49 protein-coding genes (1 of these 49 running past the window's edge) are annotated in these 57,671 nt (G+C 72.7%); 33 read left to right on the top strand and 16 right to left on the bottom strand.

Annotated elements, in window-relative coordinates:
* From EV190_RS21480 to EV190_RS21470, 3 genes are all read left to right on the top strand, one after another.
* Window positions 1-1,378, top strand: the 3' portion of a protein-coding gene (locus tag EV190_RS21480; RefSeq protein WP_133743411.1) for an ABC transporter substrate-binding protein. It extends 389 nt beyond the left edge of the window; only the last 1,378 of its 1,767 coding nucleotides appear in the window; its start codon lies off the left edge, out of view; it ends in the stop codon at window positions 1,376-1,378.
* A gap of 95 nt (window positions 1,379-1,473) precedes the next feature.
* A complete protein-coding gene (locus EV190_RS21475) occupies window positions 1,474-2,487 on the top strand; it encodes an ABC transporter permease (RefSeq protein ID WP_133743410.1) in 1,014 nt (337 codons plus the stop codon).
* A gap of 117 nt (window positions 2,488-2,604) precedes the next feature.
* Window positions 2,605-4,407 (top strand): ABC transporter ATP-binding protein, encoded by a 1,803-nt coding sequence (locus EV190_RS21470; RefSeq protein ID WP_133743409.1) that lies wholly within the window; start codon window positions 2,605-2,607, stop codon window positions 4,405-4,407.
* 167 nt (window positions 4,408-4,574) lie between these two features.
* On the opposite strand, the gene EV190_RS21465 is transcribed toward EV190_RS21470, so the two are convergent.
* The 3 genes from EV190_RS21465 to EV190_RS21455 form a co-directional block, all read right to left on the bottom strand.
* Window positions 4,575-5,999, bottom strand: coding sequence for a threonine/serine exporter family protein (locus EV190_RS21465; RefSeq protein ID WP_133743408.1), 1,425 nt, complete (start codon window positions 5,997-5,999; stop codon window positions 4,575-4,577).
* 361 nt (window positions 6,000-6,360) lie between these two features.
* Complete coding sequence (locus tag EV190_RS21460) at window positions 6,361-7,050, bottom strand: response regulator (protein ID WP_133743407.1); 690 nt, start codon at window positions 7,048-7,050, stop codon at window positions 6,361-6,363.
* Between the two features lie 58 nt (window positions 7,051-7,108).
* The gene (locus EV190_RS21455; protein ID WP_133743406.1) at window positions 7,109-7,939 is read right to left on the bottom strand and encodes a RecB family exonuclease; all 831 of its coding nucleotides are present in this window, start codon (window positions 7,937-7,939) and stop codon (window positions 7,109-7,111) included.
* 99 nt (window positions 7,940-8,038) lie between these two features.
* Here EV190_RS21455 and EV190_RS21450 point away from each other — a divergent pair, with 99 nt between their 5' ends.
* Window positions 8,039-9,181 (top strand): site-2 protease family protein, encoded by a 1,143-nt coding sequence (locus EV190_RS21450; protein ID WP_243742714.1) that lies wholly within the window; start codon window positions 8,039-8,041, stop codon window positions 9,179-9,181.
* Between the two features lie 277 nt (window positions 9,182-9,458).
* On the opposite strand, the gene EV190_RS21445 is transcribed toward EV190_RS21450, so the two are convergent.
* Window positions 9,459-9,941, bottom strand: a complete 483-nt coding sequence (locus tag EV190_RS21445) for a hypothetical protein (RefSeq protein ID WP_133743405.1) — start codon at window positions 9,939-9,941, stop codon at window positions 9,459-9,461.
* A complete protein-coding gene (locus EV190_RS21440; protein WP_208113281.1) occupies window positions 9,938-11,215 on the bottom strand; it encodes a helix-turn-helix domain-containing protein in 1,278 nt (425 codons plus the stop codon). The genes EV190_RS21445 and EV190_RS21440 overlap by 4 nt, the downstream gene beginning before the upstream one ends.
* Before the next feature lie 288 nt (window positions 11,216-11,503).
* Here EV190_RS21440 and EV190_RS21435 point away from each other — a divergent pair, with 288 nt between their 5' ends.
* Window positions 11,504-11,806: a hypothetical protein gene (locus EV190_RS21435; RefSeq protein WP_133743403.1), complete on the top strand. Its 303-nt coding sequence runs from the start codon at window positions 11,504-11,506 to the stop codon at window positions 11,804-11,806.
* A 77-nt stretch (window positions 11,807-11,883) separates the two neighbouring features.
* Here the strand turns inward: EV190_RS21435 and ppgK are convergent, their stop codons facing one another.
* Window positions 11,884-12,660, bottom strand: a complete 777-nt coding sequence (ppgK, locus tag EV190_RS21430) for a polyphosphate--glucose phosphotransferase (RefSeq protein ID WP_133743402.1) — start codon at window positions 12,658-12,660, stop codon at window positions 11,884-11,886.
* Window positions 12,661-12,877: 217 nt separating this feature from the next.
* Here ppgK and EV190_RS21425 point away from each other — a divergent pair, with 217 nt between their 5' ends.
* From EV190_RS21425 to dop, 3 genes are all read left to right on the top strand, one after another.
* Entirely contained in the window at window positions 12,878-13,810 is a 933-nt protein-coding gene (locus tag EV190_RS21425; RefSeq protein WP_133743401.1) for a tRNA (adenine-N1)-methyltransferase, read from the top strand.
* A gap of 169 nt (window positions 13,811-13,979) precedes the next feature.
* Complete coding sequence (gene arc, locus EV190_RS21420) at window positions 13,980-15,743, top strand: proteasome ATPase (RefSeq protein ID WP_133743400.1); 1,764 nt, start codon at window positions 13,980-13,982, stop codon at window positions 15,741-15,743.
* Window positions 15,744-15,903: 160 nt separating this feature from the next.
* A complete protein-coding gene (gene dop, locus EV190_RS21415) occupies window positions 15,904-17,424 on the top strand; it encodes a depupylase/deamidase Dop (RefSeq protein ID WP_341770569.1) in 1,521 nt (506 codons plus the stop codon).
* Window positions 17,425-17,490: 66 nt separating this feature from the next.
* Here dop and EV190_RS21410 read toward each other — a convergent pair whose 3' ends face one another.
* Complete coding sequence (locus tag EV190_RS21410; protein WP_133743399.1) at window positions 17,491-17,709, bottom strand: EF-hand domain-containing protein; 219 nt, start codon at window positions 17,707-17,709, stop codon at window positions 17,491-17,493.
* Between the two features lie 259 nt (window positions 17,710-17,968).
* On the opposite strand from EV190_RS21410, the gene EV190_RS21405 reads away from it, so the two are divergent.
* From EV190_RS21405 to pafA, 4 genes are all read left to right on the top strand, one after another.
* Window positions 17,969-18,172, top strand: a complete 204-nt coding sequence (locus tag EV190_RS21405) for a ubiquitin-like protein Pup (protein WP_133743398.1) — start codon at window positions 17,969-17,971, stop codon at window positions 18,170-18,172.
* 210 nt (window positions 18,173-18,382) lie between these two features.
* Window positions 18,383-19,231, top strand: coding sequence for a proteasome subunit beta (prcB, locus tag EV190_RS21400; protein WP_133743397.1), 849 nt, complete (start codon window positions 18,383-18,385; stop codon window positions 19,229-19,231).
* Between the two features lie 49 nt (window positions 19,232-19,280).
* Complete coding sequence (prcA, locus tag EV190_RS21395) at window positions 19,281-20,030, top strand: proteasome subunit alpha (protein ID WP_133743419.1); 750 nt, start codon at window positions 19,281-19,283, stop codon at window positions 20,028-20,030.
* A gap of 71 nt (window positions 20,031-20,101) precedes the next feature.
* Window positions 20,102-21,460 carry a Pup--protein ligase gene (gene pafA, locus EV190_RS21390; RefSeq protein WP_133743396.1) on the top strand — a complete coding sequence of 453 codons (1,359 nt, stop codon included), beginning with the start codon at window positions 20,102-20,104 and terminating at the stop codon, window positions 21,458-21,460.
* 105 nt (window positions 21,461-21,565) lie between these two features.
* Here pafA and EV190_RS21385 read toward each other — a convergent pair whose 3' ends face one another.
* A complete protein-coding gene (locus tag EV190_RS21385; protein ID WP_133743395.1) occupies window positions 21,566-22,285 on the bottom strand; it encodes a FadR/GntR family transcriptional regulator in 720 nt (239 codons plus the stop codon).
* Between the two features lie 348 nt (window positions 22,286-22,633).
* Here EV190_RS21385 and EV190_RS21380 point away from each other — a divergent pair, with 348 nt between their 5' ends.
* From EV190_RS21380 to EV190_RS21355, 6 genes are all read left to right on the top strand, one after another.
* A complete protein-coding gene (locus tag EV190_RS21380) occupies window positions 22,634-23,428 on the top strand; it encodes an ABC transporter ATP-binding protein (RefSeq protein ID WP_133743394.1) in 795 nt (264 codons plus the stop codon).
* The gene (locus EV190_RS21375; protein WP_133743393.1) at window positions 23,421-24,146 is read left to right on the top strand and encodes an ABC transporter ATP-binding protein; all 726 of its coding nucleotides are present in this window, start codon (window positions 23,421-23,423) and stop codon (window positions 24,144-24,146) included. The genes EV190_RS21380 and EV190_RS21375 overlap by 8 nt, the downstream gene beginning before the upstream one ends.
* Before the next feature lie 10 nt (window positions 24,147-24,156).
* Window positions 24,157-25,008 carry a branched-chain amino acid ABC transporter permease gene (locus EV190_RS21370; RefSeq protein WP_133743392.1) on the top strand — a complete coding sequence of 284 codons (852 nt, stop codon included), beginning with the start codon at window positions 24,157-24,159 and terminating at the stop codon, window positions 25,006-25,008.
* 2 nt (window positions 25,009-25,010) lie between these two features.
* The gene (locus tag EV190_RS21365; RefSeq protein WP_133743391.1) at window positions 25,011-26,087 is read left to right on the top strand and encodes a branched-chain amino acid ABC transporter permease; all 1,077 of its coding nucleotides are present in this window, start codon (window positions 25,011-25,013) and stop codon (window positions 26,085-26,087) included.
* Window positions 26,088-26,144: 57 nt separating this feature from the next.
* A complete protein-coding gene (locus EV190_RS21360) occupies window positions 26,145-27,464 on the top strand; it encodes an ABC transporter substrate-binding protein (protein ID WP_133743390.1) in 1,320 nt (439 codons plus the stop codon).
* A gap of 484 nt (window positions 27,465-27,948) precedes the next feature.
* Window positions 27,949-30,693, top strand: coding sequence for an AAA family ATPase (locus EV190_RS21355; protein ID WP_133743389.1), 2,745 nt, complete (start codon window positions 27,949-27,951; stop codon window positions 30,691-30,693).
* Here the strand turns inward: EV190_RS21355 and EV190_RS21350 are convergent.
* The gene (locus tag EV190_RS21350) at window positions 30,680-31,318 is read right to left on the bottom strand and encodes a TetR/AcrR family transcriptional regulator (protein WP_133743388.1); all 639 of its coding nucleotides are present in this window, start codon (window positions 31,316-31,318) and stop codon (window positions 30,680-30,682) included. The two genes, EV190_RS21355 and EV190_RS21350, sit on opposite strands and share 14 nt — an antisense overlap.
* Before the next feature lie 191 nt (window positions 31,319-31,509).
* On the opposite strand from EV190_RS21350, the gene EV190_RS21345 reads away from it, so the two are divergent.
* The 4 genes from EV190_RS21345 to EV190_RS21330 all read left to right on the top strand — a co-directional run bounded on the left by EV190_RS21345 (window position 31,510) and on the right by EV190_RS21330 (window position 36,420).
* On the top strand, window positions 31,510-32,661 hold the full coding sequence (locus EV190_RS21345) for an acyl-CoA dehydrogenase family protein (protein WP_133743387.1): 1,152 nt from the start codon (window positions 31,510-31,512) through the stop codon (window positions 32,659-32,661).
* 22 nt (window positions 32,662-32,683) lie between these two features.
* On the top strand, window positions 32,684-34,102 hold the full coding sequence (locus EV190_RS21340; protein ID WP_133743386.1) for an aldehyde dehydrogenase family protein: 1,419 nt from the start codon (window positions 32,684-32,686) through the stop codon (window positions 34,100-34,102).
* Window positions 34,103-34,128: 26 nt separating this feature from the next.
* Complete coding sequence (locus EV190_RS21335) at window positions 34,129-35,214, top strand: Zn-dependent alcohol dehydrogenase (RefSeq protein WP_133743385.1); 1,086 nt, start codon at window positions 34,129-34,131, stop codon at window positions 35,212-35,214.
* 123 nt (window positions 35,215-35,337) lie between these two features.
* Window positions 35,338-36,420, top strand: coding sequence for an FKBP-type peptidyl-prolyl cis-trans isomerase (locus EV190_RS21330; protein ID WP_208113279.1), 1,083 nt, complete (start codon window positions 35,338-35,340; stop codon window positions 36,418-36,420).
* A 174-nt stretch (window positions 36,421-36,594) separates the two neighbouring features.
* Here the strand turns inward: EV190_RS21330 and EV190_RS21325 are convergent, their stop codons facing one another.
* Window positions 36,595-37,668 (bottom strand): DUF3866 family protein, encoded by a 1,074-nt coding sequence (locus EV190_RS21325; RefSeq protein ID WP_166655525.1) that lies wholly within the window; start codon window positions 37,666-37,668, stop codon window positions 36,595-36,597.
* Window positions 37,669-37,809: 141 nt separating this feature from the next.
* Here EV190_RS21325 and EV190_RS21320 point away from each other — a divergent pair, with 141 nt between their 5' ends.
* The 6 genes from EV190_RS21320 to EV190_RS21295 all read left to right on the top strand — a co-directional run bounded on the left by EV190_RS21320 (window position 37,810) and on the right by EV190_RS21295 (window position 44,877).
* A complete protein-coding gene (locus EV190_RS21320) occupies window positions 37,810-39,810 on the top strand; it encodes a helix-turn-helix transcriptional regulator (protein ID WP_133743384.1) in 2,001 nt (666 codons plus the stop codon).
* Window positions 39,811-39,905: 95 nt separating this feature from the next.
* Entirely contained in the window at window positions 39,906-40,151 is a 246-nt protein-coding gene (locus EV190_RS21315) for a hypothetical protein (protein WP_133743383.1), read from the top strand.
* Between the two features lie 6 nt (window positions 40,152-40,157).
* Window positions 40,158-40,493: a Sec-independent protein translocase subunit TatA gene (gene tatA, locus EV190_RS21310; protein ID WP_133743382.1), complete on the top strand. Its 336-nt coding sequence runs from the start codon at window positions 40,158-40,160 to the stop codon at window positions 40,491-40,493.
* A 174-nt stretch (window positions 40,494-40,667) separates the two neighbouring features.
* Window positions 40,668-41,480 (top strand): twin-arginine translocase subunit TatC, encoded by an 813-nt coding sequence (gene tatC / locus EV190_RS21305; protein ID WP_133743416.1) that lies wholly within the window; start codon window positions 40,668-40,670, stop codon window positions 41,478-41,480.
* A gap of 68 nt (window positions 41,481-41,548) precedes the next feature.
* Window positions 41,549-41,923, top strand: a complete 375-nt coding sequence (locus EV190_RS21300; RefSeq protein WP_133743381.1) for a DUF397 domain-containing protein — start codon at window positions 41,549-41,551, stop codon at window positions 41,921-41,923.
* Between the two features lie 107 nt (window positions 41,924-42,030).
* Complete coding sequence (locus EV190_RS21295) at window positions 42,031-44,877, top strand: DEAD/DEAH box helicase (protein ID WP_133743380.1); 2,847 nt, start codon at window positions 42,031-42,033, stop codon at window positions 44,875-44,877.
* Window positions 44,878-44,949: 72 nt separating this feature from the next.
* Here the strand turns inward: EV190_RS21295 and EV190_RS23575 are convergent, their stop codons facing one another.
* The 4 genes from EV190_RS23575 to EV190_RS21280 form a co-directional block, all read right to left on the bottom strand.
* Entirely contained in the window at window positions 44,950-45,105 is a 156-nt protein-coding gene (locus tag EV190_RS23575) for a hypothetical protein (RefSeq protein WP_166655524.1), read from the bottom strand.
* A gap of 74 nt (window positions 45,106-45,179) precedes the next feature.
* Entirely contained in the window at window positions 45,180-45,557 is a 378-nt protein-coding gene (locus EV190_RS21290) for a hypothetical protein (protein WP_133743379.1), read from the bottom strand.
* A 336-nt stretch (window positions 45,558-45,893) separates the two neighbouring features.
* Window positions 45,894-46,706: an ABC transporter gene (locus EV190_RS21285; protein WP_133743378.1), complete on the bottom strand. Its 813-nt coding sequence runs from the start codon at window positions 46,704-46,706 to the stop codon at window positions 45,894-45,896.
* Window positions 46,703-47,662, bottom strand: a complete 960-nt coding sequence (locus EV190_RS21280) for an ABC transporter ATP-binding protein (RefSeq protein ID WP_133743377.1) — start codon at window positions 47,660-47,662, stop codon at window positions 46,703-46,705. The genes EV190_RS21285 and EV190_RS21280 overlap by 4 nt, the downstream gene beginning before the upstream one ends.
* A gap of 141 nt (window positions 47,663-47,803) precedes the next feature.
* Between EV190_RS21280 and EV190_RS21275 the strand changes: the two genes are divergently transcribed.
* Window positions 47,804-48,925, top strand: a complete 1,122-nt coding sequence (locus EV190_RS21275; RefSeq protein WP_208113278.1) for a sensor histidine kinase — start codon at window positions 47,804-47,806, stop codon at window positions 48,923-48,925.
* The gene (locus tag EV190_RS21270) at window positions 48,922-49,527 is read left to right on the top strand and encodes a response regulator transcription factor (RefSeq protein WP_133743376.1); all 606 of its coding nucleotides are present in this window, start codon (window positions 48,922-48,924) and stop codon (window positions 49,525-49,527) included. The genes EV190_RS21275 and EV190_RS21270 overlap by 4 nt, the downstream gene beginning before the upstream one ends.
* Window positions 49,528-49,607: 80 nt before the next feature.
* On the opposite strand, the gene EV190_RS21265 is transcribed toward EV190_RS21270, so the two are convergent.
* Complete coding sequence (locus tag EV190_RS21265) at window positions 49,608-51,248, bottom strand: glycoside hydrolase family 13 protein (protein WP_133743375.1); 1,641 nt, start codon at window positions 51,246-51,248, stop codon at window positions 49,608-49,610.
* A gap of 289 nt (window positions 51,249-51,537) precedes the next feature.
* Between EV190_RS21265 and EV190_RS21260 the strand changes: the two genes are divergently transcribed.
* Together EV190_RS21260 and EV190_RS21255 are read left to right on the top strand one after the other, a co-directional pair.
* Window positions 51,538-52,668, top strand: a complete 1,131-nt coding sequence (locus EV190_RS21260; protein ID WP_133743414.1) for a glycosyltransferase family 4 protein — start codon at window positions 51,538-51,540, stop codon at window positions 52,666-52,668.
* Between the two features lie 201 nt (window positions 52,669-52,869).
* Entirely contained in the window at window positions 52,870-54,027 is a 1,158-nt protein-coding gene (locus EV190_RS21255) for an acyl-CoA dehydrogenase family protein (RefSeq protein WP_133743374.1), read from the top strand.
* A gap of 100 nt (window positions 54,028-54,127) precedes the next feature.
* On the opposite strand, the gene EV190_RS21250 is transcribed toward EV190_RS21255, so the two are convergent.
* Entirely contained in the window at window positions 54,128-55,354 is a 1,227-nt protein-coding gene (locus EV190_RS21250) for an ABC transporter ATP-binding protein (protein WP_133743373.1), read from the bottom strand.
* 613 nt (window positions 55,355-55,967) lie between these two features.
* On the opposite strand from EV190_RS21250, the gene lnt reads away from it, so the two are divergent.
* The gene (lnt, locus tag EV190_RS21245) at window positions 55,968-57,533 is read left to right on the top strand and encodes an apolipoprotein N-acyltransferase (RefSeq protein WP_166655523.1); all 1,566 of its coding nucleotides are present in this window, start codon (window positions 55,968-55,970) and stop codon (window positions 57,531-57,533) included.
* Window positions 57,534-57,671 lie beyond the last annotated feature (138 nt).

Raw genomic sequence — 57,671 nt, 5'->3', positions numbered from 1 at the left:
CAAGTACGAGGACGGCTCGGAGATCGTCGCCGAGGACATCAAGTACGCCATCGCGCGCAGCAACTTCGGCCCCCAGGCGCTGCCCAACGGCCCCAAGTACTTCCAGCAGCTGCTGGACGCCGACGACTACGAGGGCCCCTACGGCGGCGGCGACCCGCTGGCCGGGTTCGACGCCATCGAGACCCCCGACGACTACACCCTGGTCTTCAAGCTCAAGGCGCCGTTCGCGGACTTCCCCTACATCCTGAGCCAGACCCAGACCGCCCCGGTCCCCGCCGAGGCCGACACGGGTGAGCAGTACCAGGGCCAGGTCGTCTCCTCCGGCCCCTACAAGTTCGAGGGCTCCTACACCCCCGGCGACGGCCTCGTCCTGGTCCGCAACGACCAGTGGGACCCCGAGAGCGACCCGACCCGCGAGGCGCTGCCCGACCGCGTCACCGTCGAGGAGGGCGTCGAGCAGAACGAGATCGACCAGCGCCTCGTCAACGGCGAGCTCGACGTCGACCTCGCGGGCACCGGTCTGGGCCCGGCGATGAAGGGCGACCTGCTCGCCGACGAGGAGGCCCGGGCCAACATCGACAACCCGGTCACCGGCGCGCACTTCTACGTCGCGATCAACACCAAGGTCGAGCCGCTGGACGACGTCGCCTGCCGCCAGGCCATCCAGTACGCGGCCAGCCGCGAGGGCATCCAGCGCGCCTACGGCGGCGAGTTCGGCGGCGAGATCGCCACCCAGGTGCTGCCCCCGTCCATCCCCGGCGCCAACCCCGAGCTCGACCCGTACGAGGCGGCCTCGGGCACCGGCAACGTGGAGATGGCCCAGGAGAAGCTGGAGGAGTGCGGCGAGGAGGACGGCTTCACCGTCAACATCGGCGTGCGCTCCGACCGCCCGGCGGAGGTCGCCGCGGTCGAGTCGATCCAGGAGAGCCTGGCCGCGGCCAACATCACCGCGGAGATCAAGAGCTTCCCCTCCGACACCTTCACCAACACCCAGGCCGGTTCGCCCGACTTCGTCGCCGACAACGAGCTGGGGCTCAACTACTACGGCTGGATGTCCGACTGGCCCTCCGGCTACGGCTACATGAGCTCCATCCTGGACGGCGACTCCATCAAGGAGGCCGGCAACTCCAACATCTCCGAGCTTGACGACCCGGAGATCAACCAGCTGTTCGACGATGTCACCCAGGTCGAGGACCCCGAGGAGCAGGCCGCGATCTACTCCCAGATCGACGAGCTGACCATGGAGAGCGCGACCATCCTGCCGGGCGTCTTCCAGAAGTCGGTCCTGTACCGTCCGGAGAACCTGACCAACGTCTACTTCAACCCGAGCTACCACATGTACGACTACATGGCGCTCGGCACCACGAACAACGAGTAGACACATCCGCCTCGACCAGTTGAGAGAAGGCAGGTGAAGGCACGGGGGCCGGAGTGGTCCCACAAGGACCACTCCGGCTCCCGCAGCCAGTCGCGATGCTGAAATACATTCTCCGGCGCCTGGGCGCGAGCGCGCTGCTGCTGCTCGTGGTGACCCTGATGACCTTCGTCATCTTCTACGTGGTCCCGAGGATCGCAGGCCGGACCACCGAGCAGCTGGCCACCATGTACGTGGGCCGCGCGCCCACGGAGGCGGCGATCCAGGCCACGATCGAACGGCTCAACCTGGACCAGCCGCTGGCCCTGCAGTTCTGGGAGTTCGTCAAGGGCATCTTCGTCGGCGCCGAGTACACCTTCGGCAACGACGTCGTCCAGTGCTCCGCGCCCTGCTTCGGCTACTCCTTCCAGACCTACCAGGAGGTCTTCCCGGCGATCCTCGACAGGGTCCCGGTCACCTTCTCGCTCGGTCTGGGCGCGGCCCTGATCTGGCTGGTCGGCGGGGTCCTCGTCGGAGTCGTCTCGGCGGTGAGGAAGGGCAGCTTCTTCGACCGGATCGCCATGGGCCTCGCCCTGGCCGGCGTGTCCCTGCCGATCTTCTTCACCGGACAGCTCGCCCTGGCCTTCCTGGTGCACAGCTGGGAGATCTTCCCCAACGCCGAGTACACGCCGTTCACCGACAACCCGGCCGCCTGGGCGTCGGGCCTGCTGCTGCCCTGGCTGACCCTGGCGTTCCTGCACGCGGCGCAGTACGCGCGCCAGACCCGCGCGGGCATGCTGGAGACCATGGGCGAGGACTACATCCGCACCGCCCGGGCCAAGGGCCTCAAGGAGAGCCGGGTCATCCTCAAGCACGGGCTGCGGCCGACCCTCACCCCGATCCTGACCATCTTCGGTCTGGACATCGGCCTGGTGCTCGGCGGCGCGGTCCTGACCGAGCAGGTCTACTCGCTCAACGGGATCGGCCGATACGCGGTCACCGCGATCGTGCAGAGCGACCTGCCCGTCATCCTGGGCGTGACCCTGTTCGGCGCGCTGTTCATCGTCGTCTGCAACCTGATCGTGGACTTGCTCTACCCTCTGGTGGACCCCAGGGTGCGAGCGGCCCGCTGACGGCGCCCGGTACCGGCCACTCCCGGTGCCGGGCACCGCCACCGACCCGACCACGAACTTTTCTCCCCTGCCCCGCGGTACCGCGTGCGGGGCATCCGAGCCGAAGGAAGACCGGCAATGACCAATCCGGGAACCGGATCCCGAACCGCGGGGAGCGGCGGGCCCGTCGTCTCCGTGCGCGACCTCTCGATCACCTTCCCTGCCATGGACGGCGACGTCAACGCGGTGAACGGGCTGTCCTTCGATGTCCCGCAAGGCGGGGCGCTGGGTATCGTGGGCGAGTCCGGTTCGGGCAAGAGCGTCACCTCGCTGGCGCTGATGGGTCTGCACCGCGGCTCGAAGGCACGCATCACCGGCGGGCTGACCGTCGCCGGCACCGACGTGGTCGCCGCCCCCGACTCCGCCATCCGCGCGATGCGCGGCAACGACATCGCGATGGTCTTCCAGGACCCGATGTCCTCGCTGCACCCGCAGTACACCATCGGCAACCAGCTCATCGAGGCCTACCGCACGCACCACCCCAAGGCGGGCAAGGCCGAGGCCAAGGCCCGCGCGGTCGACGCGCTGGACCGGGTCGGCATCCCCGAGCCCGCCAGGCGCGTCAACTCCTACCCGCACGAGTTCTCGGGCGGCATGCGCCAGCGCGTCCTCATCGCGATGGGACTGGTCTGCGAGCCCAAGGTGCTGCTGGCCGACGAGCCCACCACGGCGCTGGACGTGACCGTGCAGGCCCAGATCCTCGACCTCCTCGACGACCTCCGCCACGACCTGGGCATGTCGCTCATCCTGGTCAGCCACGACCTCGCGGTCGTCGCCGGCTCGGTGGACGAGGTCCTGGTGATGCGGAAGGGCGTCGCGGTGGAGCGCGGCGACGTCCGCCGGGTGCTCAGCGCCCCCGAGCACCCCTACACCCGGGCGCTGCTGGCCGCGGTGCCCCGCATCGAGGTCTCGCGCGCCCAGCGCCGCGCCGAGATGCGCGCGGACCGAGCCGCCGTGCCGGCCGCCGGGTCGGAGCCCGAGGGCGCCGCGCCGGTGGCGGAGGCCCCGGTCACGAAGGCGTCGGGCGACAGCGGTGAGCTGCTGCTGAGCGTGAAGAACGTGCGCCAGAAGTTCAAGGTCCGGGGTGGCGCCTTCGGGCGCAGCACCGACTTCTACGCCGTCGACGACGTCTCCTTCGACCTCTACCAGGGGGAGACGCTCGGCATCGTGGGCGAGTCCGGTTCGGGCAAGAGCACGCTCTCGCGCATGGTGATGCGGCTGCTCCGTCCCAGCGAGGGCACGATCGTCTTCGAGGGCCGGGACATCACGCACCTGCCCGAGCGCCAGCTGCGTCCGCTGCGCCGCGACGTCCAGATGATCTTCCAGAACCCGTACTCCTCGCTCAACCCGCGTATGACCATCGGGGAGAGCATCGGCACCGCGCTGCGCGTGCAGGGCGAGCGCGACGCCAAGAAGATCAGGGGCGAGGTGCAGGGGCTGCTGGAACGCGTCGGTCTGGAGCCCTCCCACTACAACCGCTTCCCGCACGCCTTCTCCGGAGGGCAGCGCCAGCGGATCGCCATCGCCCGCGCGCTGATCCTCAAGCCCAAACTGGTGATCTGCGACGAGCCCGTCTCCGCGCTGGACGTGTCCACCCAGGACCAGGTCCTGCGGCTGCTGTCCGAGCTCCAGGACGACTTCGACCTGACGCTCATCTTCGTCGCGCACGACCTCGCGGTGGTCCGCCAGGTCAGCGACCGCGTCGTGGTCATGCGCAAGGGCCAGATCGTGGAGATGGGCGACGGCGACGAGGTGTACGAGAACCCGCAGCACCCGTACACCAGGCAGCTGCTGGCGGCCGCCCCGGTGCTCGACCCGGACGAGGCCAAGTCGCACCGCGCCGAGCGCCAGCGCATGCGCCGGCAGAGCAGCACGGTGTGACCGCCGCGCCGTGAGCACACGGAGGGGCCTGTCCGGACGCCTGTCCGGACGGGTCCCTCCCGTTTACCCGGCGCGGCGTCCCGCGTGGTTTCCGTTGATGATCTTGACGCTAGCGTTCCACTTTGTCCGTTTTGTAGAACACTGGCGTCAAGATCATCAACAGGACCCTAGTAGCCGCCGCGGGTGCGGCGGGCCGCCTGGCGGCCGTGGCGCCCGGATCCGGCCAGGCCGCCGCGGGAGAAGGAGCGCACGAGCTCGCCGCCCAGGTTCACCCCCGCGCCCAGGGCCAGGCCGACCGCGACCGCCTCACCGAGACTGGCCATGCCGACCAGGGGGTCGCCCGTGCTCATCTGGAGCAGCCCCCGGTACAGGATGCTGCCGGGCAGCAGCGGGGCGATCGCCGGGACGATGAAGGTCAGCGCGGGCCGCTGGGTGCGCCGGGCCAGCCAGTGCCCGAACACCCCGATCACGACCGCGCCGACGGCCGTGCCCACGACGGGCGGCACGGCCAGCGCCTCGCGCAGTCCCGCGTAGCACAGCCAGATCAGCACGCCCATGACGCCGATCGGCGCGAGCGCGCGCAGCGGCACCACCAGCGAGACCCCGAAGGCCACCGCGATCCCGGCGGCGCCCACCAGCACCATCGGCTCCATCGAGGAGCCCGCCGAGGGCAGGCTGTCCAGGTCGACGGCCACCCCGAGGCGGACCGCGGCGTAGGCGACCACGCCCACCCCGGAGATGATCGCGCCCAGGGTGAAGAACACCTCCAGCAGGCGCGCGGCCGCGGAGACGTACGCCCCGCTGATGCCGTCCTGCAGGCTGGAGACCAGCGGACGCCCGGGCAGCAGCGCCATGATGCTGCCGGTGATCACCGCGCCGGCACGCAGCCCCAGCCCCAGTTCCGAGCTGACCCACAGCAGGCCCATGCCGGTACTGGCGGCGATCAGCGCGGCGGCGACCATCTGGTAGAACTCCGCCACGCCCCGCTCGGCCAGCCAGACCGCGGCCCGGTCCCCCAGCACGGTGGCGGCGAACGCCGTCGCGGCGACCGTGAAGCCGCCGCCCACCATGACACTGGCGCTGGAGGCGATCAGGCCGAACCCGGTGACCAGCACCCAGCGCGGATAGGGGCGCGGAGCGCGCTTGATGGCGCGCAGCCGCGCGATCGCCCCCTCCATCTCGACCTGTCCGAGCGCGGCCTCCTGGACCAGGGTGTGCAGTTCGCTGACCCGGAAGAAGTCCAGGGTGCGGCGGCGTACGACGCGCTCGCCGGTGACCGGAGGCTGGTCCCCGCCGGGGTGGCAGGACAGCGTGATGGCGGTGAAGGTGACCGAGACCTCGGTGCGCGGCAGGCCGAAGGCCACCGACAGGCTCAGCATCGCCTCGTTGACCGCCTCGGTCGACTCGCCGCTGGCCAGCAGCAGCTCGCCCACGCGGAGCACCAGGTCGATGGCGCGCGGATCGAGCAGCGACGCCGAATCGTCGTCGAACTCCTCGGCCCCCGACTCCAGGTCGCGGGCGGCCCGCCAGTCGCGCAACCGGCTCAGCAGGGTGTTGTCATCCAGCGGGGACCGCTGCGGTGATTCGCTCATCGCGAGGGAGGCACCTCCTTACCAGTGGACTCTGCCCGATCGACGCACCGCCATCCGCGGGACCGGAGTGATCCGGTCATCGGATGTGGAGCGGTGCCGAGTCGGCTCTTCGCGGACGGCCGGGGGCGTCGCGGGTCCCGTCGCCGCAGAACCGGCGGGGCGCCCCGCGTCGGAGGCGGCCCGGCACACTCTGAAGACGCCGCCGCTCCGGTCGCGGTTGGCCCCGCGCGGAAAGCGTCCGGGTGAGGTCCGTCACCCACCGTGGTTCCGGAGTGGTCCGGAACCGCGCCCCGGGGAAGGGGCGAGGATTCCGCCAGGTCGGGAGCGGCGGGCCGGCCGGCCACGCCCGGACGACGAGGGCTCAGCGGCGGTCCCCGGGGGCGCCCGGGCTGATGAGTCCGGTCTCGTACGCGTAGACGACCGCCTGCACCCGGTCGCGCAGGCCCAGCTTGGTCAGCACGTTGCCCACGTGCGTCTTGACCGTGGTCTCGCTGACCACCAGGCGTCCCGCGATCTCCGCGTTGGACAGCCCGCGCGCCAGCAGGCGCAGCACCTCGTGTTCGCGGTCGGTCAACCGGTCCAGCCGGGGCGGCGCGGCGGCGCGGGCCGGGGGCAGCCTGGCGGCGAACCGGTCGAGCAGCCGCCGGGTCACCGACGGGGCGACGATGGCCGCGCCGTCGGCGACCACCCGGATCGCGTTGAGCAGCTCGTCGGGGGGCACGTCCTTGAGGAGGAAGCCGCTGGCGCCCGCGCGCAGCGCCTCCACCACGTACTCGTCCAGGTCGAAGGTGGTCAGCACCAGGACCCTGATGGTCTGCCCGGCCTCGGCCGCCCAGGCGAGGATCTCCCGGGTGGCCTCGATGCCGTCCTTGCCGGGCATGCGGATGTCCATCAGCACCACGTCGGGCAGCAGCCGCCGGGCGCAGGCCAGCGCCGCGCGGCCGTCGGCGGCCTCGCCGACCACGCTCACCTCCTGCTCCGACTCCAGGATGAGCCGGAACCCCGCGCGCAGCAGCGGTTGGTCGTCGACGAGCAGAACACTGACGGTCATACGTTCCATTGTCCCCGATCAGGAGGACCGGCCGAGTGGAACCGGCGGGCTCCGGCCCCTACTCCGGGGAGGAGGCGGCCTCTCCGCTGGGAGGGGACGGCAGCGGCGGGGGAGTGCCGCCGAACTCCGGGCAGCGCGCCTGGTGGTCGCACCAGCCGCACAGCTTGGATTTGCGCGGCTTCCACTGCCCCGTCCGGGCGGCCTCGGCGATCTCGTCCCACACCGAGCGGATGTGGGCCTCGGCGTTGCGCAGGTCCTCCTCGGTGGGGTCGTACCAGCGGATCCCGCCGTCGCCCCCCAGGTACAGCAGCTGCAACCGGTCCGGGACGCGCCCGGTCTCGCGCCACACCATCACCGCGTAGAAGAAGACCTGGAAACGGGCCTTGTCCTCGTAGCGCTCCAGGGGCTTCTTGCCGGTCTTGTAGTCGACGATCCGGACCTGGCCGCCCGGAGCCACGTCGAGGCGGTCGATGTACCCGTGCAGCCGGGGACCGGAGTCCAGCTGGACCTCCAGCCGCCTCTCCCGATCGCGCGGCTCCAGCCGCTGCGGGCTCTCCAGCTCGAAGTAGCGCTTCACCAGCGCGCGGGCCTCGGCCAGCCAGGACTCCAGGGCCGCCTCGTCGGCGAACATCTCCATGACCTCGGGCTCGCGTTCGAGCAGCCCCCGCCACTGCGGGTCCAGCAGGGCCAGCGCCGACTCCGGTGTGCGGGAGTCGGCGGGAAGTTCGAACAGCCGCTCCAGCACCGAGTGCACGAGCGTGCCGCGCTTGGCGGCCGGGCTCGGGCGCTCGGGCAGCCGGTCGATCGCGCGGAACCGGAACAGCAGCGGGCACTGCATGAAGTCGGCGGCGCGCGACGGCGACAGCGCCCGGATCGGTGCGGAGCTCATGTCGACCAACCTTAGCCACCGGTGGTGACAGGAGCGCAGCGAACGCCGTGCGCGGAGCGCATAACCTTGGAGCGTGACAGGACCAGGCGGTGGCCACCGATGAGCGGTACCAGATCCGGTGAGGGCAGGCGCGGGGGCCTGCTGATGGGACGGCCCTTCGGGATCCCCGTCTACGTGACCCCCTCCTGGCTGGTCATCGCGGCCCTCATCACCGTGCTGTACCAGCCGGTGGTGGACCGCGCCCTGCACCTGGGGGCGGCCTCCTACCTGGTCGCCTTCGTCTTCGCGGTGCTGCTGTACGCCTCGGTCCTGGTGCACGAGCTCGCGCACTGCGTGGTCGCGCGCGCCTACGGCCTCCCGGTGCGCCGCGTCACCCTCTACATGCTCGGCGGGGTCTCGGAGATCCAGCGCGAGGCGGACCGCCCCCGTCAGGAGTTCTGGATCGCGTTCTCCGGACCGCTGCTGTCGCTGGCCCTGGCGGGAGCCGGGGCCGCCGCCTACCTGGTGATGGACCCCGCCACCGTCGCGGGCGTCCTGGTGTGGCAGCTGTGGGTCGCCAACCTCCTGGTCGGGGTCTTCAACCTGCTTCCGGGGCTGCCGCTGGACGGCGGCCGGATGCTGCGCGCGGGCGTGTGGGCGGTCAGCCGCAAACCCCTGACCGGCACCGTCGTGGCGGCATGGGGAGGCCGCCTGCTGGGGGCAGCCGTGGTCGTGCTGCCCTTCGCGTACTCCTGGACGCTGTGGCGCGCGGTCCCCGGCGTGCTCACGATCGTGTGGTCGGTGCTGCTGGGCGCGTTCATCTGGGCGAACGCCTCCAGCGCGCTGAAGACGGCCCGGATGCGGGCCCGCGTTCCCACCCTGCGCGCCCGATCGCTGGCCCGGCGCGCCGTGCTCGCCACCGCCGACACCCCGCTGGCCGAGGCGCTGCGCCGCCGCGGCGAGGCCGGGGCGGGCGCGATCATCGTGACCGACTCCGCCGGGACGCCCACCTCGCTGGTCAACGACGCCGCCGCCGCGGCGGTGCCCGAGGGGCGGCGGCCGTGGGTCCCGGTCGCGCACGTCGCCCGCGCGATCGTGCCCGAGGCCGTACTGTCGGCCGACGCCGAGGGGGACGAGCTGCTGGAAGCCATGGGCGCCCGCCCCGCGTCCGAGTACCTGCTGATCGACTCCGGAGGCACGGTCTTCGGCGTGCTGAACACCTCCGACGTGCAGGACGTCTTCTCGGGGAGCGGCGGCCGGTAGAACGCGGCCGGGTTGGGAGCCTCCGGCGCGGGGGTGATTCGGTGCCGGGAATCCGCCGACCGGACCGTCGAGGTGTTCTCGTGCGCGGCGCGGCGCGGTGACGAGGCGGCGACGGCGGGTGGGGCCCCGGGCTGCGGGAAGGTGTCCGTTTCCTGGTGCTCTCTCCGGTGATCGTGACCTTTTCGGGGTCTCAACCGTCTCTGAGACCCCGAAAAGGTCACGATCACCGGGAGGAACGAACACCACGGACAACGGGGAGGGTGGCCCCCGCCTGCCGTCACCAGCGACGGGCGCCCGGTGGCCAGACGACGTGTACGGGGCACGCGTGCTCGCGGGCGTGGCCCACGACATCGGCGGTGCCGCCCGGGCCCAGGGCGGGGGCGCCGTCCCACACCGCGACCAGTTCGTCGCACTCGTCCACCAGCAGCCGGCCCGCCGCCAGGTGCGCCTCGGGGGTGGAGTCGGTGAACGGCAGCCGCCGCACCGCCGACGCGCGCGAAAGCAGGGCGTCGTAGACGCCGTGGTGCTCGGGGGGCAGGGCCTCGCGGTACAGGGAGGAGGGGACGACCACCTCCAGGGCGCCGCCCAGCGCGAGCACCGCGTGGGCGAACAGCGTGTCCGCGCCGTCGGCCAGGCAGGACAGCCCCACCAGGCCGGGGCCGAGAGCGGCCAGGTACCCGCGGAGGCCCGACTCCACGAGCCGGGTCGTACCGGGGGGAAGCCCCCGGTGGCCGGTGATCGCGACGCGCCGTGCACTCACGTCCCGACCGTCCCCGTGATCATGGCGGCCAGGTGCTCGTCCAGCGAGCTCACGCAGCGCGCCCGAGGGCCCCGGTACTCGCGGCGGAACCGCCGGACCCGGCTGACCACCTTCTCCGACCGGTAGGCCGCGCCGGTGCGCAGCGCCTCGGAGGCGAGTCGGAACGCCTCGTCCACGTCGCCCGCGTCGGCGTGCGCCGAGGCCAGTTCCACCATCAGCAGCGCCCCCTGCTTGGGTCCCGGGCGGGCCCGGCCGAACGCCTCGTAGAACGCGGACCGGGCCTCGTTCGGCTGGTGCAGCCGCACCGCGGCCAGCGCCCGGTACCCGGCGACCTTGGCCTCGTCGAAGGCGAACACCCACGGCCAGGGCGGCGCGGTGTTGTCGACGCGGCCCACGGCGCTCTCGGCGTGGGCGAGTTCGCGGTGCGCGGCCGAGGTGTCGCCCATTCCCGCGTGGCCGAGCGCGCACACGCAGGACAGCCAGGCGCGGGCGGTGGGGTGGGCGTCGTCGCCCAGGCGCCGGGCGGCCTCCCTGACCAGGACCAGCCCCACCCCGGGGTCGTCCGACTCGATCTCGAAGGAGGCCAGGCTGCCGAGCATGTAGACGTCCAGCAGGTTGTGCCCGGCCTGGCGGGCGCGTTCGACGGCCACCCGGTAGTAGGAGCGGGCCGAGCCGGAGTCGCCCATGTCGGTGTGCAGCCACGCGGCGAAGCCGGCCGCCTCGCTCGCGGCGGCGGCCACGTCCGTCGCGAACGGGGTGCGGGCGGCCCTGGCCAGGGTCCGCGCGGACAGCTCCAGGTGGGCCAGTGCGGCCTTGGCCATGTCGCGTGAGGGGGAGGAGGCGTCCAGGCGGCGCTGGCCCCCGGTGATGGCGCGCAGGGTCGCGGCCGTCTCCTCGTGTATGTCCCCGGCCGATGACGCCGATGGCAGCGGTAGCGCCGCCATGGCGACGACCTTCGTGAAGTCCCGACGTCGCGTTGGACCCGCCCCCTTCGCCTGGCCCGCCGCGTTCACGGCGGGGCGGCGCGACGGTGCCGACGACACGGGAGCGGCGTTCGCGCCCGCGAATCGGAGCAGGTGGATCGGGATGTTCAGCCGTTCGGCGATCTCCCTCACCTGGTTGAGGGTGAGGGACTGCTGGCCGTTGACGACCCGGGACGCCCAACTCTGGCTGTAGCCGACGGTCCGGGCCAGTTCGGCCTGAGACCATCCCCGGGCGAGCCGGACGGCTTCCACGATCGCCGCCATGTCGCAAGTGGCCAATGCGGTGGCCATTGCGGGGCGGCTCCAAAAATCCGGAGGTAGGACACCATCACGCTGGGGCATGAGCCTAGGTTAGGGACCCGACCTGGGGTTCGTGGCTATCTGCAAGAGAAATACGGCTATGCGCCATCCGCATAAGGCTTTCGCGGAAATGGCGGACGGTGCACAGTCAAGAGACCAAAGTCCCGATTTGTAAGGGATTCGCATAAAAGAGGGGGCCGAATGGCCATCGAAACGCCGTCCAGGGGAACTCCCGCGCTGACCGGGGCCGGTCACGGGCTTGACCGGGGCGGAGGCGATATGCAGTGGATCCGCGCGCTGCGCGCGCTCAACACCCGTCTGCGGGAAATGGGACTGGAGACGCGTCTGGACGGCCGGATCGGCGCCGTCGACGCCACCCTGCGAGGGGAGGGAAGGACGAGAGGCGAAGGCCCCAGAACCCAGCGCACAGTGCTGCGCCCGCACCGGGGAGAGCTCTGGTGGTGGCTGCGCTCCCCTGACGGGCACGCGGAAGCGCCCTTCCTCACCCCTCTGACCTCCGCCGCCCACCCGTCCCTCGCCGCCCGTCGCATCCGGGGACTGCTCGCCCCGGACCGGGGCTGACCCCGACCCGACGCCGATCCCCGGACTCCGCCGATGGCCCCCTCCCATCGGCCGGGCCGACCGCGGAGGGGACGGGGTCAGCCGCCCAGCCGCTCGGCGGCCAGGGCCGCCGCCCCGACGATGCCCGCGGTGTTGCGCAGCCGCGCCGGAACGATGGGCGCGCGCAGGTGCAGGTGCGGCAGGAACTTCTCGGACTTCCGGCTCACCCCGCCGCCGACCACGATCAGGTCCGGCCACAGCAGGTCCTCGACCACCGAGTAGTAGCGCTGCAGGCGCTGCTCGGCCCATTCCTCGTAGGACAGGCCCTCGCGCTCCTTGACGCTGGACGCGGCCCGCGTCTCGGCGTCGTGGCCGTCGATCTCCAGGTGCCCGAACTCGGTGTTGGGCACCAGCACCCCGTCCACCAGCAGCGCCGTGCCGATCCCGGTGCCCAGCGTGGTCATCAGCACCACCCCCTGGACGCCCGCCGCCGCGCCGTACCGGTGCTCGGCCACCGCCGCGGCGTCGGCGTCGTTGACCACCAGCACCCGCCGCCCGGTCGCCTTGGCCAGCAGGTGCTCGACGTTCGCGCCGATCCAGGAGGCGTCCACGTTGGCGGCGCTGCGCGCCACCCCGTGCTGGATGACCGCGGGGAACGTCGCGCCCAGCGGGCAGTCGGCGGTGACGTGCTCGGGGAAGGCCGCGGCGATCTCGGCCACCACCGAGGCGACCGCCTCGGGGGTGGAGGGCCGCGGGGTGGCGATCTTGACCCGCTCGGTCACGAACTCCCCGGTGTCCAGGTCCACCGGGGCGCCCTTGATCCCGCTGCCACCGATGTCGATACCGAGTCCGGTCCGGGAGATGTGCTGCGCCATCAGGTCTGCCTTTCTGTCGCCCTGCCTTGGCACGTATTCAATCGTGCTTTCCGTGCCCGCCGCCGATTACGCCGTGATCCACCATGGCGGATACGCTGGACGACCGGCCCCCGGGGCGTGTTCCCCGGACTCGCGGCCGCGACAGCTCCGCCCCGTGCGGCGGGACGCCCGGGCGACACGGCCCCGCAGCACGCTCATCCATGGAGAGACGACACCAGTGACCGGCATTCACGGCCGCCGCGGACCCTTCGACGACGGCGACATCGTGCAGCTGACCGACCCCAAGGGCCGGATGCACACCATCACCCTGCGCGCCGGCACGGCGTTCCACACCCATCGGGGGCGCCTCGACCACGACGACCTGATCGGCCGTCCCGAAGGCAGCGTCGTCACGGCCAGCTCCGGCACCGCCTACGTCGCGCTGCGTCCGCTGCTGGCCGACTTCACCCTGTCGATGAAGCGCGGCGCGACCATCGTCTACCCCAAGGACGCCGCCCAGATCGTCGCCCAGGCCGACATCTTCCCCGGTGCCCGGGTGCTGGAGGCGGGGGTCGGATCGGGCGCGCTGACCTGCTGGATGCTGCGCGCCGTCGGCGACGGGGGGCACATCTCCTCCTACGAGCGCCGCGCCGACTTCGCCGAGATCGCCCGTGCCAACGTCAAGCGCTACTTCGGCGCCGAACCGGAGTCCTGGCGGCTCACCGTCGGGGACCTGGTGGAGAGCCTGGACGAGGGCGACTTCGACCGGGTCGTGCTGGACATGCTGGCCCCGTGGGAGTGCCTGGACGCCGTCGCCAAGGCGCTCGTCCCGGGCGGGCTGGCCTGCGTCTACGTGGCCACCACCACCCAGCTGTCCCGCGTGGTGGAGGGGATGCGCGAGCACGGCTCCTTCTACGAGCCGTACACGTTCGAGACGATGCTGCGCACCTGGCACGTCGAGGGTCTCGCGGTGCGGCCCGACCACCGCATGATCGGGCACACCGGCTTCCTGGTCACCGCGCGGAGGCTCGCCGACGAGACGACCGCGCCCGACCGGCGCCGCCGCCCCGCCAAGGGCTCCTACGGCGAGGACTACACCGGCGCCAGGGCGGCGGCCGCCGCGCCCGGGCCGGTCGCCCCCGAGGCCCCCGAGGCCGGGAGCGAGGGCTGACGCGGACGGTGATGGTCACGTTCTGATTACGCCGCAGTTCGCACTATCGGTCTGAGCTTGTTCTTTGCAAGATCAAAAACTGAGGCCTTCCACACTGGAGGGCGTGGACAGGTTAGGAACGGGGCCTGGGTAGGTAGGCTCCCGAGTAGATTTTTCCTCTTAACGGGAGGTGGCGGACGTGGCCGATCGCGATGACGAGCGTCAGGCAGAGCGCGACCGTGAGGAGCTCACGGCTCAGGTCTCCTACTTGGAGAAGGAACTCAGCGTACTGCGGCGCAAGCTCGCCGACTCCCCTCGGCACGTGCGGCTGCTCGAAGACCGGTTGAGGGAGGCCCAGACCGGACTCGCGGCGTCGAACGCGCAGAACGACCGCCTGGTCTCGACCCTGAAGGAAGCCCGCGACCAGATCGTGGCGCTCAAGGAGGAGGTCGACCGGCTGGCACAGCCGCCGTCCGGCTTCGGCGTCTTCCTGGAGGCCCGTGACGACGAGACCGTGGAGATCTTCACGAACGGCCGCAAGATGCGGGTGAACGTGAGCCCCTCGGTGGACCTGGACGAGCTCCGGTCCGGCCAGGAGGTGATGTTGAACGAGGCGTTCAACATCGTGGAGGCGGCCTCGTTCGAGACCGTCGGCGAGGTCGTCATGCTCAAGGAGATCCTCGAGGACGGTGACCGCGCCCTGGTCATCTCCAACCACGACGAGGAGAAGATCGTCCGGCTCGCCGAGCCGCTGCGCGACCAGCCGATCCGCGCCGGCGACTCCCTCCTGCTGGAGTCGCGCTCGGGGTACGTCTACGAGCGCATCCCCAAGTCCGAGGTCGAGGAGCTGATCCTCGAAGAGGTCCCGGACATCGCCTACACCGACATCGGCGGGCTCGGCGGCCAGATCGAGCTCATCCGCGACGCGGTCGAACTGCCCTACCTGCACAAGGAGCTCTTCTACGAGCACAAGCTGCGCCCGCCCAAGGGCGTGCTGCTGTACGGCCCGCCCGGATGCGGAAAGACCCTCATCGCGAAGGCCGTCGCGAACTCCCTGGCCAAGCAGGTCGCGGAGAAGACCGGACGCGACGTCGGCAAGAGCTTCTTCCTCAACATCAAGGGCCCGGAGCTGCTCAACAAGTACGTCGGCGAGACCGAGCGGCACATCCGGCTGGTCTTCCAGCGCGCCCGCGAGAAGGCCAGCGAGGGCACGCCCGTCATCGTGTTCTTCGACGAGATGGACTCCATCTTCCGCACCCGCGGCTCGGGGGTGTCCAGCGACGTGGAGAACACGATCGTCCCGCAGCTGCTCAGCGAGATCGACGGCGTGGAGGGCCTGGAGAACGTCATCGTGATCGGGGCCTCCAACCGCGAGGACATGATCGACCCGGCGATCCTGCGGCCCGGCCGCCTGGACGTCAAGATCAAGATCGAGCGGCCCGACGCCGAGGCGGCCCGCGACATCTTCTCCAAGTACATCACCGACGACCTGCCGCTGCACACCGATGACCTGGCCGAGCACGGCGGTTCGGCGGCCGGGACCGTCAACGCGATGATCCAGCGGGTGGTCGAGCGGATGTACGGCGAGACCGAGGAGAACCGGTTCCTGGAGGTCACCTACGCCAACGGTGACAAGGAGGTCCTGTACTTCAAGGACTTCAACTCCGGGGCCATGATCCAGAACATCGTGGACCGCGCCAAGAAGATGGCCATCAAGGACTTCCTCGAGGCCGGTTCCCGGGGCCTGCGCGTGGCGCACCTGCTCCAGGCGTGCGTGGACGAGTTCAGCGAGAACGAGGACCTGCCCAACACCACCAACCCGGACGACTGGGCGCGCATCTCCGGCAAGAAGGGCGAGCGCATCGTCTACATCCGGACCCTGGTCTCCGGCAAGAAGGGCGCGGACGCGGGCCGCTCCATCGACACCGTGGCCAACACCGGCCAGTACCTGTAGGAACGCGGCCGTAGGACGCCTTGGGGCCGACCGGTAGTCCGGTCGGCCCCGTGCCATCGGGTGCCCTCCGGGCGGGGAGGGGCGCGTCCCGAACACGGCTGTTGGGGCACAATTCGGCGGGCCGCGCATCAAAACGGCTCGCGCTGGATAACCTCAAGGCATGACTGTGCGGCGGATTATGGGTGTCGAGACCGAGTACGGGATCTCCGTGCCCGGCAATCCCGGTGCCAACGCGATGGTGACCTCCACCCAAGTGGTCAACGCCTACCTGGCGGCCTCGGCCGCCCGGGCGCGCAAGGCCCGCTGGGACTTCGAGGAGGAGAACCCGTTGCGCGACGCGCGTGGGTTCGACCTCGCGCGCGAGGTCGCGGACCCGTCCCAGCTGACCGACGAGGACCTGGGGCTGGCCAACGTGATCCTCACCAACGGCGCGCGGCTCTACGTCGACCACGCCCACCCCGAGTACTCCGCGCCCGAGGTCACCAACCCCCGTGACGCGGTGCTGTGGGACAAGGCGGGCGAGCGCGTCATGGCGGACGCGGCCAAGCGCGCCTCGGCCATCCCCACGATCGAGCCCATCCAGCTGTACAAGAACAACACCGACAACAAGGGCGCCTCCTACGGCTGCCACGAGAACTACCTGATGAGCCGCGCCACCCCGTTCGCGGACATCGTCCGGCACCTCATCCCGTTCTTCGTCTCCCGCCAGGTCGTGTGCGGGGCCGGTCGGGTCGGCCTCGGCGCGGACGGCCGGGAGGCCGGGTTCCAGATCAGCCAGCGCGCCGACTTCTTCGAGGTCGAGGTGGGGCTGGAGACCACCCTGAAGCGGCCCATCATCAACACCCGCGACGAGCCGCACGCGGACCCCGACAAGTACCGGCGCCTGCACGTCATCATCGGCGACGCCAACATGAGCGAGATCTCGACCTACCTCAAGATCGGGACCACCGCGATCGTGCTGGCGATGATCGAGGACGGCTTCCTCAGCGCCGACCTGTCGCTGGAGACCCCGGTGGCGGACCTGCGGGCCATCTCGCACGACCCCGGCCTCACCCACGGGGCGCGGCTGCGGGACGGGCGCCGCATGACCGCGCTGCAGCTCCAGGGCGAGTACCTGGAGCAGGCCCGCAAGTACGTCGAGGACCGGTTCGGCTCGGACGTGGACCCCGACACCGCCGACGTGCTCGACCGCTGGGAGGCGGTCCTGGCGACCCTGGCCGAGGACCCCATGCGGCTGGCCGACCAGCTCGACTGGGTCGCCAAGCTCAAGATCCTCGAGGGCTACCGCTCGCGCGACGGCCTCGACTGGGACCACCACCGCCTCCAGCTGGTGGACCTGCAGTACTCGGACGTGCGCGAGGACAAGGGGCTGTACAACCGACTGGTGGCGCGCGGGCGCATGCGGAGGCTGCTGGACGAGTCCGAGGTGCGGGAGGCCATCACGGAGCCGCCCGTCGACACCCGGGCCTACTTCCGCGGGCGCTGCCTGGCGAAGTACGCCGACTCGGTCGCCGCCGCGTCCTGGGACTCGGTCATCTTCGACCTGCCGGGACACGACTCCCTGCAGCGCGTGCCCACCCTGGAGCCGCTGCGCGGGACCAAGGAGCACGTGGGCGCGCTGCTGGACCGTTCGGCCACGGCCGCGGACCTGGTCGCGGTGCTCACGGGGGAGCGGCGCTGAACGGAGGGCGCCCCGCCCGTCCGCCGGCCCCGCGGAGGCGGGGAGGGAGCGGGGCGCCCGGCGGGCTCAGGAGCCGGCGGCCCGCATGTAGGCGGTGAACTCCGCGAGGGAGATCAGCCCGTCGCCGTCACCGTCGATGCCGCGCACGGCCTCGACGGACTGCTCCTCGGTGATCGGCGAGCCCAGCACCTCCATCAGCCTGTGCAGCTCCCCCGCGGAGATGCGCTGGTCGTCGTCGCTGTCGACAAGGTCGAATGTCGCCGCGTAGTCGTTCGTGTCGGCCACTGCCGCACCTTTCCCGGCTCTCGCCGTGCCCTGGTCCCGAATCGCAGACGATCGGTACCCTACAGCGGTCCCGGTCGGAGGCCGCGGTGCGCGATCCTGTCCCCCGGGCGGCCGAATCGGGTGGATGTCGGCTGTTCGGACGCTTGTACGGGCCGTCCGGCGGGTACCGTGCGCAAAACAGACGCCGTGATCAAGGTTGAGCGGGGCGTCGAATGGCCAAGATAGTGGCGAGAGCTCGACGACAGGGAGGAGCCTCCACATGGCGACCAGGGACACCGGCGGTCAGAAGCACGGCACCCGGCAGAACGAAGAGGTCGAAGAGGTCGAGGCGGGCACCGAGGCCGCCGAGCGCAACGAGAAGCTGTCCGAGGACGTCGACGACATCCTGGACGAGATCGACGAGGTGCTCGAGACCAACAGCGAGGACTTCGTGCGGCAGTTCGTGCAGAAGGGCGGCGAGTAGCCGGGGCGCCTGTCGCCGGGACCGGGGGACGGGCCCCGGTCCCTGTCGGGGCCGCCGGCGGGCCCCTCACCGAGTTCGCTGAAAGAGAAGTCGCCTCCGGCGAGTACCTCCGTGTCCTGCGGGGTCAGTAGGGTCGAGCAAGCCAACGAAGAAGTCCGCAGAGCGCCCCGCCCGCCCCTTCCGGGCGGGGGCGCCGTCGAAGGGAGTCGCGTGTCTGAAGCGTTCGGGGGCAGCGGACGGCTGCCCGCCGCATTCATGAGTCCGGGAACCTCGTCGTTCGTCGACTTCCTCAGCGCGGTGAGCCCCGACCGGCTGCCGGGCCGGTCCGATCTCCCCCAGGGGGGATCGGGTGCGCACCTGACCCCCGAGGCCACCACCATCGTGGCGATGACCTTCCCCGGCGGCGTCATCCTGGCCGGGGACCGCAGGGCCACCTCCGGCAACGTGATCGCCAACCGCGACATGGACAAGCTGTTCCGCACCGACGAGTTCTCCGCGATGGCCATCGCGGGCGCGGCGGGGATCGGCATCGAACTCGCCAAGCTCTTCCAGGTGGAGCTGGAGCACTACGAGAAGCGGGAGGGGCGGCCCCTGTCGCTGGAGGGCAAGGCCAACCGGCTGGCCACCATGATCCGCTCCAACCTGGGCCTGGCCATGCAGGGCTTCGTCGTGGTGCCGCTGCTGGTGGGCTACGACGAGAGCCGCTCCGAGGGCCGCATCTTCAGCTACGACCCGGTGGGCGGGCGCTACGAGGAGCACCGCTACCACTCCATCGGCTCGGGGTCGGTGTACGCCAGGGGGTCGCTCAAGAAGCTCTACCGCGAGGACCTCACCGAGACGGACGCCGCGCTCGCCGCCCTCCAGGCGCTGTACGACGCCGCCGACGACGACTCCGCCACCGGCGGGCCCGACGTGTACCGCAAGATCTACCCGCTGATCGACGTCGTCACCGACGAGGGGCACCGCAGGATGGCCGCGGCCGAGGTCGAGGAGCTGGCCGAGACGGTCGTGACCGGGCGGACCGAGCGTCCCGACGGACCCACCGCCCCGGTGCGCTGACCACCGCCGAGACCCTCACAGACCAGTAAAGGAAACCACGCCGGTGTCGATGCCGTTCTACGTCTCGCCAGAACAGATCATGAAGGACAAGGCGGACTACGCGCGCAAGGGGATCGCGCGCGGCCGCAGCGCCGTCGTGCTGCAGTACGACGGCGGCATCCTGTTCGTGGCGGACAACATGTCCCGGACGCTGCACAAGATCAGCGAGCTCTACGACCGGGTGGCGTTCGCCGCGGTCGGCCGCTACAACGAGTTCGAGAACCTGCGCCTGGCCGGGGTGCGCTTCGCCGACATGCACGGCTACACCTACGACCGCAGCGACGTCACGGGGCAGATGCTCGCCAACGCCTACGCCCAGACCCTGGGCGCGGTCTTCACCGACAGCAACAAGCCCTGGGAGGTGGAGATCGTCGTCGGGGAGGTCGGCGAGACCTCCGACACCGACCAGATCTACCGCATCACCTTCGACGGCTCGGTCGTGGACGAGCACGACTTCCTGGCCATGGGCGGATCGGCCGAGCGCGTCACCACGGCGCTGCGCGAGCGGTACGTCAAGGGCGCGCCGCTGGCGGAGGCGCTGGACGCCGCCGTGCACGCCCTGGCCCACGAGAACGGCGAGCAGCGCGAACTGGAGGCCGCCAGCCTGGAGGTCGCGGTTCTGGAGCGCTCCCGCCCGCACCGCAAGTTCCGCCGGATCCAAGGGGACCGGCTGGTCCGGATGCTCGAGGGCGCGCGCGCCGCGGGGAAGGGGAGCCCGGCCGGACCGCGCTCCCCCGAAGGCGGTGCCGGCGCCGACTGATTTCGATTGGCAGGCGCCGCGGGCTCCTCGCCCGCGGCGTCCCGGGACGGACGAAGGATGGGTGAGGCCGCGTGGATCGTCGCATCTTCGGCTTGGAGAACGAATACGGGGTCACCTGCACGTTCCGGGGGCAGCGACGGCTGTCGCCGGACGAGGTGGCGCGCTATTTGTTCCGCCGCGTGGTGTCGTGGGGGCGCAGCTCCAACGTGTTCCTGCGCAACGGGGCGCGGCTCTACCTGGACGTGGGCTCCCACCCGGAGTACGCCACCCCCGAGTGCGACAGCCTGGTGGACCTGGTCGCGCACGACAAGGCGGGCGAGCGGATCCTGGAGGGCCTGCAGGTCGACGCCGAGCAGCGCCTGCACGAGGAGGGCATCGCCGGGGACATCTACCTGTTCAAGAACAACACCGACTCCGCGGGCAACTCCTACGGCTGCCACGAGAACTACCTGGTGGGGCGGCACGGCGAGTTCGGGCGCCTGGCCGACGTCCTCATCCCGTTCCTGGTGACCCGGCAGATCATCTGCGGCGCGGGCAAGGTGCTGCAGACCCCGCGGGGCGCGCTGTACTGCGTGAGCCAGCGCGCCGAGCACATCTGGGAGGGCGTGTCCTCGGCCACGACCCGGTCGCGCCCCATCATCAACACCAGGGACGAGCCGCACGCCGACGCCGAGCGCTTCCGGCGCCTGCACGTCATCGTGGGCGACTCCAACATGAGCGAGACCACCACGCTGCTCAAGCTCGCCTCCACCGACCTGGTGCTGCGCATGATCGAGGCGAACGTGGTGATGCGCGACTACACGCTGGAGAACCCGATCCGGGCGATCCGCGAGGTCAGCCACGACATGACCGGGCGGCGCAAGGTGCGCCTGGCCAACGGGCGGGAGGCCAGCGCGCTGGAGATCCAGCGCGAGTACCTGGAGAAGGTGCAGAACCACGTCGACCGCAACGGCACCGACGCCACCGGCAAGCGGGTGCTGGAGCTGTGGCAGCGCACGCTGGAGGCGGTGGAGACCGGCAACCTGGACCTGGTGGCGCGCGAGATCGACTGGGTGGCCAAGTACAAGCTGCTGGAGCGGTACCGCGCCAAGCACGGCCTGAGCCTGTCCTCGCCGCGGGTGGCCCAGCTCGACCTGACCTACCACGACATCCACCGCGAGCGCGGGCTGTTCTACCTGATGCAGCGGCGCGGGCAGATGGAGCGGGTGGTCAGCGACCTGAAGATCTTCGAGGCCAAGTCGGTCCCGCCGCAGACCACCCGGGCCCGGCTGCGGGGCGAGTTCATCAAGAAGGCGCAGGAGAAGCGCCGCGACTTCACCGTGGACTGGGTGCACCTCAAGCTCAACGACCAGGCCCAGCGCACCGTGCTGTGCAAGGACCCGTTCAAGGCGCTGGACGAGCGGGTCGAGAAGCTCATCGCGGGCATGTAGCCGCCGCGGTCCGCGGGAGCCGGGAGGCCCCGCGGACCGCCTTCCGGGGAGCCTTCCGCGACCGCGATGGTCCTGACGCCGGCGTCAGGACCATCGCGGTCCTGCTCAGCGGGGGGCCTCGCCCATCCGGTCGACCACGTAGTGCAGCAGGTCGGTGGCGGTCTGGTCCATGTGGGCCTCCATCGCGCCGCGGGCCGCCGCGGGCGACCCGGCGGTGACCTCCGCCAGGATGTGCCGGTGGTGCTTCTGGGCGTTCTCGCGGACCGGGGCGAAGGCGGCGGCCCGGGTGCGGACGTGCGGCAGCAGCCGGTCCAGCGGCCCGCAGACCGCGGGTACGAAGGCGTTCCCGCAGGAGCGCAGGACCGCCTCGTGGAAGGCGTCGTCGGCGCGCGCGAACGCGGCGGCGTCGCCGGCGGCGGCGGCCTCGTCCATCTCCGCCACGTGCGCCGCCAGCAGGGCCAGGTCCGCCTCGGTGCGGCGCGCGGCGCACAGCTCGGCTGCCCCGGCCTCGATCATGCGCCGCACCTCGACGACCGCCAGCGCGGTCGTTCCCGCCCCGGCGCCGCGGCCGACCGCCCGCAGCACGGGCTCGAGGTCGGTCCAGCGGTCGGCGGCGTTGACGTAGGTCCCGCGGCCGCGCTTGACGCGGACGATGTTCTTGGTCCGCAGCACCTTGACGGCCTCGCGCACGGTCAGGCGGCTGACACCGGCCTGTACGGCGAGTTCGGCCTCGGACGGCAGCGCCTCGTCCACCGCGATCTCACCGCGCACCACCTGGTCGAGCAGATGCTCGGCGAGGCTGTCGACCAGGCTCTCACTACTCATCACACCGGTGCCTCTGACGTCTGACGGGTTGGTTCCGGTGAAGTTAACACCCGTGCCGGCCAGCGTGCAAGGGGCTCCGCCGCCCCCGCCCGCAGGCGGGGGAGACGGGGGCCGCGGCGCGCGCCTATCGGTGGAATCACCGGTTCGGCCTTCGAAAGCTTCCTGCCTCCCAGGTCGATGGGTAGTTTGAGGGCGCGGGCGGTGGCGTTCACCTCCTGGCCACCCCTTCCATTCCCGGACGCTTTCGCACCGCCCTTCTCTGTCCATACCGACTAGTCGGCATGAGATGGGAAGTCGTCATCCCCCGCTGTCCGGGTGCGGCGGTTCCGTGTAGAGAGAAGAGAGTTCATGGCCCCTACCGCACTGGACCACCTGCTGGAGGTCGAGGGGGTGACGGTCCGCTTCGGCGGCCTCGCCGCCCTCTCCGACGTCGGCCTGACGATCGCCCCGGGCACCGTGGCGGGCCTCATCGGGCCGAACGGGGCGGGCAAGACCACCCTGTTCAACGTCCTGTCCGGGGTCGTCCGGCCGCAGAGCGGCAGCATCACCCTCAAGGGCGAACGGCTGCGCGACCACCGGCCGCACCAGCTGGCCGGGCTGGGGGTCTCCCGCACCTTCCAGGGGCTCAACCTCTTCGGGCACATGTCGGTGCTGGACAACGTCATCGTCGGCGCGGACCGCCTCGCACGCGGCGGGCTGCCCGAGATGCTCACCGGCCTGGGCCGCTACCAGCGCGACGAGCGCGAACTCACGGCCAGGGCGATGGCGGCGCTGGAGGAGTTCGGCGTCGCCGACACCGCGCACGCCCTGCCCGGGACCCTGCCCTACGGGGTGCAGAAGCGGGTGGCGCTGGCCCGCGCCCTGGTGTCCGAGCCCGAACTGCTGCTGCTGGACGAGCCCGCCAGCGGGCTCTCCGGCGACGACACGGCCGAACTCGCCGCCAAGATCCGCGGGTTCGGCCGGCGCATGGGCGTCATGCTCGTCGAGCACCACATGGACCTGGTCATGGACGTGTGCGACCACATCGTGGTCCTCAACTTCGGCCAGGTCATCTGCTCGGGACCGCCCGCGGTCGTCCAGGCCGACCCCGCGGTGGCCGAGGCCTACCTGGGCACGCCCGCACAGGAGGAGAACGGTGACTGAACCGCCGATCCTGCGGATCGAGAACCTGTCCACCCGCTACGGGGCGGTCCGGGCGCTGCGCTCGGTGAACATGACCGTGCGCAGGGGGGAGATCTGCGCGGTCCTGGGCGCGAACGGGGCGGGCAAGACCACGCTGCTGCGCACCGTCTCGGGGCTGCAGCCCCCGGACCCGGGGAGCCGGGTGCTGGTGGACGGAACCGACGTCACCCGGCTCCCCGCCGAGGCCATGGTCCGCCACGGCGTCGCGCACGTGCCCGAGGGCGGCGGGGTCATCGCCGAGCTGACCGTCGAGGAGAACATGCGGCTGGGCGGACTGTGGCGCGCGGGGCGGCGCGAGCGCGGCGCCAAGGCCGCCGAGATGTTCGAGCTCTTCCCGCCGTTGGCCGAACGGCGGACCCGCCACGCGGGCACCCTGTCCGGCGGGGAGCGCCAGATGCTCGCCATCGGCCGCGCGCTGATGGCGCGCCCCCGGGTGCTGCTGCTGGACGAGCCCTCCCTCGGCCTGGCCCCGCTCATCACCCGCCGGATCATGCGGCTGCTGCAGGACCTGCGCGCCGGGACCGGGCTGACGGTCGTGCTGGTGGAGCAGAACGCCGCGGGGGCGCTGTCCGTCACCGACCACGGCCTCGTGCTCTCCCAGGGCGCGGTCGTGGCCTCGGGAAGCTCCGGCGAGCTGCTCGCCGATGACCGGATGCGCCACGCCTACCTGGGCTTTTGAGGGTGACCACGTGAACCACTTCATCGACCTGACACTCAACGGGATCGCCAACGGGGCGATCTACGCGGCTCTGGGGCTCTCCCTCGTCATCATCTACCAGGCGACCCGGGTGGTGAACTTCGCCCAGCCCGCGCTCGCCCTGATCGCGGTCTACCTCGCCTACGCCGTCTACCTGGCGACGGGCAGCTACTGGACGGGCTTCGCCGTCGCCCTGGCGAGCGGGACGCTGATGGGCGTGCTCGCCGAGCGGCTGCTGATCCGCCCCGTGCACGGCAGGTCCCCGCTGAGCGCGATCATCGTGACGCTCGGACTGCTCCTGGCCCTGCAGGGCGCGGCCGGGATGGTCTGGGGGAACGGGGACTACTCCTTCCCCTACCCGATGGACTTCCGGGGACGGTTCTCCCCGGCCGGCGCGTTCGGCCTGGGCGCGGTGGCGGTGGTCACGCTGCTGCTCTTCGCCCTCTACCGGTTCACCCCCCTGGGGCTGCGGATGCGCGCCGCCGCGCTGCACCCGGAGTCGGCCCGGCTGAGCGGTGTGCGGGTGGGCCTGATGCTCACCGCGGGGTGGGGGATCGCGTCGGCGATCGGCGCGCTCGCCGGGATGCTCGCCGCCCCGCCGTTCCTGTCGCCCAACGCGCTCGACGCCGTCTTCGTCTACGGCATCGCCGCGGCCGTCCTGGGCGGCCTGGAGAGCCCGTTCGGCGCGGTCGCGGGCGGCCTGCTGCTGGGCGTGGGGCTGTCCTACGTCTCCGGCTACGCCGGTCCCGAACTCACCACCCTCGCCGCCCTGGCGATCCTCGTCGTGGTGCTCAGCGTGCGGCCCGACGGGCTATTCACCCGCCCCGTGGCCCGAAAGGTGTAGTGATGGCCTCCTCCCTGCGACGAAAGCAAGCGCCCGCGGCCGCGACCGCCCGCGCCTCCGCGCGGCGCGGCCCCGCCGGGCTCTGGAACTCCCTGCCGGTCCTGCCGCGCCACCTGCTCGCCGCGCTGGCCGCCCTGGCCCTGGTCGCGGTCCTGACCTCGGTCACCGACGGGCTGACCGCCCTGCGCGTCGCCAACGTCGGCTATTACCTGCTCGCCGTCGCCGGACTGCAGCTCCTGGTCGGGTTCAGCGGCCAGATCTCCCTGGGCAACGGCGCGTTCATGTTCATCGGCGCCTACACCACGGCCCTGATGGTGCTGTACACGCCGATGGCGCCACTCGCGGTGGTGATGCTGGCCGCCGTGGCCGCGGGCTGCCTGGCCGGGATGCTCGTGGGGGCCGCGACCGCCCGGCTGCACGGCCCCTACCTGGCGGGGGCCACGCTGGCCCTGGCCGTGGGCCTGCCCGCGGTCGCGCTGCGCTTCCCCGATCTCCTGGGCGGCTCCAACGGCCTGTTCTTCTCCCTGCGGGGCGCCCCGCCCGCGCTGTCCGGACTCGTCTCCGACAGCCAGTGGAAGGCCCTGGTCGTCTGGTTCGTCGTGCTGCTGGCGCTGGTCGTGCTGGCGACGACGAGCCGGGGGCGGCTGGGGCGGCGCATGCGGGCCATCCGCGACGACGAGGCGGCCGCCGCCACGGCCGGGATCCCGGTCGGACGCACCAAGGTCGTCGCGTTCGTCATCAGCGCCGGATGCGGCAGCCTGGCCGGGGCCTGCCAGGCGTACCTGCTGGGCACCGCCACGCCGAGCTCCTTCACCCTCGCGCTGTCGCTCAGCCTGCTCGCCGCGCTCGTGCTGGGCGGCCTGGGCAGCCTCTGGGGGGCGCTGTGGGGCGCGCTGGCCCTGGTCTACCTCGAACTCGCCGGCGAGGAGCTGGCACACGCGATGGGCCTGGGCAGCAACGTGGCCAACAACGCGCCCGTCGTCTTCTTCGGCGTGATCCTCATCGTCATCGTCATGGCCTGGCCGCTGGGAGTCCAGGGCGCGCTGTCCCGGCTGGGACGGTCCCTGCGCGGACGGTGACCACCGACCCACCGCTGTTCCGATCCCCGTCCCCCTCATCCCCTTGGGAGAGAAACCATGAGAAAACCGACCGCGGCACTGGCCGGGGCGCTCGCCCTGGCACTGCTGGCCACGTCCTGCTCGGGAGCCGGGCAGACGGAGGGCGGCGGTGTCGGAGACCTGGACGTGTCCACCGGCGTCACCGACGACACCGTCGTCATCGGCACCCACCAGCCGCTGACCGGACCGGCCTCCGCCGGGTACCTGTCGATCTCCCAGGGCGCCACGGCGATGTTCGACTACATCAACGCCCAAGGCGGCGTGCACGGCCGCCGGATCGACTACCGGGTCCAGGACGACGTCTACGACCCGACCCAGACCATCGAGGTCACCCAGGAACTGGTCATGGGCGAGGAGATCTTCGCGATGCTGGGCGGGCTCGGCACGCCCACCCACTCCAAGGTCGTCGACTACCTCAACGAGGAGGGCGTTCCGGACGTCTTCGTCTCCTCGGGCGCGCTGATGTGGAACAACCCCGAGGAGTACCCGCTGACCTACGGCTACCAGGTCGACTACACCAAGGAGGCCAAGATCCTGGGCCAGTACGTCGCCGAGAACTTCCCCGACGCCAAGGTCGGCTACTTCTACCAGAACGACGACGTGGGCACCGACTCCCAGGCCGGACTGGACCAGTACCTGGCCGACATGGTCGTCTCGGACCAGCGCTACGAGGCGACCGCACCCGAGGCGGTGGCCACGCAGATCGCGGCGCTCAAGGAGGACGGCGCGGACCTGGTCGTGTGCGCCTGCATCCCCTCCTTCACCGCGCTGGGCGTGCTGAACGCGGCGGGCCAGGACTACCACCCGCAGTGGGTGGTCAGCAGCATCGGCTCGGACGTTCCCACGCTCAAGAACCTGCTCAGGGAGTTCGGCGAGTCCGACGAGCTCCCGGTCGAGGCGATGCTGAACGGCATGATCACCAGCGGCTACCTGCCCGCGACCAATATGGAGGACGACCCCTGGACGCGGTTCTACCAGGAGGTCCACGAGGAGTACGGCGCCGAGGGCGAGCTCACCAACACCACCATCTACGGCATGGTCCAGGCCACGATGTTCGCCAGGGCGCTCAAGGCGGCGGGGCCCGAGCCGACCCGCCAGGGGCTCGTCGACGCGTTGGAGTCCATGGAGTGGAACGGCCCCGGCGTCGTCCCGTTCGCGTCCTCGGCCGACGACCACGGCGGCTACGCGGGCGCGCTCATCAACCAGTACGTGGCCGAGGGCGACGAAGAGGGACTCGAGGAGCTCCAGGGGCCGATGGTGACCGACCGCGAGGGCGGCGACATCACCGAGGGTGCCTTCGACCGCGCCACACCCGAGGAGTACGACTTCCACGACTAGGGGCAGCCCCGGCGCGGGGGTGACTCGGGCACCGGTAGTCCGGGGGGGTCCTTCGACTCCGCGCCACGCGGATCGCGGGGTCACGGCGGGCGGCGACGGCGGGTGCCGGTCGGGGCCGCGACCACGATTCGCGGGCCGGTCCCGCTCTCACCCGGAATGATCATGGGCTTTCCGCCCTTCCCGGCCCCGAAACGGGCGGAAAGCCCAAGACCGTCAACAAAACCACCGGTGCCCGAATTCACCCCCGCGCCGGAGCTTCCCCAGTGCTCCGACCGGGAACGTCCACCGGCGGGGACGGGAAGGCCTCCCCGGCCGGCGGGCGGTCCCCGAGTGCCGGTGGTCTCGACGTCGGCGGCCTGGGACGTCCGTTTCGTGGGGCGCCGGCGTCGAGGCCGTCAAGGGGAACGGACGGCAGGCCGCCGACGGGAGCGGCGGGTGAACACGCCCCATTGACTGTGACCTACGTCTCGGTAACCTGGGCCGCGTGGCAGACACACTGACAGCCCCGGCCTCCCGTGTGCGCGGCCGGGGCGCGGAAGTCGAGCGCCTCGTCCGGATCGTGGCCCGAAGCGCCGAGGGCCGGGGCGGCGCGCTGGTCGTCGAGGGCCGCCCCGGCGCAGGCAAGAGCGCGCTGGTCGACGCGGCGCTGGAGGAGGCCAAGGGCCACCTCGTCCTACGGGTCAACGGCCGCCGGCCCGAGGCCGGGCTCCCGCTGTCCGGGCTGCACGGGCTGCTCCTGCCCGTCCAGCACCGCCTCGACGCGCTCGACCCCGGGCACCGGCGGCTCCTGGCCGACGCGTTGCGCCGCGGCCGGTCCGATCCGGCCGACCGGCTGGCGCTGCCGGTGGCGGTGCTGGCCTTCCTGGCCGCGCTGGCGGACCCCCGCCCGCTGGTGTGCGTGGTCGACGACGCGCAGTGGATCGACCCCGAATCCCTGGCCCTGCTGGCCTTCGCCGCCCACCGGACCGGCGGTGCGCGTGTCGCGCTGCTGTTCGCCACGCGCGGCACCCCGCCCGAGGAGCTGTCCGGCCTGCCCGGGATGCGGCTGGGCCCGCTGCCCGAGGAGACGCTCCAGGCCCTCCTGGAGGAGGCACACGAGGACATCGACCCCGCCGTGCGTGCCGAACTCGTCCGGCGCGCGCACGGCAACCCGATGGTCGCCCTCGGCTACGCGGCGGCCCTGGCCCCCGCCCGGCGCACCGGCGCCGAGCCGCTGCCGCAGCTGCTGCCCGTCCCCGCGGAGGTCATGGACGCCTACGCCGAGGCGGTGGCCTTCCTCCCCGACGACGTCACCGGGCTGCTGCTGCTCGCGGCGGTCGAGCCGGGGGTGGCGGTCCCGGTCCTGGCCGCGGGGCGGGACGACCTGCTCGACCCCGACGCAGCGCTCGACCGGGCCGAGCAGGCGGGCGTGCTGCGGGTGCGCGACGGCCGGGTGGAGTTCGACGACCCGATGCTGGGCGAGACCGTGCGCAGACGCGCCACGACCGCCCAGCTCAGGCAGGCGCATCTGGCCATGGCGGGGATGCTCGCCGAGCGCGGCCCCCGGCACCGGGCGCTGTGGCACCGGGCGGTGGCCGAGACCGGGCCCGACGAAGAGCTGGGGCGCGAGCTCACCGCGGCGGTGTCCGCGTCCGACCTGACCGCGCAGGAGGCCTCCGCGCTGCTCGAACGCGCCGCCGAGCTCACCGACCGACCCAACCGCCGGGCGGGCCGCCTGGCCGAGGCCTCCTACCAGGCGTGGGCGGCGGGCCAGTACTGCCGCAGCGCCACACTGATCAAGCAGGCCGCGCCGTACGTGCCGATGGCCCGCACCCGGGGCCTGCCCGACATGGTCGACGGCTACCTCGCGATCGGCGCCGACGATCCGGTCGAGGGCTGCGACCGGCTCATGTCGGCGGCCCGGGACGTCGCCGCCCATGACACCGGGCACGCCCGGTCGCTGCTGCTGCGCGCCGCCGACGCCGCCTCGCTCGCGGGGGACCTGGACCGCTACGCCGAGGCCGCGCGCCGGGCGCTGGCCCTGGACGCCGACGAGCGGCTGCGCGACTCCGGCCTGTCCTACGTCGAGGGCTCGATGCTGGCCTTCGCGGGCGACTACCGGTCCGCGCTCGAACCGCTGCGCCGCTCCATGGAGCTGTCCGAACGCGACGACAACCCCCAGGCGCTGATCCGCTCGATCGTGGCGTCCCAGCGGCTGGGCGACATCGCCGGGGCGCGCCGCCAGACCGCCCAGGCCATCGCGCGGGCCGGCGCCAGGGGCACGGTCTCGATGGTTCCCCAGGCGCTCTCCTACGCCGTGTACGGGGAGTTCTGGACCGGGTCGGTGGCCACCGCGGCCGAGCACGCCTCGCTCGGCCTGCGGCTCTCGGCGGAGACGGGGCAGCGCAACTGCGCCGCGCACCACCTGGCCGCGCTGGCGATGGTCGCGGCCATCCGGGGCGACGCCGACGGCTGCGCGGTCCGCGCCGCCGCGGTCACCGAGCACACCGACAACCGCCCGCTGGGGCTGCCCTCCGCGCTGACCGAATGGGCGCTGGCCTTCCTCGACCTGACCCGGGGCCGCATGCGCGAGGCGGCCACCCGGCTGGAGGAGCTGGCGCGCACCGAGCCCCGCCGGGGGCACCGCACCATCCGGGTGCTGAGCGCGCCGCACTACGTGGAGGCCGCCGTGCACGTGGGCGCCGCCGACCGCGCGGCCGCCGCGCTGGCCGACTACGAGCGGTGGGCCCGGGCCACGGGCGGCCCCAACGAACTCGCGCTGGTGGCGCGCTGCCACGCCCTGCTCAGCGACGGCGACACCGCGCGCGAGCACTTCGAGGAGGCGCTGCGGCTGCACCGCGGCGGCGACCCGGGAGGGATCGAGGAGGCGCGCACCCGCACGGCCTACGGTTCGCTGCTGCGCCGCGGCCGCCTGCCGTCGGCGGCCCGCCCGCACCTGCGCCACGCGGTGGAGGCGTTCACCCGGCTCGACGCGCCGCTGCTGCTGCGCCAGGCCAGGGAGCAGCTGCGCGCCACCGGCGAGACCTTCGACCAGGAGGCGCCCGCGTCCGGGCTGACCCCGCAGCAGGAGCAGATCGCCCGCCTGGTGGCCGAGGGGGCGACCAACCGGGAGGTCGCCCAGCGCCTCTACATCAGCCCGCGCACGGTCGAGCACCACCTGCGCAACGTGTTCCGCCAGCTGCAGATCCGCTCGCGGGTGGAGCTGGCCCGGCGGATCAGCGGCCGGTGAGGCGCACCCGCGGGTAGAGCCGGACCAGGCTGTCCAGCATCGACTCCAGGCCGAGCTCGAAGGCGCCGTCGTCCACCGCGCTGCTGTGCCCTGCCAGCAGATGCGCCTGGTCCAGGTGCGGGTAGTCGCGCGCGTACACGGCGGCGTCCTCGGTGAAGCCGCGCGCGAACGAGCCCAGCGCCGAGCCGGTGACCAGGTAGCGCATCATCGCGCCGATGCGGGTGGCCTGGGATCGGGGCCACCCGGCCTCGGTGAGGGCGCCGTACACGGCGTCGGCCAGGCGTAGCCCCGAGGGGCGCAGGCCGGGGCCGCGCGCCATGAACGGCACGATGTTGGGGTGTGCGACCAGCGCCGCGCGGTAGGAGCGCGCCCACACGCGCAGCGCCTCGTCCCAGGGCCGCGCGGCGAACACCGCGATGTCCACGTCCTCGATCACCAGGTCGGCGACCGCGTCCAGGATGTCGTCCTTGCCGGTGAAGTGGTTGTACAGAGAGGGGGCCCGCACTCCCAGCTCCTCGGCCAGACGGCGGGTGGAGAGCCCGTCGATCCCGTCGGCGTCGATGATCGCCAGCGCGGCCCGGGTGACGCCGGCGCGGCTCAGGATCGGGGTGCGCGGACGCGCCACGGGTCTCCTCAAGTGCTTGCGACTGCGGTCCGCCGGTCCCGGCGGCGCGGATTCCTGCGGGGAGTTCCGCTGGCGGGCGGGTGTCCGGCGGATCCGGGGCGGGAGGTCGGGGCCCCGGGTGTTTGCAAACGGTATCGGATGGCCTAGTCTGCACGCGAGAAAACTAACAGCGATAGTTTTTTGGGGGCCGCATGGACTTCACGCTCACCGAGGAGCACGAGGCGCTGCGCGCGCTGGCGGCCGAGTTCGTGGACCGCGAGATCACGCCGAACGTGGCCGGATGGGACCGTGTCGAGCGGGTGCCCCGGGAACTGGTCCCGCGCCTGGGCGAACTCGGCTTCATGGGGCTGACCATCGACGAGGCCGACGGCGGGTCGGGCGGCGACCACCTCGCCTACAGCCTGGTGATGGAGGAGCTCGGCCGGGGCGACTCCTCCGTGCGCGGCCTGGTGTCGGTCTCGCTGGGCCTGGTCGCCAAGTCCGTCGCCGCCCACGGCACACCCGCCCAGCGCGAGCGCTGGCTGCCCGGCCTGTGCTCGGGCGCGCTGCTGGGCTGCTTCGGCCTGACCGAGCCCGACACCGGGTCCGACGCCGCGTCGCTGGCGCTGCGGGCCGACCCCGACGGCGGCGACTACCTGCTCAGCGGCTCCAAGATGTTCATCACCAACGGCACCTGGGCGGACGTGGTCCTGCTCTTCGCCCGCACGGGCGGACCCGGCCCCAAGGGCATCACCGCGTTCCTGGTCCCCGCGGACGCCCCCGGCCTGGAGCGCACCGAGATCCGCGGCAAGCTCGGCCTGCGCGGCCAGCCCACCGCCCAGCTGTTCTTCGACGAGGTCCGGGTGGGCGCCGACGCGGTCCTGGGGCAGGAGGGCGGGGGCTTCTCCATCGCGATGTCGGCCCTGGACAAGGGGCGCGTCTCGGTGGCGGCCGGATCGGTCGGCGCCGCCCGGGGCGCGCTGGAGAGCGCGCTGGCCCACGCCGGGCAGCGCACCCAGTTCGGCCGCCCCATCGCCGGATTCCAACTGGTGCAGGACATGCTCGCCGACATGGCCGTGGAGACCGACGCCGCCCGGCTGCTGGTGTGGCGGGCCGCGGACCTCGTCGACCGCGGCCTGCCGTTCGCCACCGAGGCGTCCATGGCCAAGCTGTTCGCCACCGAGACGGCCGTGCGCGCCGCCAACAACGCCATGCAGGTGTTCGGCGGATACGGATACATCGACGAGTACCCGCCCGGCAAGTACCTGCGCGACGCCCGCGTCACCACCCTGTACGAGGGCACCAGCCAGATCCAGAAACTCATCATCGGCCGGGCCCTCACCGGGGTCAGCGCCTTCTCCTGAACCCCCGACCGACGGAGGCACCATGGTCAACACCGACCGGCTCTACATCGGCGGCCAGTGGGTCGTCCCCCTGAGCACCGAGCGCATCGCGGTGGAGAACCCCTACACGGAGGAGACCGTCGCGCGCGTCCCCGCGTGCGGCGCCGCCGACGTGGACCGGGCCGTGCGCGCCGCGCGCGAGGCGTTCCCCGCCTGGTCCGCCGTCACACCCGCGGACCGCGCCGCGCACCTGAAGGCCCTCCAGCGCGAACTCGCGGTGCGCTCCGAGGAGATGGCCGCCCTCATCACCGCCGAGATGGGCTCCCCCCGCAGACTCGCCGAACGCGTCCAGGTGGGCCTGCCGCTGATGGTCCTGGGCGAGACCGCCGCGATCGTCGAGGAGTTCGCCTGGTCCGAGCGGATCGGCAACTCCCTCGTCGTGCGCGAACCCGTCGGCGTGGTGGGGGCCATAACCCCCTGGAACTACCCGCTGCACCAGACCGTCGCCAAACTCGCGCCCGCGCTCGCCGCCGGGTGCGCGTTCGTGCTCAAACCCAGCGAGGTCGCCCCCCTGTCGGCCTTCCTGCTCGCCGAGGTCGTCGACTCGGTGGGCTTCCCGCCCGGCGTGTTCAACATCGTCACCGGCACCGGTCCGGACGCGGGGGAGCCCCTGGTGGGCCACCCGCTGGTGGACATGGTCTCCTTCACCGGCTCAACCCGCGCGGGGACCCGCGTCTCGGAACTGGCCGCGGGCACGGTCAAGAAGGTGGCACTGGAACTCGGCGGAAAGTCCGCCGGGATCATCCTGGACGACGCCGACCTCGCCGCGTCCGTCAAGGCGGTCGTGGCCAACTGCATGCTCAACTCCGGTCAGACCTGCACGGCCCTGACCCGGATGCTCGTCCCGCGCGCCCGTTACGACGAGGCCGTCGCCCTGGCGGCGGAGGCGGCGGCGCGCGCGCCGATGGGCGATCCCGCCGACCCGGGCACCCGCGTCGGCCCGCTGGCGTCGGCGCCCGCGCGCGTGCGCGTGCTGGGCTACCTCGCCCAGGCGCGCCGGGAGGGCGCGGTCTTCGCCACCGGAGGCCCCGACGCGCGGGTGCCCGAGCAGGGCCACTTCGTGGCGCCCACCGTGCTGGCCGGAGTGGACCCCTCATCGGCCGTTGCCCGCGAGGAGATCTTCGGCCCGGTGCTCACCGTGCTGGGCTACGACGACGAGGACGACGCGGTGCGCATCGCCAACGACAGCGACTACGGCCTGTCCGGCGGGGTCTGGTCGGGCGACACCGACCGCGCCCTCGCCGTGGCCCGGCGCCTGCGCACCGGCCAGGTGAGCGTCAACAACGGCCAGTTCAATCCGGCGGCCCCCTTCGGCGGGTACCGGCGCTCGGGTACCGGGCGCGAACTTGGCCGCTTCGGTCTGGAGGAGTTCTGCGAGGTCAAGGCGGTGCAGCTGCCGTGACCCCGATCCCCAACACGAGGAGGACCATGCACACCACACTCGGAGCAGTGCTGCGCGCCCCCGGCGGACCGCTGAGCGTCGAGGAGATCACGCTCCCCGGCCTCGGACCGGACGACGTGCGCGTGCGCATGGCCGCCACCGGCGTGTGCCACTCGGACCTGTCCCTGGCCGACGGCACCCTCGCGCACGCCGTTCCCGTCGTCCTGGGGCACGAGGGCGCCGGACACGTCGCCGAGGTGGGCGGGGCCGTGACGGACCTGTCCGTCGGCGACGCGGTCCTCCTGAACTGGAACCCGCCGTGCCGCACCTGCTGGCACTGCGTCAACGGCGAGCCCTACCTGTGCGCCAACGCCGCCGAGGCCTCGCGCCGCGTCTGGGGGACCCTGGCCGACGGCACCCCGGTCCACCCGGGCCTGGGCGTGGCCGCGTTCTCCCAGGAGACCGTCGTCCCGGCGGCCTCCTGCCTGGTGGTGCCCGACGACGTGCCCCCGGCCCAGGCCGCGCTGCTGGGCTGCGCGGTCCTGACCGGGGTCGGCGCGGTGCGCAACGCCGCCGGGGTGCGCCCCGGCGAGTCGGTGGCGGTCATCGGGCTCGGCGGCGTGGGCCTGAGCGTCGTGCAGGGCGCGCGCATCGCGGGCGCCTCGACGATCATCGCCGTCGACCCGGCCGCGGAGAAGGAGGAGCTGGCCCGCTCGATGGGGGCCACCCACTTCCTGGCCCCCGGCGACGACCTGTCCCGCCGGATCCGCGCGATCGCCGACGGTCGCGGCGTCGACCACGCCATCGAGTGCGTGGGCCGGGCCGCGACGATCCGCGCCGCCTGGTCCGCAACCCGGCGCGGCGGCAAGGCGACCGTCGTGGGCTTCGGCGCCGCGACCGACGAGCTGTCCTTCAACGCCCTGGAGATCACGCACTTCGCCCGCGCCCTGCAGGGCAGCCTGTACGGCAGCAGCGATCCGGCGGTCGAGGTCCCCGAGCTGCTGCGCCTGTACCGAGAGGGCGAACTCGACCTGTCGGCCCTGGTGACCAGGACGATCGGACTGCACGAGGTGGAGGAGGCGTTCGCCGACATGCGCTCGGGGCGGGGAGCGCGCAGTCTGGTCCTGTTCTGAGCGGAGAGAACGCCTTCCGGGCGGGCGTCCGCGCGCTCTTGACTCCCTCTTACCCGGATAGTGCATCCTTTCTTCTTCGATAGTGTGTCGGAGATTCTGGCCAGACTCTTGAGGTAGTGACATATGCGTCGACGTGCCGCCACGGCCCTAGCGGTGCCGTTCTGTGCCCTGCTGCTGGGGGTATCCGGTTGCGGGGTCATTCCCGAGGACTGGAAGACTCCGGCGTTCATGCAGTCCGACGAGGACTACGACAGCCGGCTTCCGACCATCACGGGCGACGTCGGCGAGGACCCCGAGGTGGCCTTCCCCGACATCGCCCCGCCCGACGAGCAGCTGACGGGCACGGTGAAGGAGGGCGAGGAGGACGGCGCGCTCATCCGCGGCGACGACATGGTGCTCGTCCACACGGTCGACTACCAGTGGACCGCCAGGGGCGAGACCGAGTTCACCCGGTCCACCTACGAGACCGGCGCGCCGGTGCTGCTCCAGATGGACCAGATGACCGAGGAGTTGTCCCAGGCGATCGTCGACGAGACGGTCGGCTCCCGGCTGGCCTTCCTCTTCCCGCCGATGACGGAGGAGGAGCGCCAGCAGGCCGAGTCGATGGGGCAGGAGGCGCCCGAGGGCGCGTCGCTGACCATCGTGGACGTCGTCGACCGCTACGGCAAGGGCGACGTGGTCCCCGGCGAGCAGTCCACTGACGGCGGCGACGGCCTGCCCACCGCCCCCGACCCCGGACGGGCGATCCCCGAGATCACCATCCCCGAGGACACCGACCCGCCGAAGGACCTGGAGATCGTCCCCCTGATCGAGGGCGACGGCCCGGAGGTCGCCGAGGGCCAGCAGGTCGTCACCCAGTACACGGGCGTGCGCTGGGACGACGGCGAGGTCTTCGACTCCACCTGGAACGCGGGCAAGGACGGCACGCCGTTCAGCTTCCAGGTGGGTGTCGGCGGGGTCATCGAGGGCTGGGACGAGGGCCTGGTCGGCCAGAAGGTCGGCAGCCGGGTCATGTTGGTCATCCCCGAGGACATGGCCTACGGCGAGGACGCCGCGGACAGCGGGGCCCCGGCCGGGACCCTGGTCTTCGTCGTGGACCTGCTGGGCGCCTTCGACAGCGCCCCCGCGGAGGAGGCTCCCGAGGAGGAGGCTCCCGAGGAGGAGGCCGCTCCCGAGGGCGGGGACGCCGAGGCCACCGAGGAGTAGTCCCCAGGCCGACGCAGCGCGGTCCCCGGGCCCGTCGAGAGACGCCCCGGGGACCGTTTTTCCTGCACTCCCCGCTGATCTTGACCTTTCCGGGGTCTCAACCGCTTCTGAGACCCCGGAAAGGTCAAGATCAGCGGGGAGGCCACCGCGCGGCTCCGGTGCGGGAGCGCCTCCTCAGGCCGACAGGCCGGCGGCGTGGCGGCCCGCCGCGGCGGCGGCCAGGAAGGAGGCGGCGTCCTCGGCGAGGCCGCGCCCCATCGTGGACAGCCGAACCGGGAGGGCGCGCAGCGCCTCCTCCAGCCCGTCGACCTCCACCTCGACCAGCGTGTGCCGTTCGGCCAGCACCGCCGCCTGGGCGCGCAGCCGGTCGCCGAACCCGCCCGGCAGCACCGGCAGCACCACGTCGGCGCGGGCCAGCGCCACCCGCCCGTACGCGGTGAGGCTGTGGTGCGACACCCCCCGGTGCCGCTCGCGCGCGTCGGCTTCGCTGACCCGCAGCGCGGCCACCGGACGCCCGTCCAGGACCGCGGCGGCGTTCACCGCCTCACCGGCCGCCACCCCCGAGAACCCCCACGGGGTCCCGGTCCCCAGGTTCCCCGGCCCCTGCGCCACGACCGCGACGTCCGCGCCCAGCACGTGCCTGGCCGCCAGCAGCCCGGTGTGCACGGTCACGGCCTCCAGGTCGCCGCCGAAGGACTGGCCGACCGTGACCGAGCCCGCCAGCGCGCCCGCCGCGCGCAGCCGCGCCACCGTCGCGGAGAACCAGAGCGGCAGCGCCCCGCCGTCCAGCATCACGTACACCACCCGCGCGCCGGGCCGCGCCTGGAGCACCCCCGCCAGGACCGCCGGGACCGCCGAGTGCAGGTCCGCGGTCACCACCGGCATGCGGTCCACCCCGTCGGCGTCGCGCAGCGCCGCGTGGTGCGGGGACCCCTGCTCGTCCGCGCCCAGCACGGTGGCCTGCAGGGGCGTGTACCGGGCCTTGACCAGGTGCCCCGGCCCCTCGGGGTCGGGGGGCAGGCGATCGGGCAGCGCCACGACCAGCGCGTACCCGCCGGTGCCCAGCCCCATGGCCAGCGCCGTGGTGTTCAGCAGCACCCGGTCGCCCGGGCGCGGATCGCCCACCAGGCGGGGGTAGGCCAGCGCCCGGCAGGCCCCCTCGCCGTCGGCCAGCAGCACGTCGGCCTCCACCACGCCGGGCCACGTCCGGCGGACTTCGCGCACCCGTCCTTCACGCCATCTGATCACGCGGGTCACGGTACCGTTTGGGTGAGCAGATGTCCGGGAAACGGGTCTGCCGACCAGGCCGCGGCCTCGCCCCGCCCACTGCGGCGCCTTCCCGGAGCACACCGAACCCGCGGGCACGGGGCGTCTGGGAGAGGCACGACGATGTCGCAGGACAAGACCGAACGGCAGCTCAACCTGGTGATCTGCCTGCTGGCCACCAGGCGCTTCCTCAGCGCGCAGGAGATCCGCGCGACCGTGCACGGCTACGGCGACGCCGAGAGCGACTCCGCCTTCAAGCGCATGTTCGAGCGGGACAAGAAGGAGCTGCGCGCCGCGGGCATCCCCATCGAGATGGGCGGGCACGACGCCTTCAGCGACGAGGACGGGTACCGCATCTCGCGCGCCGACTACGAACTGGAGCCCATCGAGCTGCGCCCCGACGAGGCCGCCGTGCTGGGGCTGGCCGCGCGCGCGTGGCGGCACGCCGTCCTGGGCGAGGCCGCGTCCAACGCCCTGCTGAAGCTGCGCGCGGCCGGGGTGCCCGTGGACTCCGAGGCGCTGCCCTCCATCACCCCGGTGCTGGGCACCGACGAGCCCGCGTTCCTGCCGATCTGGCAGGCGGTGCGCGACCGCCGTCCGGTCGGCTTCGAGTACCGCAAGCCCGGGGCCGAGCCGTCGTGGCGCGAGGTGGAGCCGTGGGGCGTGGTCAACGTCCAGGGGCGCTGGTACGTGGCGGGGTACGACCGGGACCGCGCCGACCGTCGCGTGTTCCGGCTCGGCCGCATCGTCGGCGACGTGCGGGTGCACACCACGGGTCCGGCGGTGCGGGTGCCCGACGGCGTCGACGTGCGCTCGGTGGTGCGCGCCCGGCCCGTCGAACCCGACCACGTGGCGACGCTGCGGGTGCGCGCCGACTCCGCGCACGTGCTGCGCCGCGCCGCCCGCCGGATCGTGCCCGGGGACCGCCCGGGGGACCGGCCCGGCTGGGACCTGCTGGAGTACCCCTACTCCGACGAGGCCGACATGGCCGCGCGGATCGCCGAGTACGGCGAGCACGTCCTGGTGCAGGACCCGCCGGGGCTGCGCGCCGCCGTCATCGGGCACCTGCGCGCCGTCGCCGAGTCCGGCGCCGAGGCGGCCGACACGGCGGAGGAGTCCTCGGACACCGGGCGCGGCGGCGCGCCCCGGCGAGCCGGGGCCTCGTCCGAGCAGCTTCGCCGCCTGCTGATGCTGGTGCCCTACGCGCTGAGCCACGACGTGCGGGTGTCGGAGGTTGCCGCGCACTTCGGACTGCCCGAGAAGCAGGTGCTCAAGGACCTGAGCCTGCTGTGGATGTGCGGCCTGCCCGGCTACACCCCCGGCGACCTGATCGACGTGGACGTGGAGGCCGCCGCCGAGACCGGCGAGATCATCATCGGCAACGCCGACACCCTGGCCGCGCCGCTGCGCCTGACCGCGGACGAGGCCGCCAGCCTGGTGGTCGGCATCGAGTTGCTGAGCGGGATCCCCGGCGTGGACAGCGACGCGCTCAAGCGGGTGGGGGAGAAGCTGCGCGCGGTCGCGGGCGCGGCCGTCGGACTCGCCGACGCCGTGGAGGTGCGCGTCGAGCTGGACGACGAGGTCAGGGAGATGCAGCGGCGCGCGGGGGAGGCACTGGAGGCCGGGCAGCGCCTGCACCTGCGCTACCTGTCGGGCTACGAGGACCGGGTGACCGAGCGCGACGTCGACCCGATGCGGCTGGTGATCCAGGACGGGCAGGCCTTCCTGGAGGGCTGGTGCCGTCTGCGCTCGGGCGTGCGGCTGTTCCGCCTGGACCGGGTCCTGGACCTGACCGTGCTTCCGGTGGCCGCCCAGGTGCCCACCGGCGCGCGCGGGCGGGACCTGAGCGACGGCGTGCTCCAGTTCTCCGGCGACGACGCCTACGTCAGCTTCGAACTGACCCCCGCCGCGCGCTGGGTCGCCGAGGACTACGTGTGCGCCGGGGTCCGGGAGCTCCCCGGCGGGCACCTGCGCGCCACGCTGCGCACCCCCGAGCCCGCCTGGGCGGTCCGCCTGGCCCTGCGGCTGGGCCCGACCGGGCGCCTGGTGGCCCCGGCCGAACTGGCCGACCGGGCGCGTGAGCAGGCCGGACGCGCCGTGGACGGATACCGGGACCGAGAGTGAGCCCGGAGCCCCGGAGTGTCCTCGCGGTACGTTCCGAGACCAGAGATTCACCATGCCGCAGTGGTGTTCGGCCGGGGATTGAGTAGGCTCGAAGCGTGCTTTGGACTGTTTTCCTCCTGGCGGCCGCCGCCGGCCTGCTCGTCGTGGTCCTGTTCGCGGTGCGGACGGGGGCGCGGCTGCGCGGGTTCGGGGCCGAACTCGAGCTGGCCCGCGCCGAGCTCGAGCCGCGGGTCGACGCGCTGCGCGCGGCGACGGAGCGGGCCCGGAACACACCTGGAGCGGAAGCCGCCCGACCCGGGCGTACCATCATTGGCGCAGGCGGCGCCGCACAGAGAGGCTGAAAAGACATGGGTATCGGACCCCGCGAGATTCTCATCCTGCTGGTGATCGCGCTCCTGTTGTTCGGGGCGAAGAAGCTCCCGGAGCTGGCGCGCTCCATGGGGCGCAGCGCGCGCATCCTCAGGGCCGAGGCCAAGGGCCTGAACAACGACGACGACGACGCGCAGCAGCAGAACCAGGACCGGGCGAACCAGCCCGGCGCCCAGCCCGAGCAGCAGAACCAGCCCCAGTCGTACGGGACCGCGCCCCAGTCCGGCGCCGCCGGCTACCCGCAGCTGCCCCCCGGCCAGCGGATCGTGGACGCCTCCGCCGAGTCCGCGCAGCAGCGTCCCTACGGTTCCTAGAACGCGGCCCGGAAGCCCTTCCAGGCCGTGTCCCGGTCCTGACCCCGCCAACGCGGAGCGGACCGTTCCGGGCCGGGAGGGGCGCGGGACCATCGGCAGTGACCACCGAGTCGGAGAGTAAGCACACCAATGCGGGCGAGGCGACAGCGGCCGAAGGCGGACCCCGAGGGGCGCATGCCGCTGATGGAGCATCTGCGCGAGCTGCGCAACAGGGTCGTCAAGGCGCTGATATTCATCGCTGTCGGCGTCGTCGCGGGCTTCGTCGTCTTCGACCCGGTCTGGGACTTCCTGCAGCGGCCCTACTGCGCGCTGCCGCCCGAGGCGCGCGGCGCCGACGACGACACGTGCAGCCTGGTCTTCACCGGCATCTTCGACGCGTTCTTCCTGCGCTTCAAGGTCGCCGTCATCGTCGGCATCCTGCTCTCCTGCCCGTTCTGGCTGTACCAGCTGTGGGCGTTCGTCGCCCCGGCGCTGCGCGGCAAGGAGAAGCGCTACACCTACCTGTTCGTGGCGTTCGCGGTCCCGCTGTTCCTGTCCGGTTCGGCGCTGGCCTACTTCATCACGCAGAAGGGCATGGAGATCATGTTCGGCTTCTCCCCCGAGGGGGCGGTGCCGCTGATCACCATCGACAACTACCTCGGCTACATCATCATGATGCTGGTGGTGTTCGGCGCGGCGTTCGTGCTGCCCCTCATCGTGGTGCTGCTGAACTTCCTGGGCGTGCTGCCGCACCGCGCCATCGCCAAGTGGCGGCGGATGATCATCTTCCTGGCGTTCGTGTTCGCCTCGGTCGCCACCCCCGGCGGCGACCCGTTCACCATGCTGGCCCTGGGCGTCCCGGTGGTCGTGCTGTTCGAGATCGCCGAGCTGATCGCCTTTGTCAACGACCGGCGCAAGCCCCAGGACCCGATGGCCGAGCTCTCGGACGACGAGACCTCCTCGTTGGACGACGCGGACATTGAGACCGGGGCGGCTCCGAACCGCTAAGGTCGCAGCGGGGCACCGGAGGCGCGCCCCGGACCCAGGTCAGCGACGGCGCGGCAGGAGGGAAGATCGTGAGCGAGCAGACACCCGACGACAGGACCGGACGCGAACTGCCCCCCGAGGCGCGGGGCAACGAGAAGTGGCATGACACGACCCACGCGGTGTGGATGCGCTCCTCGCTGTCGAGTGAGGATTCCGACGCCATCGTCGAGGTGGCCAAGTTCGACGACGGGTTTCGCGCGGTGCGCGACGGCAAGAACCCCGACAAGGGGATCCTGTTCTTCACCCCCGCGGAGTGGGAGGCGTTCGTGCTGGGCGCCAAGGACGGCGAGTTCGACATCCCGGAGGAGTACCTGACTCCCGAGGAGATCGCCATCCAGCGCGGCGAGGTTCCGGTGAAGGCCGTGCCCTCGCCGCTCAACGGCGGGAGTGCCGCGGCCGGGTAGGGGACGGGGGGTCGGCGCGCCCGGTGCGGTGTCCACGGACACGTTCGCCGGGGCGCCGCCGAAACCGGGTGGGCGGCACCGGGCGGAACCGCCTAGTCTTGACGGATATGAGCACCCACGCCGCCCGCTATGCCGAGTTCCGCAGGCGCCAGCAGGAGTCCAGCACCGCCATCGAGGACTTCCGGGCCCTGTACGGATTCGAGTTCGACGACTTCCAGGTCCGGGCCTGCAAGGCGCTGGAGACCGGACACGGAGTGTTGGTGGCCGCGCCCACCGGGTCGGGCAAGACCGTGGTGGGGGAGTTCGCCGTCCACCTCGCGCTGCGCGACGGGTACAAGTGCTTCTACACCACCCCCATCAAGGCGCTCTCCAACCAGAAGTACAACGACCTGGTGCGCCGCTACGGCGCCCGGAACGTCGGCCTGCTCACCGGCGACAACAGCATCAACGGCGAGGCCCCGGTGGTGGTGATGACCACCGAGGTGCTGCGCAACATGCTGTACGCGGGATCGAGCACCCTGTCGGGCCTGGCCTACGTGGTCATGGACGAGGTGCACTACCTCGCCGACCGCTTCCGCGGCGCGGTGTGGGAGGAGGTCATCATCCACCTGCCGGAGTCGGTGCGGATGGTGGCCCTGAGCGCGACGGTGAGCAACGCCGAGGAGTTCGGGCAGTGGCTCCAGCAGGTGCGCGGCGACACCTCGGTGATCGTCGACGAGAACCGCCCCGTCCCGTTGTGGCAGCACGTGATGGCCGGGGTCCGCGTCCACGACCTGTTCGTGGAGGGGGTGGAGGACGACGGCGGGCCCGACGGCGAGCGCGGCGGCCGCGGCGCCCGCAAGCGCCGCCGCGAGCGTTCGGGCGCGCCCCAGCGCGCGACCGAGATCGAGGTCAACGGCGAGCGCCTGTACGTCAACCCCCGGCTCGTCCGACTGGCCGAGGAGGACGCCCGCGTCACCCAGATGGCGTACCGGCGCGGGGCGCCCCAGTCCCGCGCGCGCGGCGGCGCGCCCCGGCCGCGCAGCAAGTTCGCGCCGCCCAGCCGGGTGCAGATCGTCGAGGAACTCGACCGCGAGGGGCTGCTGCCCGCCATCACCTTCATCTTCAGCCGGGCGGGCTGCGACGACGCGGTGCGCCAGTGCGTCTCGTCGGGCCTGACCCTGACCACCCCGGCCGAGGCCGGGCAGATCCGCGAGTACGCCGAGCGCCAGTGCGCCGACATCCCGAGGGCCGACCTGGCGGTGCTCGGCTACGCGGAGTGGATCCGCGCGCTGGAGCGGGGTGTCGCGGCCCACCACGCGGGGCTGCTGCCCACCTTCAAGGAGGTCGTGGAGACGCTGTTCTCGCGCGGCCTGATCCGCGCGGTGTTCGCCACCGAGACCCTGGCGCTGGGCATCAACATGCCCGCGCGCACCGTCGTGATCGAGAAGCTCGACAAGTGGAACGGCGAGACCCACGCGCCCCTCACCCCGGGCGAGTACACCCAGCTGACCGGGCGCGCGGGGCGGCGCGGCATCGACGTCGAGGGGCACGCGGTCGTGGTGTGGCAGCCCGGCACCGACCCCGAGGCGGTCGCGGGCCTGGCCGGGACCCGCACCTACCCGCTCAACTCCAGCTTCCGGCCCTCCTACAACATGGCCGTCAACCTGGTCGCCCAGGTGGGCCGGGACCGCGGCCGGGCCATGCTGGAGTCCTCCTTCGCCCAGTTCCAGGCCGACCGCGCCGTGGTGGGCCTGGTGCGCAAGCTGCGCAAGCACGAGGAGGCCCTGGAGGGCTACGCCAAGGCGGCGGAGGACCCGCGCGGGGACTTCATGGAGTACGCCGCGATGCGCCGGCGCCTGAGCGATCTGGAGTCGGAGGCCCAGCGCAACAAGGGGGCGGCGCGCCGCAAGGAGGCCGTGCGCAGCCTGCACGCGCTCAGACCCGGCGACATCATCCGGATCCCGGCGGGGCGGCACTCGGGGTACGCCGTCGTGCTGGACCCCGGCCTGGACAAGGGGCCCGCGCCCGCGCCGCTGGTGCTCACGGTGAGCCGCCAGGTCAAACGGGTCAACGCCACCGACTTCCCGGTGCCGGTGGAGCCGTCGGGGCGCATGCGCGTGCCCAAGGCCTTCTCGGCGAGGTCGGCGCAGTCGCGCCGCGACCTCGCCTCGGCGCTGCGCGCCAAGCTCGACGTGCTGCCGCCCGCCCCGGTCCGGCAGCACACCCGCGGGGGAACGGGGGAGGACCCCGAGATCGCCGACCTGCGCGCGCGGCTGCGCGAGCACCCCTGCCACGGCAGCGAGGGCCGGGAGGACCGCGCGCGCTGGGCCGAGCGCCACTTCCGGCTCAAGAAGGAGACCGACGAGCTGGAGCGGCGCATCCAGGGCCGCGCGCACGTCATCGCCCGCACCTTCGACCGGGTGTGCGGGGTCCTGGACGAGCTGGACTACCTCGACGGCGACACCGTCACCGAGGAGGGGCGCCTGCTCGGCAAGATCTACTCGGAACTGGACCTGCTGGCGGCCGAGGCGCTGCGCAGGGGGCTGTGGGATCAGCTGACCCCAGTGGAGCTGGCCGCGTGCGTGTCCGCGCTGGTGTACGAGTCGCGCCGCTCGGACGACGCCTTCCCCCGGGTCCCGCCGGGCGCGGTCGAGGAGACGCTGAACGAGATGGCGCGGCTGTGGGGCGAGCTGCACGAGACCGAGCACCGGCACCGGGTGTCGTTCCTGCGCGAACCGGACCTGGGCTTCGTGTGGATCACCCACAGGTGGGCGCGCGGGGACCAGCTCGACCACATCCTGCACGAGGCGGGGATGCCCGCGGGCGACTTCGTGCGCGCCACCAAGCAGCTCATCGACATGCTCGGCCAGATCGCCCAGGCGGCGCCCCCGGACGGCGGGGTGCGCTCCAGCGCCCGCTCGGCCGCGGACGCGCTGCTGCGCGGCGTGGTCGCGTACTCGTCGGTGAGCTGAGGGCCGGTTCCGCCCCCGCTCGGGATGGTCTTGAGCCTTCCGCCCTTTCCGGCCCCGAAACGGGCGGAAGGCTCAAGACCATCGAGCAGGTTCCTGTCTGCGGACGCGGAACCGCCGCATGATGGCGTCGGGGTAGCCGCGCGGGTCGGGGACGGGTTCGCGGGCCCCCGGGGGCAGGTGCGGTTCGATCAGGTCCCACGCGTCGTCGGTGAGGTCACCACGTGCCATGGGCCTGGTCTGCCGGTTCGGGCGCCCGCCCGGGGGACGGGCGCCCGAATCGTGGTCAAAAACCTCGAACAGGCCTAGTAGACCAGCGGGGTGAGCTGGGGGGAGTTGAAGGTGCCGCCGGCGTGGAAGTCGACGCTCCGGCCGCCGGGGAGGTAGTACAGGGTGGTGTTGAAGGACAAGCCGCCGGAGTTGAACTTGGTGGCGTGGATGTAGTAGCTCTCGCCGCCGTTGGTGCTGACGCTGGTGCACTGGCCGGGGTTGATGGTGTAGGTGGAGAACCCGCCGCGGTCGGGGAAGACGGCGGAGGCGGAGTAGTCGGACGCGGTGTTGCAGAGCCGGAAGGTTCCCGCGGCCGACGCGGGGGCGGCGGCGGCCAGCGAGACGCCGAGGGAGATCAGGACGCCGACCGCGAGGGAGATCGCGATGGCCCTGAGCCGGGAGAACGTGCGCATGGGGTTCCGTTCTGTCGCGGTGCGGATCCGGCGGGCGCGGGCGCGGACGGGCCGTCGCACGCGCCCCGGTCGGCACCGGGGTTCCTCGTGAAGTGTGACGCACCGAAGCCAACCACATTTACTCCGTTATTTCCAGGCTTTGTTTTTGCTTCCATGGTGGTTTGGTTGGCGTCAATTGGCAGTGGTTGTGCTTGAAGTGCGCGTTGATGATCGGCGCGGCCCGGGCGGGAGCAGACCCGGCGCGAGGCGGCCGCACAGCCGGACAGACCGGAGGCCGAACCGAACCGGATCACCGCGATCGGCGCTTTCCACGCCCGGGCCGCCGGGCCGCCGGTCTCAGGCGTCCCGGCGGGACAGCGCCGTCCAGGCCGCGCCCAGCAGCAGCACGGTCCAGGCCGACAGCACCGCCCCCGCCGCGACCGGGGGCAGGGGGGAGGCCGCGCCCGGAGCCGTGAGACCCGCCAGGCTGTGCAGCGCCTCCCCCGGCAGGCAGGCCAGGAGCACGCCCCGCCAGGAGACCGGTCCCCAGGACACGAGCGTGGGCAGGGCCAGCAGGGACAGCGCGCCGACCACCCCGCCGGTGGTGCTCCGGGCGACCACGGCCAGGGAGGTGGCGGCCAGCGAGTAGAACGGCGCCATCAGGGCGGCGCCGGCCACCGCCCGCACCACCTGCGGATCACCCGGCGCCGCCACCGGCAGGCCCGACGAGAACAGGACGAACTGTCCGGTCGCGAACGCCGCCAGCGCGGAGAGCGCCCCCAGGCCCAGTGTCGCCGCGCCCACCGCCGCGGCCCGGCCCAGCAGGAACCGGCCGCGTCGCGGCGTCGCGGCCAGCGTGCCGCGGATCATCCCGGTCGCGTACTCGGAGCCCGCCGAGGCGGCGCTCGCCGCCAGCAGGACCACGGCCGCGGCGTCCGCGCCCAGCAGGCTGGTGGTCACCACGTCGAACGCCGGCCGGTCGGCCGGGCCGACCCCGGTGGTGGCCGCCATGGTCACGCAGAACACCGCCGCGGCGGCCGCGGCCACCACCGGCGCGGCCGCCATCGCGGTCCGGGTCGAGCGCAGTGTCCACAGCTTGGCCCACTCCGCGGCCGACGCGGCGGTCGCGCCCGGCGCGGGCGCGCCCCCGGTTGTCGTCGTGGTCGTCATCGGTCTCCTCCGGTGCTTTCCGCCGCGGGCCGTCCGGCGTCCGCGGCGCTTCCGGCCGCCGCGCGGGCGCGGCGGCCGTCCCCGCCCCGGGTGAGGTCCATGAAGGCGTCCTCCAGCCGGGGGCGGTGCGTGGTCAGTTCGTGCAGCGCGATTCCGCGCCGGGCCGCGGCCTCGCCGACGGCGGCGGCGTCCAGACCGGTCACGGTGAGCCCGCCCCGCCCGTCCGCCCGCGCGCTCCCCGGCGGGAGCGCCGCCAGCAGCTCCGCCCAGCGCGGCGCGACCACGGTGACGCCGGCTCCTGCCGCCCGCCGGGTCAGCTCGGCCACGCCGATGTCGGCGACGAGCCGACCGGAGCCGATCACCAGGACGTGCCCGGCGGTGGCCTCCATCTCGTTCATCAGGTGGCTGGAGACGAAGACGGTGCGCCCCTGGGCGGCAAGGCCTCCCAGCAGCGAGCGGAGCCACACGATCCCCTCGGGGTCCAGGCCGTTCAGCGGCTCGTCCAGCATGACCACGCCGGGGTCTCCCAGCAGGCTCGCGGCGATGCCCAGGCGCTGGCGCATCCCGAGCGAGAACTCCGCGACCCGGCGGTGCGCCGCCTCCGACAGGCCGACCAGGTCCAGCACCTCCTCCACCCGCGCGCGCCCGACGCCGCCCGCGCGGGCCAGCCAGGCCAGGTGGGCCCGCGCGCCGCGTCCGGGGTGCAGCGCTCCCGGGTCGAGCAGCGCGCCCACCTCCCGCATCGGCGCGGTGAGCCGGGCGTAGGGAACGCCGTTGACCAGCGCGGAGCCCGAGGCAGGGGCGTCCAGGCCCAGGATCATCCGCATGGTGGTGGACTTGCCCGCCCCGTTCGGCCCGAGGAAGCCGGTCACACGCCCGGGAGCCACCGTGAACGTGAGGTCGTCGACGACCACGCGTCCTCCGTAGCGCTTGGTCAGGCCCCGCACTTCGATCATCACCCGCACCCCTCGTCTTGTCCGGCGGTCGATGACTCCACCGTGCCCCCGGACCAGGCCGGGTGCCCGGTGCCGCTGTCACGACACGGCCATGACCGCTGTCACGGGTACGGGGCGCGGGTGTTCCCTACGCTGGGACGCGTGCGCACGAGTACCGAGACGGGCCCGACCCCGCCCACACCGCGCGGCCGGGCGCTGTCCCTGTCCCTGGCCCTCACGTTCTGCCTGTTCACGCTGCCGCAGTGGGTCGACGCGGTCGGGGCGGTCCAGGACGGGGACACCCGGGCGGTGGTGGCGGGCACGGCCGTGCTCTACGCGCTCGTGTGCGTGGCGGCGGTCCCGCTGGCCGGCGGCGCGCGGTACCCGGTGCGCGCGGCGGTCTGCCTGGTCGCGCTGGCCCTGGGCGGGGCGCTGGTCGTCCGCCTGGGGCCGGACGCCTCGTGGGTGGCGCTGTTCGCGCTGGCGGTGAGCGCGGTCCTGCTCCCGGTGCGCTCGGTCGCGCTGCTGACCGTGCCGGCGGCCGCCGCGCCGCTGCTGTGGGCGCTGGTCCGGGGCGACGCCGGCGGGCAGTTCTCCAACCTGGTGCTCCTCGTCTCGTCCACGGCCGCGGTGGCGCTGCTGCGCGTCGCGCTGGACGCCAACGCCGAGCTGCGCGCGGCCCGCGGCGAGATCGCCGTGCTGGCGACCGCGCGCGAGCGCGAACGGGTGGCCCGGGACCTGCACGACATCCTCGGCCACAGCCTCACCGCCATCACGCTCAAGGCCGGGGTGGCGCGGCGGGTGCTGGAGACCTCGGGGGACACCGGGCGCGCCGCGGGGGAGATCGCGGACCTGGAGGCGCTGGCCCGCGCGGCGCTGGCGGACGTGCGCGCCACGGTCTCGGGCTACCGCACGGTGACGCTCGCCGGAGAGCTCGCGGCCGGGGCCTCGGCGCTGGCCGCCGCGGGCATCGCCGCGGACCTCCCCGGCGCCGTGGACGACGTCGACCCCGCCCTGCGCGGGGTGTTCGGATACGTCGTGCGCGAGGCCGTCACCAACGCGGTGCGGCATTCGGCGGCGGGTACGGTGCGGGTGCGCCTGGGGCCCAGGTCGGTCGAGGTCGAGGACGACGGTCGGGCCGAGACCGGGGTGCGGCCCGGCAACGGGCTGCGCGGCCTGGCGGAGCGGATGCGCGAGGCGGGCGGGACCCTGGAGGTCCGGCCGCGCGGGGGCGGCGGGCTGCTGGTGCGCGCTCACGTTCCGGGGACGGGGGAGAAGCGGTGATCAGGGTTCTTGTCGCGGACGACCAGGCGCTGGTGCGCGGAGCGCTGGCGGCCATGCTCGACATGGAGGCGGACCTGGAGGTCGTGGCCCGGGCCGGGGACGGCGCCGAGGCGGTCGAGGCGGCGCGGCGCACCCGTCCCGACGTCGCGCTCGTCGACGTGCGGATGCCCGGCACGGACGGCCTGTCCGCGGCGGCGGGGCTGGTCCGCGCGGTGCCCGGGTGCCGGGTGCTGATGTGCACGACCTTCGGCCGCCCGGGGTACCTGGCGCGCGCCATGGCGGCGGGCGCCAGCGGGTTCGTGGTCAAGGACGCGTCCCCGGAGTACCTGGTCGACGCGGTGCGCCGGGTGCACCGGGGGCTGCGGGTGGTGGACCCGGGGCTGGCCGCCGAGTCGCTGGCGTACGGCGTGAGCCCGCTGACCGAACGGGAGGGTCAGGTCCTGGCCGCGGCCAGGGGCGGCGCGAGCGCGGCGGAGATCGCCGTCCGCCTGCACCTGGCGGAGGGGACGGTGCGCAACCACCTGTCCGCGGCCATCGGCAAGACGGGCGCGCGCAGCAGGCTGGAGGCGGTGGCGATCGCGGAGGACCGGGGCTGGCTGTGAGGGCCGGGCCTCCCGGAGCGCCGGGCGGCGGCAGGAGGCCGGCGCCCTTACGATCTACATCGTAAGGGCGCCGGTCCGGATCACCGCTCCGAGCCGGTCCTCAGCCACACCGCCGCGTCGCCGGGCAGCACCTCCCCGGTCAGGTTCACACTGGCCAGGATCACCTCTCCCCGCGGCAGCGGGACCGGGGCCGGGCCGGTGTTCACCAGCACCAGGACGTCCCCGCCGCGACGGAAGGCCAGCACGTCCCCGGTGTTGAACGCGTCCTCCCAGGCGAAGGAGTGATCCGCGGAGAACGCGCGCCGCTCGCGCAGCGCGGCCCGGTACAGCTCCAGGGACGACGCGGGGTCGCCCGTCTGCGCCCGCACCGACAGGGAGCCCCAGTCGTCCGGCTGCGGCAGCCAGCCCGGTCCCGGGCCGAAACCGAAGGACGGGCCCTCCGGCTCCCACGGGATCGGCACCCGGCAGCCGTCCCGGCCCTTGACGGTGTGCCCGGTCCGCTCCCAGGTGGGATCCCGGAGCACCTCGGCGGGCAGGTCGGAGACCTCGGGCAGGCCGAGCTCCTCGCCCTGGTAGACGTAGGTCGAGCCGGGCAGCGCCAGCTCCAGCAGCGCCGCCGCGCGGGCCCGGCGCCGGCCCAGGGCCGCGTCGGTGGGCGGGGCGGTCCCCCCGCTCATCAGCCAGTCGTTCAGGTCGGTTCCCAGGGGAAGCCCCAGCACCGACGCCGGGCGCACCACGTCGTGGTTGGACAGCACCCAGGTCGCCACGGTGCCCACGGCGGAGGCGTCGGCGATGCTCGTGGTGACGACCTGGCGGTAGGCGTCGGCGCTCCACGCGCAGCGCAGGAACTCGAAGTTGAACGCCTGGTGCAGCTCGTCGGAACGCAGGTAGAGGGCCAGCCGCTCGCTGGGCAGCCACGCCTCGGCGACGGCGATCCGGGGCGGGTCGAACTCGTCCAGGACGGTCCGCCACTCGCGGTAGATCTCGTGCACCTCGGGCCGGTCCCAGTGCGGGTGGTCGGGGTTGGCGCTGAAGTGGTCCACCCCGGCGGGGTCGAGGGTGGGCAGCACCTCGCGCAGCGGTTCGGACAGGTCCTTGACCAGCGCGTTGGCCACGTCGATGCGGAACCCGTCCACGCCGCGCCGGCACCAGAAGCGCAGGATGTCCGTGAACTCCGCGCGCACCCCGGGGTCGGCCCAGTTCAGGTCGGGCTGCTCGCGGGCGAACAGGTGCAGGTACCACTGGCCGTCGGGCACCCGCGTCCACGCGGGGCCGCCGAACATCGACTGCCAGCCGCTGGGCGGCAGCTCGCCGTCGTCGCCCGCGCCCTCCCGGAAGACGTACCGGTCACGCTCGGGGGAGCCGGGGGCCGCGGCCAGGGCCTGCCGGAACCACTCGTGCTGGTCGGAGGTGTGGTTCGGGACGATGTCCACGATGACCCGGATGCCGTTCCCGTGCGCGGCGGCCACCAGCGCGTCGAAGTCCTCCAGGGTTCCCAGCCGCGGGTCCACCTGACGGAAGTCGGCGACGTCGTAGCCGCCGTCGGCCAACGGCGAGGGGTAGAACGGGGACAGCCAGACCGCGTCCACACCGAGTGCGGCCAGGTGGTGGATCCGCCGCGTGATGCCGGGGATGTCGCCGAGGCCGTCGCCGTCGGAGTCGGCGAAGCTGCGGGGGTAGACCTGGTAGATGACGGCGTCGCGCCACCAGTCGTGGCTCATCGTCCTCCTCGCTGCGGTCAGGGGCGTCCGGCCGGGGCGGCCGGCGCTTGAGGGTGCGTCCTCCCCTGGTCTCCCCCGCGGTGGTCCGCGCAATCTCCGAAGGACGGTTCCGCCGTGCCCGGCCGGTTCTCCCGCGCGGCGCCGCGCCGTCGCGGACCTGATGGACGAGGATGAGACCACGCGGGGGCTCACGGTCCCGGCCGAGCGCCCCCCGGACCGGCCGACCAGGCCGGAGGCACGGACAGGACCCTCCCGCGACGCCTGACGAGGAAACGGGGGGCACGTGCCGATGGCGCGGCGGACGCTGCTGGTGACCAACGACTTCCCGCCGCGCCGGGGCGGCATCGAGACGTTCTGCTACGAGCTCGCCGCCCGGATGGCCCAACAGGGCGAGGGCGTCGTCTACACCTCACGCTCGCCGGGAGACCGGGGGTTCGACGCGGGCCTGGACTTCCCGGTGATGCGCGACCGGGCCGCCACGCTGCTGCCGACCCGGCGGGTGACCGAGCGTGCCGCCACGCTGATGCGGGAGTACGGCTGCGACCGGGTGCTGTTCGGGGCCGCCGCGCCATTGGCCCTGGCGGCGCGGCGGCTGCGCCGCGCGGGCGCCGGTCGGATCGTGGCCATCACGCACGGGCACGAGGTCTGGTGGTCGCGGCTGCCCGGTTCGCGTGTGCTGCTGCGCCGCATCGGCGCGGACGTCGACGTACTCACGTACCTGGGCTCCTTCACCCGGTCCGAGCTGGAGCGCGCGGTCGCCCCCGCGGACCGGGGCAAGCTGGTCCGGTTCACGCCGGGGGTGGACCCCGCCCTCTTCCACCCGGGGGTGGACGGCTCGGCCGTACGCGGGCGCTACGGTCTGGGGGACGCGCCGGTGGTGCTGTGCGCGGCGCGGCTGGTGCCCCGTAAGGGGGTGGACGCGCTGGTTCGCGCCATGACCTGGGTGCGGATGCGGGTTCCCGGGGCGCGCCTGCTGGTGGTGGGCGACGGCCCCGACGGCAAGCGGCTGCGCGAGCTGGCGGAGTGGGCGGGGGTCGGTCGGGAGGTGGTGTTCGCGGGCGGGCACCCGCACGCCGAACTGCCCGCCTTCTTCGCCGCGGCCGACGTGTTCGCGATGCCCTCGCGCACCTGTCGGGCCGGGCTGGAGGCCGAAGGGCTGGGTATCGTCTACCTGGAGGCCGCCGCCACCGGGCTTCCGGTGGTCGTCGGCGATTCGGGCGGGGCCCCCGACACGGTGCGCCACGGCCGGACCGGGTTCGTCGTGGACGGCCGCGACCCCAAGGCGGTGGCCGGGCGCCTGAGCACCCTGCTCGCCGACCCCGCGCTGGCACGCGCGATGGGCGCGCGCGGCCGGGAGCGGGTGCTGGCGGAGTGGACCTGGGACTCCAGTGCCCGACGGCTGGCGGACCTGCTGGCCTGAGCGCCCGTCACTTCTCGGTGATCTTGACCTTTCCGGGGTCTCAACCGCCTCCGAGACCCCGGAAAGGTCAAGATCACCGAGAAGGACGGGCCGCCGCCGGAACCGGGGCCGGCCCTTCTGCGCTCGGGCCATCGAATACTAGGATGACCTAGTAAATCGCCGGAGCTCACGAGGCGGCGGCGATGAGTGAGGGGAGAACCCATGGCCGTAGACCGTATCCTTCCCACCGCAGAGGCGGCTGACCTGATGGAACTCGTCCGGGGGCTAGTGGACGGCGAACTGGTCGCCAGGGCGGCCGGGGACGAGGAGAAGGGGCGCTTCCCGCGCGAGGTGTTCGCCCTTCTGGGACGCTCGGGGCTGCTGGGACTGCCCTATCCCGGCGAGTACGGCGGCGGGGACCAGCCCTACGAGGTCTACCTCCAGGTCGTGGAGGAGCTGAGCCGGGGCTGGCTGGCGGTCGGACTGGGGCTGAGCGTGCACACCCTGTCCTGCTTCCCGGTCGCGGACTTCGGCACCCCCGGACAGCGCGCGGAGCTCCTGCCGTCGATGATCGGAGGGGAGCTGCTGGGGGCCTACTGCCTGTCCGAGGCCCATGCGGGATCGGACGCCGCGGCGCTGGCCACCCGGGCCGACGCGGTGGACGGCGGATACCGCCTGAACGGCGCGAAGTCCTGGATCACGCACGGCGGGGCCGCCGACTTCTACACCCTCTTCGCCCGCACCGGGGCGCCGGACTCGGGAGCCCGCGGCATCAGCTGCCTCCACGTCCCCGCGGGGACCGGGGGAGTGGGCGCGGACGCGCCCGAGCGGAAGATGGGCCTGCGGTCGTCCCCCACGGCGGTGGTCCGCTTCGAGGACGCCGTCGTCCCCGCCGCGAACCGGGTCGGCGACGAGGGCAGGGGCTTCGGCATCGCGCTGGCCGCGCTGGACTCGGGACGCCTGGGCATCGCCGCGTGCGCGGTGGGCGTCGCCCAGGCGGCACTGGACCTGGCGGTGGGACACTCCCGCGGGCGCCGGCAGTTCGGTCGTCCCATCGGCGACTTCCAGGGTGTTTCCTTCCTGCTGGCGGACATGGCCACGCAGGTCGCCGCCGCGCGGGAGCTGTACCTGGCCGCGGCCCGCCGCCGCGACGCGGGACGCCCCTTCGGCAGGCGGGCCGCGATGGCCAAGCTGTTCGCCACCGACGCCGCGATGCGGGTGACCACGGACGCCGTGCAGGTCCTGGGCGGCTGCGGCTACACCTCGGACTTCCCGGCCGAGCGCCTGATGCGCGAGGCCAAGGTCCTGCAGATCGTCGAGGGCACCAACCAGATCCAGCGCCTGGTCATCGGCCGCCACCTGGCCCGCGGCGACGAGTAGGCTCCGCACCAGGGGACCACCGGTGGAGACCGGTGGAGAAGCGAAAGGGAGGCGCCCCCGGGAACCCGGGGCGCCTCCCTTCTCCGCGTAGGGGAGGGGACTACACGGAGGCCTTCACGTTGGCCGGGTGGCCGATGGCCAGGCCGCTCTCGATGTCGAAGTAGTGCAGGCGGCGGGTGTCCACGGTCAGCGCGATCTCGTGGCCGGGGCGCACCGCGCTGCGCGGGTTCACGCGGGCGGTGAAGACCGACTGGTCGCCGCTCAGCGGGATCCCGGTCTCGTCCTCCTCGTCGCCCGCGGCGTCGGCGGCCAGCGCCGCGGTGGCCTCGTGCTGGACCGGCGGGGCGTCCACACCGAAGATCACGTTGATCTCGGTGCCGATCTCCTCGGTGACGTTCGCGACGATGTTCATCGTGCTGCCGTTGTGCGCGGCGAACTCGGCGTCGTCGAAGTCCGAGGGGCGGATGCCCAGGATGATCTCCTTGCCGAAGTAGTCGCGCAGGCCCGGGTGGTCCTGGACGCTCTCGGCGCCCACCTGGAGCGTGTGGTCCGCGAAGGACAGGACCGCGCCGTCGCCGTCACCGTCGATGCGGGCGGTGACGAAGTTCATGGCGGGCGAGCCGATGAACCCGGCGACGAACAGGTTGACCGGGTGGTCGAACAGGTTCTTGGGGGTGTCGACCTGCTGCAGCTGGCCGTCCTTGAGGACCGCGACGCGGTCGCCCAGGGTCATCGCCTCGATCTGGTCGTGCGTGACGTAGATGGTGGTCACGCCCAGGCGGTCGTGCAGCTGGTTCAGCGAGGCGCGCATCTGCACGCGCAGCTTGGCGTCCAGGTTGGACAGCGGCTCGTCCATGAGGAAGGCCTGCGGCTCGCGGACGATCGCGCGGCCCATCGCCACGCGCTGGCGCTGGCCACCGGACAGCGCGGCGGGCTTGCGCTTGAGGTAGGGCTCCAGGCCGAGCATGGCCGCGGCCTCCTTGACCCGGCGCTCGATCTCGGGCTTGGGGGTCTTGCGCAGCTTGAGGCCGAAGGCCAGGTTCTGCTCCACCGTCATGTGCGGGTAGAGCGCGTAGTTCTGGAAGACCATGGCGATGTCGCGGCTCTTGGGCGGAAGGTCGTTGACGACCCGGCCGCCGATGCTCAGGGTGCCGCCGCTGATCTCCTCGAGCCCCGCGATCATCCGCAGCGCGGTGGACTTTCCGCAGCCCGACGGGCCGACGAGCACCATGAACTCGCCGTCGGCGATCTCCAGGTTGAGCCCGTCCACGGCCTTGACGCCGCCCGTGTAGATCTTGTCGACGCCTTCGAGGACGATCTCGGCCATGGTTCAACAGCTCCTTCTCGGTCGACCGACGGTGATCGGTGTGCTGCTCGAAATCGAACACCAGGTCCGATCGTTCTGTCCATAGTTTCGCGCAGATTGATCGATTTTCTGATCGAAATGATCGTTTCTTTCGCTCTCTCGCCGGTTTCGGCGAGGCCCCACCTCGGTCGCGGCCCGACTGGCATCATCGGCACCGGTGCGTTAGCCTTGCAGGCGCCGTCTCCCGGACGCGGGTGTTCCATTTTCTGTTCCCGGGTCGTTTCCACATCGTCGCGATGACGAGGAGGGCCGACACGGAGCCGCGCGGAACGCGCGGGAACACCGAGTCTGGGTAGGCTGACGACCAGTCCAGCACTGGACGGACCGGTTGAGCGGTCCGGTTCTTCTCCCGTTGGACGTCGCGTCACGCACCAGATGCGGCGCACGTCGTGGGAAGGGCCGGGGTCCCGTGACCGGGCGGGGGGTTGGACCCGGAGAAGGCCCGAACATCCAGTAGACAACGGTCTCCGAGCTCGCCGCCTACGAGACGGATCCGGTCCGAAGGGTGTCCGGGCCTTTCTCCGCGTCCCCCCGATACCGCCTCGGGTGATCCTGCCCTAGGCTTCCTGGCGTGATGCTGCTTCTTCGAGTCCTGGCCGCAGCCGTCTCCGGACTGGCCCAACTGGCGGCCCTGCCGCCGTACGGGCTGTGGGCGCTGGCCCCCTTCAGCGCGGCCCTGCTCCTGGCGGCCGTGCACGGCGTGCGGGCCCGCCGTGCCGCTTGGCTCGGAGCCGTCGCGGGGGCCTCCCTCATGGTCCCGCTGGTCAAGTGGCAGGAGATCTTCGGCGTTGACGTGTGGCTCGTCATCGCCGCCGCCGAGACGGTCTACTACATCCCCATGGCCATGGGGATCGCGCTGGTCTCGCGGCTCCCCGGCTGGCCGGTGTGGACGGCCGCGCTGTGGGTCGCGCAGGAGTTCTGCCGGGCGCGCTTCCCACTCGGCGGCTTCCCCTGGGGCAAGTTGGCGTTCAGCCAGCCCGACACGGTCTTCTCCGGCTACGCCTCGCTCGGCTCAACCGCGCTGGTCACCTTCATGGTGGCCCTGACCGGCGCGCTCGTGGTCGCCATGGCCCACTCGGCGCGCGAGGCGATCCGGACCGGGCGGCCGCACCTCTTCGCCCGCCCGCTGGCCAACGCCCTGGCCCTGATCATGGCGGTCGTCGTCGGCGGCGTCCTGGCGCCCCGCCTGGCCACGCCCGAGGTGGACCACACCACCACCGTCGCCATCGTGCAGGGGAACGTGCCGGCCGCGGGCGAGATGGACATCCTGGGCAAGCGCGCGCAGATACTGCAGAACCACGTGGACGGCGTGCACGAGCTGGCCGGGCTGGTCCGCGAGGGCGAGGTCGCGCAACCGGACCTGGTGGTCCTGCCCGAGAACGCCAGCGACATCGACGCCTACGCCGACCCGATGGCGGCCGCGCTCATCTCGGACGCCGCCGAGGACATCGGCGTCCCCCTGATGTTCGGCATCACCCGGTACAGCGAGGACGCCACCGAGCGGGAGATCCGCAGCGTCGTGTGGGACCCCGAGACAGGCCCCGGTGACCACTACACCAAGCGCTACCTGGTGCCCTTCGGCGAGTACATACCCTTCCGTGCTGTGTTCTCCCCGGTGATCACCCGCCTGCAGCGGATCGGCAGCGACGCGGTGCCCGGCACCGAGCCCGGCGCGCTGGAGGTGAACGGAACGACCGTCGCCACTGTCATCTGCTTCGACGTGGCCTTCGACCGGCCGGTGCGCGAGTCGGTGGCCGCGGGCGGCCAGATCATCGCGGTGCCCACCAACAACGCCAACTACAACTTCACCGGCCAGTCCGAGCAGCAGCTGGCCATCACCCGGCTGCGCGCCGTGGAGCACGGCAGGCCCGCCCTGGTCGCCTCCACCAGCGGTATCAGCGCCGTCGTCACCCCCCAGGGGCGCGTCTCCTACCGCTCGCCCGAGGCCGAGGCCGCCGTGCACGTCGCCGAGGTCCCGGCGATGAGCGGGCTGACCCCGGCCACCCGGCTCGGCGTGCTGCCCGAGGCCGCGCTGACCCTGATGGGCCTGGGGGCCGTGGCGGTGGCGCTCGTGCGCGCGAGGCGGGTCCGGTCCGGGGCGGAGCCGGAAGCACCCGTCCTGGCCGGGCCGGGCGAGTAGCGGCTCTCTCGTGTCCTGGGGGTCCTGCTCGATGGTCGTGACGTCAGCGTCAAACCCCGGGGGGGAACGGCGACGGCACCCCCACCCGCACCAGGGGAGGGGGGGGGGGGGGGGGCCGCCCCAACGCGGGCGCGCGGG

The sequence above is a fragment of the Actinorugispora endophytica genome (genome assembly GCF_004363075.1).
In the GTDB taxonomy this organism is placed as follows: Bacteria; Actinomycetota; Actinomycetes; order Streptosporangiales; family Streptosporangiaceae; genus Actinorugispora; species Actinorugispora endophytica.
The sequence above is the reverse complement of the archived record's forward strand: the minus strand, read 5'-3'. Positions and strand labels throughout refer to the sequence as shown.

Excerpts from the sequence above, each read along its gene's own strand:
- EV190_RS21405 (WP_133743398.1), top strand. The coding sequence starts at position 17,969 with ATGGCGACCAGGGACACCGGCGGTCAGAAGCACGGCACCCGGCAGAAC.
- EV190_RS21475 (WP_133743410.1), top strand. The coding sequence starts at position 1,474 with ATGCTGAAATACATTCTCCGGCGCCTGGGCGCGAGCGCGCTGCTGCTG.
- dop (WP_341770569.1), top strand. The coding sequence starts at position 15,904 with ATGACTGTGCGGCGGATTATGGGTGTCGAGACCGAGTACGGGATCTCC.
- EV190_RS21260 (WP_133743414.1), top strand. The coding sequence starts at position 51,538 with ATGGCGCGGCGGACGCTGCTGGTGACCAACGACTTCCCGCCGCGCCGG.
- EV190_RS21455 (WP_133743406.1), bottom strand. The coding sequence starts at position 7,939 with ATGAGCTCCGCACCGATCCGGGCGCTGTCGCCGTCGCGCGCCGCCGAC.
- EV190_RS21380 (WP_133743394.1), top strand. The coding sequence starts at position 22,634 with ATGGCCCCTACCGCACTGGACCACCTGCTGGAGGTCGAGGGGGTGACG.
- EV190_RS21255 (WP_133743374.1), top strand. The coding sequence starts at position 52,870 with ATGGCCGTAGACCGTATCCTTCCCACCGCAGAGGCGGCTGACCTGATG.
- EV190_RS21295 (WP_133743380.1), top strand. The coding sequence starts at position 42,031 with ATGAGCACCCACGCCGCCCGCTATGCCGAGTTCCGCAGGCGCCAGCAG.
- EV190_RS21340 (WP_133743386.1), top strand. The coding sequence starts at position 32,684 with ATGGTCAACACCGACCGGCTCTACATCGGCGGCCAGTGGGTCGTCCCC.
- EV190_RS21280 (WP_133743377.1), bottom strand. The coding sequence starts at position 47,662 with ATGATCGAAGTGCGGGGCCTGACCAAGCGCTACGGAGGACGCGTGGTC.
- EV190_RS21470 (WP_133743409.1), top strand. The coding sequence starts at position 2,605 with ATGACCAATCCGGGAACCGGATCCCGAACCGCGGGGAGCGGCGGGCCC.
- ppgK (WP_133743402.1), bottom strand. The coding sequence starts at position 12,660 with ATGGCGCAGCACATCTCCCGGACCGGACTCGGTATCGACATCGGTGGC.
- EV190_RS21460 (WP_133743407.1), bottom strand. The coding sequence starts at position 7,050 with ATGACCGTCAGTGTTCTGCTCGTCGACGACCAACCGCTGCTGCGCGCG.
- EV190_RS21320 (WP_133743384.1), top strand. The coding sequence starts at position 37,810 with ATGTCGCAGGACAAGACCGAACGGCAGCTCAACCTGGTGATCTGCCTG.
- EV190_RS21365 (WP_133743391.1), top strand. The coding sequence starts at position 25,011 with ATGGCCTCCTCCCTGCGACGAAAGCAAGCGCCCGCGGCCGCGACCGCC.
- EV190_RS21465 (WP_133743408.1), bottom strand. The coding sequence starts at position 5,999 with ATGAGCGAATCACCGCAGCGGTCCCCGCTGGATGACAACACCCTGCTG.
- EV190_RS21330 (WP_208113279.1), top strand. The coding sequence starts at position 35,338 with ATGCGTCGACGTGCCGCCACGGCCCTAGCGGTGCCGTTCTGTGCCCTG.
- EV190_RS21450 (WP_243742714.1), top strand. The coding sequence starts at position 8,039 with ATGAGCGGTACCAGATCCGGTGAGGGCAGGCGCGGGGGCCTGCTGATG.
- prcA (WP_133743419.1), top strand. The coding sequence starts at position 19,281 with ATGCCGTTCTACGTCTCGCCAGAACAGATCATGAAGGACAAGGCGGAC.
- EV190_RS23575 (WP_166655524.1), bottom strand. The coding sequence starts at position 45,105 with ATGGCACGTGGTGACCTCACCGACGACGCGTGGGACCTGATCGAACCG.
- lnt (WP_166655523.1), top strand. The coding sequence starts at position 55,968 with ATGCTGCTTCTTCGAGTCCTGGCCGCAGCCGTCTCCGGACTGGCCCAA.
- EV190_RS21265 (WP_133743375.1), bottom strand. The coding sequence starts at position 51,248 with ATGAGCCACGACTGGTGGCGCGACGCCGTCATCTACCAGGTCTACCCC.
- EV190_RS21360 (WP_133743390.1), top strand. The coding sequence starts at position 26,145 with ATGAGAAAACCGACCGCGGCACTGGCCGGGGCGCTCGCCCTGGCACTG.
- EV190_RS21345 (WP_133743387.1), top strand. The coding sequence starts at position 31,510 with ATGGACTTCACGCTCACCGAGGAGCACGAGGCGCTGCGCGCGCTGGCG.
- EV190_RS21385 (WP_133743395.1), bottom strand. The coding sequence starts at position 22,285 with ATGAGTAGTGAGAGCCTGGTCGACAGCCTCGCCGAGCATCTGCTCGAC.
- EV190_RS21285 (WP_133743378.1), bottom strand. The coding sequence starts at position 46,706 with ATGACGACCACGACGACAACCGGGGGCGCGCCCGCGCCGGGCGCGACC.
- EV190_RS21435 (WP_133743403.1), top strand. The coding sequence starts at position 11,504 with ATGCAGTGGATCCGCGCGCTGCGCGCGCTCAACACCCGTCTGCGGGAA.
- EV190_RS21250 (WP_133743373.1), bottom strand. The coding sequence starts at position 55,354 with ATGGCCGAGATCGTCCTCGAAGGCGTCGACAAGATCTACACGGGCGGC.
- EV190_RS21335 (WP_133743385.1), top strand. The coding sequence starts at position 34,129 with ATGCACACCACACTCGGAGCAGTGCTGCGCGCCCCCGGCGGACCGCTG.
- EV190_RS21440 (WP_208113281.1), bottom strand. The coding sequence starts at position 11,215 with ATGGCCACCGCATTGGCCACTTGCGACATGGCGGCGATCGTGGAAGCC.
- tatA (WP_133743382.1), top strand. The coding sequence starts at position 40,158 with ATGGGTATCGGACCCCGCGAGATTCTCATCCTGCTGGTGATCGCGCTC.
- EV190_RS21290 (WP_133743379.1), bottom strand. The coding sequence starts at position 45,557 with ATGCGCACGTTCTCCCGGCTCAGGGCCATCGCGATCTCCCTCGCGGTC.
- tatC (WP_133743416.1), top strand. The coding sequence starts at position 40,668 with ATGCCGCTGATGGAGCATCTGCGCGAGCTGCGCAACAGGGTCGTCAAG.